The sequence below is a fragment of the Streptomyces sp. P1-3 genome (assembly GCF_050613155.1).
GTDB lineage: Bacteria > Actinomycetota > Actinomycetes > Streptomycetales > Streptomycetaceae > Streptomyces.
This window is the reverse complement of record NZ_CP192512.1, coordinates 4724399-4780894: the sequence shown is the minus strand read 5'-3', so window position 1 is coordinate 4780894 and position 56496 is coordinate 4724399. Positions and strand designations below refer to the sequence as shown.

Sequence of the window (56496 nt, the reverse complement as noted above, 5' to 3'; positions counted from 1 at the left end):
GCAGATCAGTTCCGGCTTGTGGTTGGCGTCCTTGTAGTTGCGGTGCGGCGCGTCGATGGGCACGCCGCGCGCCTCCTCGTCCGCGTAACCCGCCGTGGCCTGGGCGAGGTCGGGGTGCACCTGGAGCGACAGCGGGGAGTCGGCCGCGAGCACCTTGAACAGGAACGGCAGCCGCGGTCCGAAACGCCGCACCGCCTCCGGGCCGAGTTCCCCTTCGGGGTCGGCCGCGATGACGTCGCTGAGCGCGGCCGGGCCCGTACCGCGGTCGATACGGGAGGGCGCCCCCGGGTGCGCGCCCATCCACAGCTCTGCCTGCGGTTCGCCGGTCGGCCGCGCGCCGAGGAGTTCGGGTATGGCGGTGGTGGAGCCCCAGGCGTAGGGGCGCACGGTGTTCGCGAGGCGGTCCATGACGTGTGGGTTCCTGACTCTTACGGGTACGTGCTGTCGCACCTTGCGTAGCTCTTGCACCCTTGCGCACTTTTGTATCTTTTGCATGCCTTTGCGCGCGCGGGGCTCGGAGCTCGCGCCGGGCGTGCGGGCGGTGCGCGGGCGTGAGGTACGAGACGTCAGGCCGTGCTCAGCCGCCGTGCCGGCGCCGCGGGCACGGCCGACGGACGGACCGGCCGTGCCCTCGCCCTCATGATCTCTCTGCCGAGGCGAGCGACAGGTAAACGGCGGCGAAATCCGCGATGGCGAGGAGTTCAGCGGCGGCCTCCAGCTGACTGCCCTCGGCGGGTTCCAGTTCGCTGACGGGAGTGTCGTGGGCGAGTGCGAGCTCGCGGGCGGTCGGCGCGGCGGAGAACGCCGTCACCGGCTGGTCGCGGAAGAGCACGACCCGGGCGTGCAGGGCCTCCGGCTCCTCGACGCGGTCCCGGAAGAAGTCATCGGGGTTGGCTCCGCCCGCGAACGCCCCGGTCAGCAGCGTGCCGTGCGCGGCCAGCGCCCCGGGCAGCTCGGCGACCAGTGCCGGGCGCCCGGCCAGGGCGGCGAGCAGCCCTGCGAAGCGGCGCCCGGCGGCGCCCGCGACCAGCCCCTCCGTCCAGATCAGGGGCAGCGCGCCGGCGAGTTCGGCGGCGAGCGTCTTGGCGGGGTTGCTGTAGGTGGCGATGGCCGGGCCGCACCGTTCCGCGACCCGGTCCAGGCGGTCGGCGACCTGCTCCAGGGCCGAGGGCGGCGCGGCGATCAGGCCGATGCGGTCGACCAGGACCAGGAGCGGGGTGAGCAGCGCCCACAGGGTGCCGGGGAGCGCGGGCCCGGTCGTCTCACCGGGTGCGGTGCCCAGCGGGTCCTCCGCGTGCCCGGTGCCGTGGTGGCCGGGGTGCGGCGGGTGGGCCGCGTGGGGCGGCGCCTCGGGGCCGGATCCGGAGCCGGTGTCGGGGCTCGGGCCCGGGCCGGGGCCGGGGCCGGGGCCGCCGGGCTGCCATCCGGGCCCCCGCGGGTCGAGGGCGCCTGCGGCCGGTTCGGTGGCGGACGCGGCCGTCGCTGCCTCGTCGTCGTACGGTCCTGTCGCGTACGGGGCGGCGTACGGCGACATCGCCATCGGGACCGCCAGCCCGCGCGCCTGCTCCACGGCCTCCGTCAGCGGCGAATGGGCCGGAGCCACCGCCACGATGTTGCAGCCGCGGCGGTACGCCTGCTCGACCAGCAGCGGAAGCCCTGGTTCCGTGCCGTCCGGCGTCGCGATCAGCAACAGGTCCATCGGCCCGGCCCAGCCCGGCAGCGTCCAGCGCAGCGCCCCCGGTGCGGGTGCCACGCCGGTGGGACCAATCAGGCTGACGGGGCAGCTGCCCCCGGTGAGCGCCGCGAGCAGGTCGGCGGTGCAGCTTCCGGCGGCGCCCGGCCCGGCCACGTGGACGGCGCGCGGCCGGCCGTCCGGCTGGAGGCTCGGGATCCCGGCCTCCGCGGCGTGCCGGGCTGCGGCACGGACCCGGGCTCCTGACTCGGCCGCTCCGCGCAGGAGCCCGCGCGTGTCGGCGCGGGCGAGGGCGTCTGGGGCGTCGAGGAGGGATTCGTCAAGCATCGTGCTTCGGCCTCCGATCGCCGTGGCTCGGTTTTCCGATCGCGGGGGCTCGTGGGCTGGGGTCCGGCCGGTCCGGCCCGGCCGGTCCGGCCCGGCTGGTCCGGCCTGGCCGGGTCCGGCTCAGGTCCGGTCCGACCGGGTCTGGCTCGGTCCGGTCTGGCTCGGTCCGACCTGGTCCAGTCCGGCCCGGTCACGTCCGGTCCGGCCGGCTCCGGTCCGCTCGGTCCGGCCGGGTCCGGCTTGGTCGTGGCCGACGCCGGCGCGTTTCGACTGGTTCGTATCCGACTGTTCACATCCGGCTGGATCGCGCCCGACTGCTTCGCGTCCGCCGGTTCTCGGGCTGCTTCGTGTCGGCCGGTTGCGGAAGCCGCCGGAACGAGTCGGCGGTCAGGCCGGGCGGCGGGCCTCGTCCACGAGCAGTACCGGGATTCCGTCCCGTACCGGGTAGGCGAGACCGCAGCCCTGGCCGGTGCACACCAGCTCGGAGGTCTCCTCCGTCTCCGGCGCCTCCGGCCCCGGCTCCTCACGCAGCGGGGCGTGGCACGCCGGGCAGGCGAGGATCTGCAGAAGGCCGGCTTCGAGCGGCATCGGCGCTGTCCCTTCGGGAGTGGATTCGGCGTCGTCAGCGTACCGCTGGGGCGGGTGGGGCGCGGCCCGGCGGGTGCATACGGGCCGGGGGCGCGGGGGCGGGGCACGTCGGGTGGCGTCTCCCCAGCCCCGCCCCTTCCCGTAACCGTGGGCTCCGCCCCCCGGACCCCCGGGGACCCGGCAAACTCGGGGAGCCCTCGGGCCAGAGGCGAAGCCCTGGCCCGGGGCTGGAGCCCGGGCCCGGGGGCAGGGCGGGGGCGGGCAGGTCCGGGAACCCGGAGGGGGGCCAGGCCCCGGACGGAGCCAGGAGACCCGGGGCGAAGCCGGGGCCCGGTGACGCGGCGCCCCCCGGAGAGGGCCAGGCCCGGAGATCCAGCCCCCGGAGAGGCCAGGGGACCGGGGGAATCCGGCATCCCGTGGCGCCCTCCGAGAGGGCCAGGGCCCCGGGACCCGGCCCCCCGGGGAAGGCCGGGCCCCGGGAAGAAAGGCTGGGACCCGGGGGGGGAGGGCGCCGCCCCGCCCCCGGCCGACCAGGCCCCGGGGAAGGCCGGGCCCCAGGAGGAAAGGCTGGACCCGGGGGAGGGTGCCGTACCGCCCCGCCCTCGGCCGACCAAGCCCCGGGGAAGGCCGGGCCCCGGGAAGAAAGGCTGGGACCCGGGGGGAGGGCGCCGCCCCGCCCTCGGCCGACCAGGCCCCGGGGGGAAATCGGCTGCCCAGAGAACCCGGGGCGCGAGGGTCAGGCGCGGACGATTGCCAGGACCTCGTCCCGTACGCGGGCCACCGTCTGCGCGTCGCGTGCCTCCACGTTCAGGCGCAGCAGCGGTTCCGTGTTGGAGGCGCGGAGGTTGAACCACCAGTCGCGGGTGGTGACGGTCAGGCCGTCCAGCTCGTCCAGCTCGGCACCCTCCCGGTCGGCGTACGCGGCCTTCACCGCCGCCGCGCGTCCTGCCTGGTCCGCGACCGTGCTGTTGATCTCGCCGGAGGCGGCGTACCGGTCGTACTGCGCCACCAGCTGCGACAGCGGACCGTCCTGGCCGCCGAGCGCGGCGAGGACATGGAGGGCCGCGAGCATGCCCGTGTCGGCGTTCCAGAAGTCGCGGAAGTAGTAGTGGGCCGAGTGCTCGCCGCCGAAGATCGCGCCCGTACGGGCCATCTCCTCCTTGATGAAGGAGTGGCCCACGCGGGTGCGGACCGGCCTGCCGCCCTGCTCCCCGACCACCTCGGGGACCGACCACGAGGTGATGCAGTTGTGGATGATCGTGCCGCCGGGGTGCTTGGCCAGTTCGCGGGCGGCGACCAGTGCGGTGATCGCGGACGGTGAGACGGGCTCGCCGCGCTCGTCGACGACGAAGCAGCGGTCGGCGTCGCCGTCGAACGCCAGGCCCAGGTCGGCACCGGTCTCGCGGACGCGGGCCTGGAGGTCGACGATGTTCTTCGGGTCGAGCGGGTTCGCCTCGTGGTTGGGGAAGGTGCCGTCGAGCTCGAAGTACATCGGCTCCATTTCGAGCGGCAGGCCCTCGAAGACGGTGGGGACGGTGTGGCCGCCCATGCCGTTGCCCGCGTCCACGACGACCTTCAGCGGCCGGATGGCGGTCAGGTCGACCAGCTTGCGCAGATGGGCCGCGTAGTCGGCGAGGACGTCGCGCTGGGTGATGGCGCCGGGAGTGGCGGCGGGCGCCGGGGCTCCGGCGGCGGCCCACTCCTCCACCAGGGCGCGGATTTCGGCGAGGCCGGTGTCCTGGCCCACGGGGGCGGCACCGGCCCGGCACATCTTGATGCCGTTGTACTGGGCCGGGTTGTGGCTCGCGGTGAACATCGCGCCGGGCAGGTCGAGCTGCCCACTGGCGAAGTAGAGCTGGTCGGTGGAGCACAGACCGATCTCGGTCACCTCGGTGCCGAGCGCGGCGGCACCGCGCGCGAAGGCCCGCGAGAGTCCGGGCGAAGAGGGGCGCATGTCATGGCCGACGACGATCGCCGCCGCCCCCGTGACCCGCGCGAACGCGGCACCGAAGAGTTCGGCGAGTGGCTCGTCCCACTGGTCCGGGACCACTCCCCGCACGTCGTACGCCTTCACGATCTGCGACAAGTCGGGCACAGCCCACCCCTTCTGGAGGTTCTCGAGGTCACCTGGAGAGGTCTCCACGGTCACCCAAACCTACCCGCAGGGGCTGTGCCGGAACTGTGCGGCCGACGCGCGCCGCGCGCACGTGCCGTAGGTCCGCCATGGAACATGCCACGCACCCCGCGGTCCGCCGGGCGCGGTACTCGGCTCAGGAGTCGGGCGAGCGCAGCACCCGCAGATGGCCGCGGCGTACGCCCGCCGGGTCGGACTCCCGGCCGCCCGGACCGGCGCCTCCGGGGCCGCCTCCGGCCGCGCGCTCCTGCGGGCGGGCGGCTTCCCGTACGGCGTTGGCAAGGGCTTCCAGGTCGTCGCCGCTGGGCCGGGCCGGGCCGTTGTCCATGGCCAGCCGTACGACCTCCCAGCCGCGCGGCGCGGTCAGCCGCTCGGAGTGCTCCGAGCACAGGTCATAGCAGTGGGGCTCGGCATAGGTGGCGAGCGGTCCGAGGACGGCGGTCGAATCCGCGTAGACGTACGTCAGCGTCGCGACGGCGGGGCGGCCGCACGCGGTGCGCGAACAGCGACGTACAGGGCTCACGACGTTGGACGGTACCGCACTCTTGAGCGGGCCGCGACGACTCCCCACCAGCTCACTCCGCCGTGTCGTCCCGGTTCGCCCGTCCCGTCCCGTACGCGAACATCGCGTCTGACCTGCGCCGAGTCCTCCGCGCGGCCGATGAGGGCCCGGACGGCGGCTCAGGCGAGGTCGCCGGGCGGGGGTTCCGGGGCGCCGGGCCGCCGTCCCCGGAGACGGCTGTTTTTGCACCTCGTGATGGCTGGAATGCTCATGACGGGAGCTGGCGCACCGCAGGGCACGGGGTGGCTGGTAAGCGCATCCCGGCGGGGCCCCGAGGGCTACTCTCGTCAGTGATGACCAGGCCCGTACCACCCCATTCGTCCGAACCGCGCCCGCGCCGCCGCGACCGGCACGGGCGCGGTATGCGCGGCCCCGTCGCGCCGCCGCAGGTGCCCCTGTCGGTGAGCCGGGCGGAGTCCTTCGTCGATCTCGTGCACGACTCGGTGGAGCGGCTGGAGCGGCGGTGGCCGCAGCTCGCCGCGGTGGAGTTCCGGGTCGTCGACGTGCCGACGATGGGCGGGGACGGGCTGGGCCCGGACGGCGGCGGACTGCTGTGGGACGGGGGCTCGGTTCCGCTGGGCCGCTTCGTCGCGGCTCACGGTGACACACCGGACCGGATCGTGGTCTACCGGCGGCCGGTCGAGATCCGCGCCAAGAACCGGGACGAGCGCGCGCTGCTCATCCACGAGGTGGTCGTGGAGCAGGTCGCCGAACTGCTGGGGCTCGCCCCGGAATCGGTGGACCCGCGGTACGGGCAGGAGTAGCCGGCGGTACGGAGCACGGCTGTCGCGCTACCGCGGCACCGCGACAGCGCTCATGGCTCACTTGTTGAGGAGCGACAGGTCCTGCTCCGCCTCCGGGACCTCCACCGTCCCGCCGTCGTCCGGCAGCGTCTGGACCGTGAACATCGGAACGCCGTCCTGCGGCAGCGCCAGCGTCCGCGCCGCGTGCACCGGCCCGCCCGAGATCCGTTCGACGGTCACCGCGTACGCGCCCTTGCCGCCGTTCGGGAGCGGCGGGCTGACGGCCTTCGTCGTTCCGCCCTTGACGGTGTACTCCTCGCTCGCGGCGCTGCCGCCGCCGGTCCCGGGCGAGGACGTGACCCGTACCTTCGCCGTCTCGCCGGGTGCGACCAGGGAGAGCGTGGTGCCCTTGGCGCGGTTGTCCGCGACGGTGCCGCGCTCCTCGATCGGGCCGGTGGCCGGGATGAACGCCGTCTCCTGCTTGCTCCCCTTGCCGCGCGTGACGCGCAGCGCGGCCACCACCGAGGCCCTCGGGCCGCCGCCCTCGGCGGTGAGGACCAGCGAGCCCGCCTCCCCCTTGGTGACGTCGCCCAGGTCCATCGCGGCCGTCATCTTGCTCTTGACGTGCAGCGTCGCGTTCCCGGCGGGGGTGATCGTGCCGGAGCCCCCGGCCAGCCGCACCTTGAGGTCGGCGTCGTCGTCCCCGGTGGCGAAGGCGACCAGGCGCACGGCCGTGGCGTCCTTCGGGATGCCGGGGAGGACGACGGTCGACGCCGCGTCGGCGGACGCGGGCAGCCAGTCGCCGCCGAGGTTGGTGTCGGACGCCTGCACCATCGCGCCGACCCGGCCGGAACGGACCGCGACATGCAGCGTCAGGTTGATCTCCGGGCGGCTGGAGAGGGTGGAGAGCAGCACCGGGACGGTGGAGTGCGGCGGCACCGGGATCGCCTCGCCGGCCTGCGCCTCGTCCACCCGGCCCTCCGGGCCGTACAGCTCCAGGTCCACCTCGGCGGCGGTGTCGTCCGGGTTCGTCAGGTGGACGTAGTCCTGCCGGTCGGCGGCGGTGCTGGTGGCCGGGAACCAGAACTCCGTGTCCGGGGCCGTGCAGGACGCGCCCAGCAGGCCTCGCCCCATCCCCGCGTCCACGACGGTGGTCTGCTGCACGGTCCAGCCGGGGGCCAGGCGGCCGTCGGCGGTGCCGGTGAGGGCGGGGGCGTCACCGCCGTCCGCCGTGGCGGTGACCGGGACGCCGGGCTCCTTCAGCGGGACGACCGGGTCACCGCCCGGTCCGCGCCGCCGCTCGCCGCCCTTCTCACTCCTCTCGCCCCTTTCGCCCTTTCCGCCGGCCAGGTCGTCCTGGGTCCCGTCGGCGGCGGGCAGCAGCTGGGCGGTGCTCTTGTCCGCCTTCTGCGCCGCGCCCTTCGGCTCGTCCGCGTCCTTCCGCTTCGGGGTGAACGCGGTGTACGTCGTCTCGCCGACGTCCGAGGACGTGGGCGCCGGGCACACCAGGCTGGAGCGCTCCACGGGCAGCCGCGCGGCCGTGGTCGCGGACGTGTCCGCCCGCTCCGACGGCTCGGTGAGGGTCGCGACGCCGGTGACCGCGGCGAGCGCCGCGACGGCGGCGATCAGGGACAGGGTGGTGCGGTTCATCGCTGCTGCTCGCTCCCGTCGCGGTGGTTCCCGGGCTCGTCCCCGCCGTCGAAGGGCGGGTCGCTGTCCGGGGCGTAGCCGCCGTAGCCGGTGGCCGGGTCGGTGTACGGGGCGTCCTGGTACGGCTGCCCCGCCGGGTAGCCGCCCTCGCCGTACCCGCCCCCCTCGGCGTATCCGCCGGTGGCGTACTGCCCGTACTGGCCTTCGGCGTACGGGGCTTGGGCGTAAGCGCCGTCGGCGTACGAGGCCGCACCGCTCTGGTCACTCGGGTACGAGGCGTAGTCGGCGGGCGGGTACGGCTGCGCCTGCCATTCCCCGTACGGCGCCGACTGCTGCGGGAAGCCCTCGTACCCCTCGTACGGCGCGGCCCCGGCCTGGTCCACCGGCACCGGCGGGTCCATGGGCACCGGTGGGTTCATGGGCGGCTTGGGTGGGAGCGGGGGCAGGGGCGGACTCGTCGCCGGGCCGCCGTCGCCCTCGGGCGCCGCACCACCGGACGCGGCGCCTGACGCATCGCCCGCCGAGGCACCCGGCCCGGCACTCGGAGCGGCGCCCGACGCGCCATCGGCCGTGCCGCCGCCCGGCATCGCCTCCCCCGCCTGGGCCGCCTCCGCGGTCTGCGCCGCCTCGGCCGCGGCGCGCAGCCGCCTGGCCCGGCGTCCTTCGCCCTCCGCCGCCTGCGCGGGGATCGCCGCGGCGAGCACGGGCGCGTCCGCTCCCGGCAGGTCGTCGTCGATTTCGCGGCGGCGGCCCGGCAGCGCCAGCACCAGCAGGACGAGCGCGAGCAGCCCCTGCGTCCAGACCCACGCGGTGTGGGTGAGCGGGGTCTCGTAGGTCAGGTCGAGGCGCCCGCCGGCCGCCGGGAGTTCGAACCCCTGGGCCCAGCCGTCGACCTTCGTCGCCTTCAGCGCCTTGCCGTCCAGCGTGGCCTGCCAGCCGGGCGCGGCCCGGTCGGCGATCCGCAGCACCCGGCCGTCGGGTCCTGACGGAATGTCGGTGTGCGCCTCGACGGGGCCGGAGCCCACCGGCACCGGGGCTGCCGCGGTGGCGGCGCCCGTACCGCCCTCGCCCGGGACGATGGAGATCCGCGAGACCTGCTGGTCGACGCGCCAGAGCGTGCCGTCCTGCTGGCTCAGCCGGGTCAGGCCGGGGGTCTGGTCCAGCACCCGGGCCACCTCGCGCGGGGCCCCGTCCCGTGCCAGGACGTAGCGGACGGCGTAGCCGCCGAGCTGGCTGGTCTGGTCGGCGCCCGAGCCCGCGATGAGGTTGGCCACGATGCCGTCCAGCCGGGGGTCGCTGCCCGCCTCGGCGGCGAGTTCGGCGTCGCCGAGGCGGGCGCCCGAGCCGCGTACGAGGACGTAGTCGGCGTGCGCCCGGTCGCCGTCCAGCACCAGGGTGCGGGCCTGGTCGCGGGTGGTGGCCTCCTCGGCGACGAACGCCGGGACCTGCACCGGGTCGCGGCGCTCCATCGGGCCGTCCGCCCCGGTCGCCATCCACCCGAGGGCGGCGAGCAGGGGGGCGACCGCCGCGGCGGCGGCGACCAGCAGTGCGGTGGGCTGCCGCCAGCCGAAGCTCCGCGCGGCGACCCGCTCGCGGGCGCCCTCGGCGCCGACCACGGCGGCGCTCAGCAGGGCCAGTCCGTAGACGAGGGTCGCGGGCCCGGCCCAGCCGGTGCGGTTGGTGAGGACCGCGAAGAGCAGTCCGGCCAGCGCCACCGCCCAGGCCGTACGGACCGCCGTCTGCCGCTCGCCGCGCAGCAGGGCGCCCAGGGCGGCGAGCACGAAGCCGAGGAGGAGCAGCGAACCGCCGCCGCCAGGGCCGCCGGGGCTCAGCGCCAGCAGGTCCAGGGCGGAGGCCGGACCGGCCGGTCCGCCGAGTCCGGCCTCGTCGAAGAAGCGGCCGGGGTGAGTGAGCAGGGACAGCGACCAGGGGGCGAGGATCAGCAGCGGGGTGCCGACGACGGCCAGGAAGCGCAGCCCGTAGGCGGTGAGGTGTGCGGTGCGGCTGCGGAAGAGGCTCAGGCCGAGGACGCCGAGGCCGAGGACCACCGCGAGCGGCCAGACCACGGGGGTGAAGGCCGTGGTGAAGGTCAGCAGCAGCGCGTAGGCCCAGGCCGCGCGCCAACTCGGAGTGCCCTTGGTGAGCGTCAGCCCGCTGGCCGCGACGGCGGCGCGCGCCATCAGCGGCAGCAGGATGGCCAGGACGGCGGTGCCCAGCCGGCCGTCGGCGAGCGCCCCGGTGGCGGCGGGCAGGAACGCGTACGCGACCGCGCCCCAGGCGCGCAGCAGCCGGGACTCCACCAGCGGGCGCGAGGCGAAGTACGCGGCGATGCCGGCCAGCGGTACGGAGCAGACGAGCAGCAGGGTGAGGGTGAAGCCCATGCTGCCCAGGAAGACCGTGGCCAGCCCGGCCAGCACGGCCAGATACGGCGGCGCCGTCTGGGTGCCGCCGGCGCCGACCGGGTGCCAGCCGTCGGTGTAGCGGGCCCACAGGTCGGTCACGTCGGCGGGCGCGGGCAGCAGGGCGCCGCCGGCCAGCGCGCCGCCGCCGATCAGCGCGCGGCAGGCGACGAACGAGACGAGCAGCAGGACGGCGAAGAGCACCGGTCCCGGCCTGCGCGCGATCGCCTTGAGCCGGGCGAACTGCTCGACCTCCAGGAAGTCCGCGTCGTCGCCGCCGGGGCCGGACTCGACGGCGCCGTGCCGCCCGGCGGCGGAGAGCTCGGGTTCGGAGCGGCCGCCGACGCTGCCGGCGACCTGCTCGACGGTGGCGCGTACGGTGGCGCCGGGCGGTGGGAAGAGCGGCCGCAGCTCGGCCGCCTCCACCTGCGGCTTTCCGCGCCGCCGCCGCGCGGCGAGGATCTTCTCGGGGCGCAGCAGGGTGCCGAAGAGCCCGGCGATCTCATCCAGTGCCTGCCCCGGCACCTTGCCGACGAGGTAGGCGAGGGTGCGCACCAGGGTGCTGAGGACGATCCGCAGCATGACGTACGGGAGCAGCGGGCCGCGGGTGTTGGCGAGCAGGGTGTAGACGGCGCCGGCCTTGTCGACGCGGTGCGGGTTCGCAACAGAGCGGCCCACGCAGTCGATGGGGCGGCGCTCGCGGACGGACGCCTCGGCGTGCCGCAGCACGGCGTCGGGCGCGATGAGCACATGGTGGCCCGCGGCCTGGGCGCGCCAGCACAGGTCGACGTCGTCGCGCATCAGGGGCAGGCGCTGGTCGAAGCCGCCGAGCTGGTCCCATACGTCGCGCCGGATGAGCATGCCGGCGCTGGAGACAGCGAGCACCTGGCGCACCTGGTCGTGCTGTCCCTGGTCCTGTTCGCGGCGCTCCAGGCCGGTCCAGCGGCGTCCGCTGCGGGCGATGCTGACCCCTGCTTCGAGGAGCTGCCGGCGGTCGTACCAGCCGCGCAGCTTGGGGCCGACGATCGCGGCGCGGGGACTGGTGTCGGCGACCCGCAGCAGTTCGGCGAGCGCGTCGGGGGCGGGCGCGCAGTCGTCGTGCAGCAGCCACAGCCACTGGACGGGTTCGCCGTGCGGGAGTTCCGGCATGTCGTACGTGTCGTCGCGCCAGGTGCGGGTGGCCGGGTCCCAGCTGCTGGGGCGCTTGAGGTACGGCAGCTGGTCGGGGCCGAGGACGGGCGCGGTGCGGACGGCCTCCTCCACGGCGGTGCCGAAGCCGCTGCGGCGGGCGAGGTGCAGCACGCGGTCGGGGCCGAGGGCGTCGGCGAGCAGCCGCGCGGAGTCGTCGGCACTGCCGGTGTCGGCGGCGACGGCGCTCTGTACGGGGCGGTCCTGGCCGACCAGGCCGGCCAGCGCGTCGGGCAGCCAGCGGGCTCCGTCATGGGCGACGAGCACGGCGGTCACGACGTGGCGCGGGAACTCCGGAGGCCCGGCTGCCTGGTCCGGGGCGGACGCGGCCCCGGGAGCGGGCGCGGCGGCCGGGTAGGAGGCTGCCGGTTGGCTGTGCACGGACATCGAGGTACGGGCCCTCCGCCGGGAGTACGGGGGCCCGCGGCGGAGCCGCTGTCGGCCGGAGCCCCCGGAGACTGTGCTGGACTGCGGTGGACGCGCGCCGTGCGGGGACGCCCGCGCGTCGTTGGGGTCCCCCACACTAACGGCTGCGTACACAGCGGTCCGCCTCCCTGCGCGCCGGGCACGGGAGGCGGATCGTACGGTATAGGGCGAGTTGTGATGAGCTGTGTGGATGTGTCGGACGGCGGCGCCGGTTCGGGGCCGGGCCGCCCCGGGCCTCGGTCCACCTCAGACGGCGGCCTTCTTCAGGCGGCGGCGCTCACGCTCCGACAGGCCGCCCCAGATGCCGAAGCGTTCGTCGTTGGCGAGGGCGTACTCAAGGCATTCGGAACGGACTTCGCAGGCGAGGCAGACTTTTTTGGCCTCACGCGTAGAACCGCCCTTTTCCGGGAAGAACGACTCGGGATCGGTCTGGGCGCAAAGTGCGCGCTCCTGCCAACCGAGCTCTTCATCCGCCTCTTCGACCAGCAGTTGCTGGAACAACTCGGTCATGTGCGCCCCTCGTCTGTTTTTACGTCCCCGCGCCGCCGCCGTAGGGGCACCTCCCGGCAGCGGCCGGGGAAGAGCCCCAGGTGAACGACACGAGTGAAATTACAAGTGCGCCGATCCGGGCCAGTCAAGCCGAGATCTGCTATTGAGCCCCTTATTCACTCTGCGGAACCAAGGGTATGCGGAAAGTGTTCAAATACGCATAAAGCAGACACTCTCCAGCGTCCGCCCCGCGAGGCGCCCCTTCCGAGGAAGGACGCCACGGGCAGCGATCCCGTTGCAGTCTGCGGACGGTTGTTGCGCCACCTCTCCGGCCACGCTGCTGCACAAACCTTTCTCCGGTCCCTGTAACCGGATGAGGTGAAACATTGGCCGCAAAACGGTCGCCAGGTTGACAGCGGCTCCCTATACCCGTTCTCCTAGGCGTCATGCCAGTGACCCACGCGCCTTCGCCGACCCGTACCCACGGGTTCCGCTGCGCTGTGCAGGCTCGCTGTCGCTGTTCCAGCTGTTGATGCCCCAGAGCTCCAGCTTCTCTGTGCTCCATCTCGCGTGACCCCTCTCCGCGTGCTCCGTGCCCGCGCCGCCCCAGCACTTCCTGCTTGTCTGCCGAGGAACTCCCGCACATGAACAGCGACGTCCAGATCGCCGGTGACCCGCTCGCCATCCCGCACCTGCTGCCGCCCGTACCCGCGCACCCGTCCACCGTCTCCGCCTTCGCGGGGCTCGCCCGCGCCATCGCCGCCGACCGCGCCGGCTGGGAGCACCTCGTCCGGTACGACGCCACCAGCCGCTGGTACCACCGGCTGCGCACGGGCCCCGGCTACGAGGTCTGGCTGCTGAGCTGGGTGCCGGGGCAGAGCACGGGGGCGCACGACCACGGCGCGTCCTCCGGCGTGCTGACCGTGCTCCAGGGCGAGCTCACCGAGCGCGCCGGGACCGCCGCCGGGCCCTCCCTGCCCGCCCAGCGGATCCTGGGCGCCGGCGCGCAGCGCGTCTTCGCCCCCGGCTATGCGCACGACATCGCCAACGACTCCCTCGAACCGGCCGTCAGCCTGCACATCTACTTCCCCGGGCTGACCGACATGCCGATGCATCACACCCAGGTGGCCGAGTCCGCCCCGACGCCCCTGGACACCGTCCACGGCTGACAGACTGTCGCCATGCGCATTGTGGTTCTGGCAGGCGGTATCGGCGGCGCCCGATTCCTGCGCGGTCTGATGTCGGCGGCTCCGGACGCCGACATCACCGTGATCGGGAACACCGGCGATGACATCCACCTCTTCGGGCTGAAGGTCTGCCCCGATCTCGACACCGTGATGTACACGCTCGGCGGCGGCATCCACGAGGAACAAGGCTGGGGCCGCGCCGACGAGTCCTTCGCGGTCAAGGAGGAACTGGCGGCCTACGGCGTCGGTCCCGACTGGTTCGGGCTCGGCGACCGGGACTTCGCCACCCACATCGTCCGTACGCAGATGATCGGCGCGGGCTATCCGCTCAGCGCCGTCACCGAGGCGCTGTGCGCGCGGTGGCAGCCGGGCGTGCGGTTGCTGCCCATGTCCGACGACCGCGTCGAGACGCACGTCCTCATCGACGACCCCGAAACCCCGGGAAGCCGCAAGGCCATCCACTTCCAGGAGTACTGGGTACGGCTGCGCGCCTCGGTCCCCGCCCACGCCGTGATCCCCGTCGGCGCCGAGCAGGCCAAGCCCGCACCGGGCGTGCTGGAGGCCATCGCCGGGGCCGACGTCATCCTCTTCCCGCCCTCCAACCCCGTCGTCAGCGTCGGCACGATCCTGGCCGTGCCGGGCGTCCGGGAGGCCATCGCCGACGCGGGCGTCCCCGTCGTCGGGCTCTCCCCCATCGTCGGCGACGCGCCCGTGCGCGGCATGGCCGACAAGGTCCTGGCCGCGGTCGGCGTCGAGTCCACGGCGGCCGCCGTCGCCCGGCACTACGGCTCCGGGCTGCTGGACGGCTGGCTGGTCGACACCGTGGACGCCGGTACGGTGGCGGACGTCGAGGCCGCGGGCATCCGCTGCCGGGCCGTACCGCTGATGATGACCGACCTCGAGGCGACCGCGCGGATGGCGGCCGAGGCGCTGGCGCTGGCCGAGGAGGTCCGGGCGTGACGCGGACTACGACCCGGGATCCCGCCCCGACGCCGGATCCCGCCCCGCGCCCGCCCGCGGTCCCCTCGTACCGTGTCTGGGCCCTGCCCGGGGTGCCCGAGGTGCGGGACGGCGACGACCTCGCCAAGCTCATCGCCGGCGCCGCCACCGCCGAGGGCCTCCCCGGCCTCGCCGACGGCGACGTGGTGATCGTCACCTCGAAGATCGTCAGCAAGGCCGAGGGCCGGATCCTCGAGGCGGAGGACCGCGAGGCCGCCATCGACGCCGAGACGGTGCGGGTGGTGGCCCGGCGCGGGACGCTGCGGATCGTGGAGTCCCGGCACGGCTTCGTCATGGCCGCCGCGGGCGTCGACGCGTCCAACACCGCCGCCGGGACCGTCCTGTTGCTCCCCGAGGACCCGGACGCCTCCGCGCGGCGGATCCGCGACGGCCTGCGCGAGGCCCTCGGCGTGGACGTCGGGGTCGTGGTCACCGACACCTTCGGGCGGCCGTGGCGCAAGGGCCTGACCGATGTCGCGATCGGCGCGGCGGGGGTGCGGGTCCTGGACGACCTGCGCGGCGGCACCGACGCCTACGGGAATCCGCTGCACGCCACCGTCGTCGCCACCGCCGACGAACTGGCCGCCGCCGGCGACCTGGTGAAGGGCAAGACCGCCGGGCTGCCGGTCGCGGTCGTGCGCGGGCTGCCGCAGGTCATGGAGGACGGGGCGGGCACCTGGGACGGCCAGGGCGCGCGGGCGCTGGCGCGCGGCGCGGCCGAGGACATCTTCCGGCTGGGCACCTCCGAGGCGGTACGGGAAGCGGTCACCCAGCGGCGCACGGTCCGGGAGTTCACGGACGAGCCGGTGGACGGGGCCGCCGTGCGGCGGGCCGTCGCGGCGGCGGTGACCGCGCCCGCACCCCACCACACGACGCCGTGGCGGTTCGTCCTGCTGGAGTCGGCGCAGGCGCGGACCCGGCTGCTCGACGCGATGCGGGACGCGTGGATCGCGGATCTGCGGGGCGACGGGTTCGGCGAGGAGAGCATCGCCAAGCGGGTGCGGCGCGGGGACGTGCTGCGGAACGCGCCGTATCTCGTGGTGCCGTGCCTGGTGATGGACGGCTCGCACACGTACCCGGACGCGCGGCGCAGCGCGGCGGAGCGCGAGATGTTCGTCGTGGCGGCGGGCGCCGGGGTGCAGAACCTGCTGGTCGCGCTGGCCGGTGAGGACCTGGGGTCAGCGTGGGTGTCCTCGACGATGTTCTGCCGCGACGTGGTCCGCGAGGTGCTGGAGCTGCCCGGGGACTGGGACCCGATGGGCGCGGTGGCGGTCGGCCACGCGGCGGCCCCGCCACGGCCGCGTCCGGCGCGGGCGGCTGACGCGTTCGTCGAGGTGCGGTAGCCGGATTCGTGCGGGGCTCGGGCTCGGCCCCGGGCCCGCGTGCGGCGATGCCCCCGGTGCGAACACCGGGGGCATCGCCGACCCGCCGCGTACCCCGCGAGGCGGATCCCGATCAGGGCGAAGTCACGAGCCCACTCGTCAAGAGATGGATCACCCGCCCGCGTCACTCCGGGATTCCGTGGCGCGCAGCTCGGCCAGACGGCGTTCGTAGAGGGGGCCCGACGCGTAGGCGGCGTGGGCGGGGGCCGGGGCAGCCTGTTCGATCATGTGCTGTGCCGCTGCTTTGAGAGCCACTGCCCAGACGAGCGCGTGTTGTCGTGCGCCATGTCCGCATTCCTGCGGCTCGCCGGGGAGGCACAGCGGAAGGTCGGGGCCGATCTTGTTTGCTGCGTGCCGGACGTAGCCGGCGATGAGGGCCCACTGTTCCTCGGACCGATGGTCCGCCTCAGCCCCCTCGTCTCCCATCCATGCGCCGAAGTCCTCGCCGTGGTCCACGGTGACCTTCCTTCCTCAGCGGCTCATGTGAGTTCGCCGATCGTAGTGGGATCCGACACACTGTCCGCTTCCTCTGGATCGCAGTGCCCCACGGAGGGAACACACGGGCCGCACGGACCACACATGGGGAGAAACTGCGGAGGCGTGCACGCCTGGGCTCCCTTGCCGTGTACGGCCGTGATGTCGGCGAGTACCTGGTGCATGCGGACACTGCCCCAGATCTGAGCCATGGACGTGGTCCGCGCGTTACCGATGGTGAGGAACCGGCCGAGCACGCACGGCCAGACGTCCCCGTTCGGGCCGATGGCGCACTTCTCGTGCGCGCAGTGCCCGCACAGGTCCCTGATCGTGGGCGCCGCTCCCTTGCTCGCCCTTCCGAAGGCGCGCGTCCGGTCGCCTCCGACCTGTCCTACCCCCAGGGTCGTGAGGTCGTTGGCTGCCTCGTGGACACGCTGTCCTCGGTGCACTGCGATGACACCGCCCCGGAGCGGGATGTTCAGGCTCAGTGCCTTCTCGATGTTCGCCCGGGTGCGTCGGTGGGAGCCCCGCAGGTTCGTGACCTTGTCGTGGTCCTGCGGGTCGTCGGAGTAGTACGACGTGGCCAGCTTGACGCCGCAGCGCGTGAACGTGTCCCACAGCAGGGGCCGAATGTAGGTGAGGTTGGAGAACACCTCAATGCCCAGCCCCGCCTCGTGCGCATGGGAGATGAGTTCCGACAGGTGCGGGAAGAGGGTCGGCTCTCCCCCGATGAACTGGACATCACGCGTGCCCAGGTCCGCCAGCTGGTCGATCGTTCGCTTCCAGTCGGGCACGGTCATGGTCCCGTGCGTCCCCTTGGGAGACGAGTCGGCGTAGCAGTGATGGCAGGACTCGTTGCAGAATCCGGTCACCTCCAGCCACGCGAACCGGAGTTCCCCGGGGTTGGCACGCGTGCGTAACCTGTGATTGCTCATGGTGATCCTCTCTCTTCTCTCTGGGAGCCATGGGTGGTTGGCCGGGTGGGGAAGAGGCCACTTCCTCACCCGGCGCACGAGGCCGCCGATCAACGGCGGGGCATGAACGCTGGGCCCTGCTGGATGGAGTACCGGCAGTCCGGGGCGAAGTCGGGGATGGGCTTGCCGTCCAGCGCGTAACAGAGCGCGGCGTGCAACTGCTCGGCCTCCGTGGTGGTCATCACCAGCTCCGCGAGGCCGACCACCTCCCCGTCCTGAGTGATCGACAACGGCAGCGCCACGTGGTCGTCCTTCTCGCGGCGGAGCGGATGGCCCGGGCGTCGGCAAATACGCCAGTCGGTCATGACGCCTGCCCCTCCTCGCCGCTCGAGGCGTCCGGCATGGCCAGCCGCATCCCTCGGCTCTCAGCGACACGCAGCGCGTCGGTCAGAGCCTCGGTCAGCCGGTTCGCTAGGAATCGCAGCTCGCCGGGGCCTGCCTTCCGGTCTTCAACCATGGCCCGCGCGTGCCGGACCATCTCGGTGCCCATGCGGAGCTGTACCGCCTCCATCTCGTCGGCGAGCCGCCACAGGTGGCTGTCACGTCCGCCGTCCGTGACGAGGTACGCGGGCTGCCCGGCCGGACCGGCCCACGGCAGCAGTCGGGGGTTCGTGCTCACCGGGCCTCCGCCTTCACGCCGTGGGTACAACGGGGGCTGACGGCGACGCCGTGCACGGCGAGGACGCGTGCGATGTACGCGTCGCGGACAGGCTGGGCCGTCGAGGCAGGCACGGGCGGAAGCGCAGCCGTAGGTGTGTCCTGCCAGCGGATGGTGGGCGAGAGGCGGGCCGTCCGGTGGCGGCTGGGCGCGAGCGGTAACCGCCACAGCAGCCACTCCGCGAATCGGGCGATAGAGTTCGCCATGTTGACGCTCCTTAGCAGCGTTGACCACGCCCCGGGGCCATGCAGCGGCCGCCGGGGTCTTTCAGGTACTTCAGCGCGGGCTACCGGTCGGCGAAGGCGCGGCAGGCTTCGAAGCGTCCTTCGAGCACCTTCTGGTTACGGTCACGTGCCGGTCGTAGATGAACGCCACTACGGGCAAACCGGGTTGAGGCATGATGGTCCCCCTGGTCACGTTCAGCACCGGTTTCGATGCACTGCGCACACTGGAATAGTCCAGCAGTCGACTAGTCCAGTCAAGTCCCGAGGAAGCAAAAACCCCCGCCAAAGGGCGGGGGTCTGTGGAGAGTTGACCGTAGATCAGACGTTCATCTGGTACTCCGTGGTGCGCGCCCAGTGCCCGGCCGGGTTGATTCCCACCTCGTAGGTCAGCGGCTTCCCCTCGGCGTCGTAGGCGATGTGACGGGTCTCGGAGACAGCCTGCGGGCCATCAAGCTGGAGCAGCCGCAGCTCCTCCTCCGTCGCCAGGCGGGCCGTCCACACGTCGCGCCCGGTGTGCGGCTTCCGGCCGGCCTCCATCTCCACGTAACGCGTGGTGCCCTGACGGATGCGCTCACGCTGGAGCAGGCGGGGCGCAGCCGCGGCCACCTCTGCGGTGAAGTACGAATACGACGTGGCGATGGGCCTCTCGCCCTCGTACGTGACACGGTGGCGCCGCACGACCTCTGCGCCTGGCTCCACGCCCAGAGCGGAGGCCACATCCTCGGAAGCGGGTACCCACTCGGCAGACAGGATGTCGGCGTGCTCACCGGCGGTGTAGATGAAACCGGTCTTCACGGAGGTGTCGTACCGCTCTCCAGCGGTACGCGCGAGCGGGATACGGACCTTCACCGTTGAGCCCGTTCCCTGCTTCGTTTCGATCAGATCCTCCCGGCGGAGGACATCGAGAGCCCTGACGACCGTAGCGCGGGCCACACTCCAACGATCCTGGAGCTCTCGTTCGGACTCCACGGTGTCGCCGGGCTTCAACTCGCCCCGGACGATGCGACCTCGGATGTCGGCCGCGATCTGCTCGTACTTCGGAAGTGCCATGCTCGATAGCTCCTCGACTACTGGACTGATCCAGTAGTCATGCTGTCGGCGCCCACTCGGCGGGTCAAGCCCGTGATGCGCATAGATAGCCCCGGTTGACGTGGCTCACATGACGCTGAGCAAGGTGAACGGTGCGGAGCACCCCCAAGGCTCCGGCATCTAGGCTCGTAGGAGACATTCCCGTCAGAGAGGCCCACCGTGGACGACACCCCCCTCACCCGCGCCGCCGTGCGCGGCGGCCGGGTCGTCGTGCCCGCCGCGCGGGGAGTCGACACGGGACGCGCGCGGCGCTGGGTGCCGGGCGGGGCGCTCGATGTCGGGCTCACGCTGGGGCCGCTGCGGCGTGGGCCCGGGGATCCGGCGTTCCGGGTCGGTGAGGACGGGGCCGTGTGGCGGGCCAGTCGGACGCCTGCCGGGGCCGGCACGCTGCGCATCGCTGTCGACGGGGACGGGGTCGTCGCCGAGGCGTGGGGGCCGGGCGCGGAGTGGCTGCTGGAGCGGGTTCCGGCGCTGTTGGGGGCCGAGGATGATCCGGCCGGGTTCGTGCCGCGGCACCGGCTGGTGCACGAGGCGCACCGGCGCCACCCGGGGCTGCGGCTGTGCCGTACCGGGCTCGTACTGGAGTCGCTGATCCCGTCGGTGCTGGAGCAGAAGGTGACCAGCGACGAGGCGTACCGGGCCTGGCGGCTGCTCCTCCAGCGGTACGGGGAGCCCGCGCCGGGGCCCGAGCCCTCCGGGCGGCTGCGGGTCATGCCCGATGCCCGTACGTGGGCGCTGATTCCCTCGTGGGAGTGGCACAAGGCGGGCGTCGACGCCAAGCGCGCCGCGACCATCGTCCGGGCCGTACGGGCCGCCCGGCGGCTGGAGGAGGCCGCGGGCATGGAGCCGGAGGCCGCCGCGGCCCGGCTCCAGGTGATCCCAGGAATCGGGCCCTGGACCGCCGCCGAGACGCTCCAGCGCAGCAACGGCTGTCCGGACGCGGTCACCACCGGCGATCTGCATCTGCCGAAGATCATCGGTTACGCGCTCACCGGGCGGCGCGGCGTCGACGACGCGGGCATGCTGGAGCTGCTCGCGCCGTACGCCGGGCAGCGGCACCGGGCCACGCGGCTGATCCTGCTGTCCGGCCGCGTCCCGCCGCGCCGCGCGCCCCGGTTCTCCGTACGCGACTTCCGCGCGATGTAGTGCCGTCCGGGCGACCGGGGAGAGCCGACGCAAGCCCGCCGCGGGGCCGAATCAGCGCCCGGTAGCCAGGGCCCACGGGCTCAGAGAGCGCCCCGTAGCCGGGCCCGGGGTAGGCCCGAAGAGCGGCTACTGGTCCGACGAGAAGCGCACCGCGCCCGCCGGGATGGCCGCGTCGCACCACACCCGCACACCGTCGCGCAGTTCGTTGTCCGGGCCCACCAGCGCGCCGTCGCCGACCACCGCGCCTTCCAGCACGGTACGGGCGCCGATCCGGGCGCCCGCGCCGACCAGGGAGTCGCGCACCTGCGCGCCCTCCTCCACGACCGCGCCCGCCAGCACCGTGCTGCCCTCGATCCGCGCGCCGGAGCCGACCTTGGCGTGCGGGCCGATGACGGTGCCGCCGGTCAGCTTCGCGTCGCGCGCGACGCTGGCACTGGACAGGACCAGCCGGTCGCCGCAGCGGCCGGGCACCGCCGGGGACGGGGCGCGGCCCAGGACCAGGTCGGCGGAGCCGCGGACGAACGCCTGCGGGGTGCCCAGGTCCAGCCAGTACGTGGAGTCGACCAGGCCCTGGAGGTGGGCGCCCTCGGCGAGCAGGCCGGGGAAGGTCTCGCGTTCGACGGAGACCGGGCGGCCGGCCGGGATCGTGTCGATGACGGACCGGGTGAAGACGTAGGCGCCCGCGTTGATCTGGTCGGTGACGATCTCCTCGGGCGTCTGCGGCTTCTCCAGGAAGGCGGTCACCCGGCCCGTCGAGTCGGTGGGGACCAGCCCGTACGCGCGCGGGTCGGTGACCCGGGTCAGGTGCAGGGAGACGTCGGCCCCGCTGGTGCGGTGGGTGTCGACCAGGGCGGGGATGTCGAGGCCGGTGAGGATGTCGCCGTTGAAGATCAGGACCGGGTCGTCGGGGCCGGAGCGCAGCCGGGAGGCGACGTTGCGGATCGCGCCGCCGGTGCCCAGCGGCTCGGTCTCGGTGACGTACTCCAGGTGCAGCCCGAGGGAGGAGCCGTCACCGAAGTGCGGTTCGAAGACCTCGGCCAGGTAGGAGGTGGCGAGGACGACGTGCTCCACCCCGGCGGCGCGGGCGCGCGCCAGCTGGTGGGTGAGGAACGGGACGCCCGCCGCCGGGACCATGGGTTTGGGGGTGTGCACCGTCATCGGGCGCAGCCGGGTGCCTTTGCCGCCGACCAGGAGGATCGCTTCTGGCGCGTTCGACGCACTTGCCACGTCTTGGTCTCTGCTTCCTGCTGGGGCTCGCCGGTTCGGCGGCCAGTGTATGCAGCCGTCCGCCGGGGCCCGGTCAGCGCCCCTGGAGGTCGGAGGCGGTGCTGCGGGCGCTGCCGAGCCTGGCGTACAGCGCGGCGCCGGGGCATTCGGTGACGAAGCCGTCCCGGTGCCCGGAGATCACCTTGAGCTGGACCCGGGCGCCCTTGCGGTACTTGTTGCTGCCACCGGAGACCAGGGTGGTGGTGCCCTGCGGGTTCGCGCCGAACAGGCCGAGCTTCCAGGCCGTCAGCTTGGCGATGGCCGCGACGGCGGCCTTGGAGGGGGCGGTGGAGGTGTAGGTGCCCAGCACGGCGATGCCCATGGTGTTGCTGTTGAAGCCCATGGTGTGCGCGCCCATGACGGCCTTCGTCACTCCCCCGGCCCGGCCCTCGTAGATGTTCCCGCACTTGTCGACGGCGAAGTTGTAGCCGAAGTCGCGCCAGCCGCTGCTCTTGACGTGGTACCGGTAGATGCCGCGCAGCATGGCGGGGGCCTGGGAGCAGGCGTAGCCGTTGCCGGTGGCGCTGTGGTGGATGAACGCGGCCCTGACCCGCTTGGTGTACACGTAGCCGCGTTCCCGCAGGCTCTCGTCGGCGCGCCAGCCGGCGCGGGTGATGATGCGCGGCCGCGGGGCCGCGAAGGGGCGGGCGGAGGTCCGCTCCGCGGGTTCCTCCGGAAGGATGTGGGACGGGTCGATCTCCGGTTCGGCCGCGCCTTCGGTGCCCTGGTCCTTGTCGGGAGCAGGGTCCTGGCCGGAGCCGGCGCTGTCGTCCGGCGGGAGGGCCGGTACGTCGCCGAAGATGGCGTCCGGCTCCGGGTCGAGGACGCGGGTGTCGTCGGCCTGCGCCTCGGCCGCCCGCGGGTCGGTGGCGCCCGCCGGGCCGGTGGCCGGCGCGGATCCGGCGATGGCCGGCGCGGATCCGGCCGTGGCCGCGCGTCCGGTGCCGCCCGCCGGGTCGGCGGCGGGCTCCCCGCCCGGGTCGACGAGTTCCAGCCGCAGCCCGGCGGGGAGCGGTCCGGCGGCGCGCTGGGGGCTCACCCGCACCTGCACCCCGTCCGAGGCGCCGACCCACAGGGGCGCGGTGCCGCCGCGCATGCGGCCCCCGCGCCACTCGGGCGAGCCCATGTCGGGGGCGTCGTCGGAGTGCGCCTGGAGCTGCTGCCAAGCGGACCACCGGCCGGTGGCGGAGGAGCGGGTGCGGACCTGCACCTGACCGTGCAGCTCCTTGCCCGGGTCGCGCCAGACGACTCCGACGAGGGAGAACGGCCGTACGTCCCGGGCCGCGAGCCCCTGGCTCGCGGCGCCCGCGGCGCCCGCGGCGCCCGCGGCGGACTCGGGCGCCGCGCGGTCGGAGGTGCTGCCGAGCGGGGTCAGCGGCAGCGACTGGGTGCTGCCGGGCAGTTCGGCCCCCGCGGGGGCCGCCGCCGGAGCGCTCGCGGGGGCGGCCCCGGCGAGCGCCGTGAGCGGGATGACGAGGGCGGTCGCACAGACGACGCCGATCGAGGATGCCAGGAATGCACGCATGTAGTGCATCGTGGACATCACGTCATAACTCTGTCTATTTATAACGATTGTCGCCGGTCCCGCCGATCAGGTGGCCCGGTCGTCCCCATGCCGCACGGCGAGGACCGCCGCCACGTACCCTGACGGCGATGAACGCCACCGACCGCACCCCCGCCGACCTGCTGCGATCCGCCCTCGCCGCGGATCCCGGCCGTCCGCTTGTCACCTTCTACGACGACGCCACCGGCGAACGCGTGGAACTGTCCGTGGCCACCTTCGCCAATTGGGTGGCGAAGACCGCCAACCTGCTCCAGGGCGACCTGGCCGCCGAGCCCGGCGACCGGCTGGCGCTGTTGCTGCCCGCGCACTGGCAGACCGCGGTCTGGCTGCTGGCCTGCTCCGCCACCGGCGTCGTCGCGGAACCGGGCGGCGACCCGGCGGCGGCCGATCTCGTGGTGAGCGGGCCGGAGGCGCTGGACGCGGCGCGCGCCTGCTCCGGGGAGCGGGTGGCCCTGGCGCTGCGCCCGCTGGGCGGGCGGTTCCCGCAGCCGCCGGAGGGCTTCGTCGACTACGCGGTGGAGGTACCGGGGCAGGGCGACCAGTTCGCCCCGTACGCCCCGGTGGACCCGGACGCGCCCGCACTCGCGCTGGGCGGCGTGGAGCTGACCGGGGCACAGGTGGTGGAGCGGGCACGGACGGACGCGGACGCTCGGGGGCTCGGCGCCGGTTCGCGGCTGCTGTCCGGCCTGCCGTACGACGGCTGGGACGGGCTGTCCGCCGGGCTGTTCGCTCCCCTGGCCGCCGGGGGCTCCGTCGTGCTGTGCCGGCACCTCGACCAGCTCGGCGTGGATGGGCTGGCCAAGCGGCGGGAGGACGAGCGGGTCACCGCCGTCGCCATGTGACGTCCGGATGTGACGTCCGGGCCCCGATGGCCGCCGGGCGCTGATCTTCGCCGGGCGCCGCCCGTCGCCCCCTTCAAGGCCGTCGCCCCCTTCAAGGCCGTCGCCCCCTTCAAGGCCGTCGCCCCGTACACGGCCGTCGCCCCGTACGAAACCGCCCGGTACAACGCCGCCACGTACAACCTTGTACCGCGCTCGTCCGTCTGCTCCTTAAATCGGCGAGCCCTGCATGGCTCCGCCGCCCTCGGCACTCGGCCGAGGGCGGCGGAGCGCGACGGGCGGGAGGACGCGGACGTGACGACTGACTGCCCTGACCCGGTGGCACCGCCGGCACCGCGGCGCCGCCGCCGCTGGCCGCGCTGGGTGGCGCTCGGCACCGCGGCGCTGGTGCTGTCCACCGCCGGAGTGGGCTGGTGGCTGTACGAGCGGCTCGACCGCAACATCACCACCGACACCCGCACAGCGCGCGAGCTGGAGCGGCACGCGGCCGAGCGCCCGGTATCGGTGGTGCGCGACGCGCAGAACATCCTGCTGATCGGCTCCGACACCCGCGGCGGGGAGGGCAACGGCAAGTACGGCCGGGACTCGGGCACCCAGCGCTCGGACACCACCATCCTGCTGCACCTGGCCGCCGACCGCCGCAGCGCGACCGCCGTCAGCGTCCCGCGCGATCTGATGGTGGACATCCCCGCCTGCGAGTCGGCGGACGGGAGGCCGGGCATCGCGCGGTTCGCCCAGTTCAACTCGGCCTTCGAGACCGGCGGCGCGGCCTGCACGATCCGTACGGTCGAGAAGCTGACCGGGATCCGCGTCGACCACCACATGATCGTCGACTTCCGCGGCTTCACGAGGATGGTGAACGCGGTGGGCGGCGTCGAGCTGTGCCTGGAGAAGCCCGTCGACGACGCCGAGGCGCGGCTGCGGCTGCCCGCGGGCCGGCAGACCCTGGACGGCGAGGAGGCCCTCGGCTACGTACGGGCCCGCTACAGCATCGGCGACGGCAGCGACACCGCGCGCATCGGCCGCCAGCAGGAGTTCCTGGGCGCGCTGGTGAAGAAGGTGAGCGGCAACGGCGTGCTGCTCAATCCGCGGCGGCTCTACCCGGTGCTCGACGCGGCGACGTCCTCGCTGACCACCGACCCGGGGCTCGGATCGCTGCGCAAGCTGTACGGACTGGTGAGCGAGGTGCGGGAGATCCCTGAGGACCGGTTCCGCTTCCTGACCGTGCCGCGCCAGCCGTACGCGTACAACGCCAACCGCGACGAACTGGTGCAGCCGGACGCGGACCGGCTCTTCCGGCGGCTGCGACTGGATGAACCGGTACCGGCGCCCGAAACGGTGTCCGCGGGGGGCGATGACACCGGGAACGACCGGCCTCTCAGCCATGTCGGCACCCGCACGGTGGACACCAAGTGCGGGTAAAGCAGGGCAAAAGCCAGCATCGGTCGACCGTGCGGATCTCGAAAAGATCTCGAAAGGATTGGGCAGATTGCCCAGTTGTAGGGGAGTGGAATTTGTCACCGACGTCGCTTGACGCTGAACTGGGCGGATAGTGTGAGCGCTCCGGTGCGCAAGACCTGGCCAATCGCGCACCAATGAACGACTGACCCGGCGCCCTGAGGGGGAGGCGCCGCGTGGCACCGACGGAGGACACAGGCGACCGTGGACGCGCAAGGCCATGGGCGAGCGGGTGACATCGATCCCGCCGATCAGTGGGTGTTCGACCCGAACACCGGCAGCTATGAGCTGCGGCTGGACCCCGCTGGGGACCCGGCGCCCGCCTCCGGGAATCAGGACGCAGGGAGACCGGCCGGCACCGGCCGTCGGCGTGCCCGGGCACCCGAGCACACCCGGGTGCCCGAGCCGCGCGGCGGCCGCCGCCGGGCGGCCGGAAAAGGCCCCTCCGAGGACTTCGGTGGGCCGGACGGGCCGGGTGGGCCCGGCGGGCCGCCCGGTCGGGCCGGGCGCCGCAAGCCCAAGCCGAAGAAGTCCAGGAAGCGGAAGATCCTTTACTGGACCGGCGGCGTCCTGGCCTTCCTGCTGGTCGGCACGTCCGTCGCGGCGTACCTGATCTACCAGCACCTCAACGGCAACATAAAGAAGGTCGACGTCGGCGAGAAGAACCCCGCCGTCATCGACGGCCCGGTCAACATCCTGGTCATCGGCACCGACAAGCGTGACGGCAAGGGCAACAAGGGCTACGGCGACGAGGGCAGCGTCGGGCACGCGGACACCACGATCCTCTTCCACGTCTCCGAGGACCGCTCCAACGCCACCGCGCTGAGCATCCCCCGCGACATGATCACGGACATCCCGGAGTGCTCGACCGAGCAGCCGGACGGCTCCAGGAAGACGATCCCCGGCAGCAAGGGCGTCCGCTTCAACACCAGCCTGGGCCAGTCCGGCCGCGACCCCGGCTGCACCTGGCAGACGGTGGAGAAGCTGACCGGGCTGAACATCAGCCACTTCATGATGGCCGACTTCAACGCGGTCAAGACGATCTCCTCGGCGGTCGGCGGCGTCGACGTATGCGTGAAGCGCGACATCGACGACCCCAAGTCGCATCTGAAGCTGTCCAAGGGACGCCACACGATCGAGGGCGAGGAGGCGCTGGCGTTCGTCCGGACCCGGCACGCCGTCGGCTACGGCAGCGACCTGGACCGGATCCAGATGCAGCAGCAGTTCCTCAGCGCGATGATGCGCAAGGTGAAGTCCGGCGGCACGCTCACCAACCCGAAGAAGACGTGGAAGCTGGCCAACGCCGCGACCAAGGCGCTCACCGTCGACACCGGCATAGGCAGTGTCGGCAAGCTCAAGGACCTGGCGCAGGACCTGAGCCAGGTCGACCTCAAGCACGTCACGTTCACCACCGTGCCGGTGGTGGACAACACCGACGGCGCCACCGTGCTGCTCGACAAGGCCAAGGCCGATCCGCTGTTCGCCATGGTCAGGGATGACGTGTCGCTGACCGAGGTGAAGAAGCAGCAGAAGGCGCAGAAGGCCAAGGAAGCCGCCCGCCTCAAGGGAACCAAGGCCGATCCGGCCGACGTCCGTGTGAGGGTACTGAACGGTAGCGGCGAGTTCGGCGCCGCACAGGACACGGTCGAATGGATGCAGAACGACGAAGGCATGATCCGCTCCAGCAACGGCGGTAACGCTCCGAAGGAGTTGAAGAAGACGACGCTGGAGTACGCGCCGAACCAGGCCGACCAGGCACGTCGGTTGGCCGACAGCATGGGCCTGCCGGGCTCCGCGCTGAAGGAAGGCGCCGAGGACGCCGACCCCATGGCCGAGATGACGCTGACGCTCGGCGGGGACTTCAAGGGCGCGGGCACGCCCATCACCGCGCCGCGGAAGGCGCCGGAGAACATCCAGCGGGTCAACGGCGACGACAAGCTCTGCGCCGGCTGACAAGGCGACGACGAAGCGACGACGACCGTCCGGAGCGGGACCGCCCATCGCTCCGGACGGGGCGCGCCGCACTCAATCAACGGGGGAGGCCCGATGGGGCAGGAGAGCAGGCTGCACGGGCAGGGCCGCCGTCGGCGCACGCCCGCGGCCCAGGGGTCGGGCGGGGGCGCCGAGGTGGACTCGGGCGGGTACGAGGAGCCGGCCGTCAGCGGCTCCGGGGAGCCGGTCCGGCGCCCGGTCGACGGCGGCGCAGGCCCGGACCGCACCGCCGTGCCCGGCCCGCGGGGCGGCGCCCCCGGCCCGCGCCCCGGTCCCGGTGGCCGCCGTCGGCGTCGCGCCCCGCGCAAGCAGCGCAGCAAGGGCGTGCGAATACTCAAGTGGACCGCGCTGAGCCTGGCGGTCCTGATCCTGGCCGCGGCCGGTGCGGGCTATCTCTACTACCTGCACCTGAACGGCAACATCAGGAAAGAGGACCGCAACCTCGGCGACAGCGACCTGGAGAGGGGCCCGGCGAACGCGGACGGCCAGCGGCCGCTGAACATCCTGCTGCTGGGTTCCGACAGCCGTAACTCCAAGGAGAACGTCAAGCTCGGCGGCGCCCGCGACATGCAGGGAGACGCACCGCGCGCCGACGTCCAGATGCTGCTGCACGTCTCGGCCGACCGCAGCAGCATGTCGGTGATCAGCATTCCGCGCGACACCCGCGTGAAGATCCCCAAGTGCACGGCGAAGGACGGCACGGTCTACCCGGAGACCACGAACCAGACCATCAACAACAGCATGCAGCACGGCGGTCCGGGCTGCACGGTCGCCGCCTGGCAGGAGCTGACCGGCATCTACATCGACCACTTCATGAAGATCGAGTTCTCCGGCGTGGTGGACATGGCCGACGCGGTCGGCGGCGTCCCGGTCTGTGTCAGGGACAACGTCTACGACAAGGACTCCGGTCTGCGCATGGAGGAGGGCGAGCACGAGGTGAAGGGCGAGCAGGCCCTGCAGTGGCTGCGCACCCGGCACGGCTTCGAGGACGGCAGCGACATCGGCCGGGCCAAGGCCCAGCACATGTACATGAGCGCGATGGTCCGCCAGTTGAAGTCGGGCACCAAGCTGACCGACCCGGGCAAGCTGATGGACCTGGCGGAGGCGGCGACCAAGGCGCTCACCGTCGACCCCGGCCTGGGCACCGTCAAGAAGCTCTACGACCTGGGCAACGAACTCAAGCGGGTGCCCACCAAGCGGATCACCATGACCACCATGCCGTGGGTCCCGGACCCGCAGGACGACGACCATGTGATCCCGAAGCCGGGCGACGCCGACAAGATCTTCTCGCTGCTGCGCGACGACATCGCGCTGGACGGCAAGGACAAGAAGAAGCCGAAGAGCAGCAAGTCCGCCGCGCCCGCGCCGTCGGTGCCCAAGGCCGAGATCCCGGTGACGGTGCAGAACGGCACCGGCACCGCCTCACTGGGTCCGGTGCCGCAGCGCGCGAAGGTCATCGCCGACACTCTGGTGCAGAAGGGCTTCGCGAAGGCCGTCGCCGACGCCACGCCCAAGTCGCAGGCGGACACGACGATCACGTATCCCAAACCGGAATTCCAGGGTGACGCGCTGGCCTTGGCCAAGGCGCTCGGGCTGCCGGAGAGCGCCGTGCGCGTTTCCACCTCGGTCACGCAGGTGACCCTGGTCGTGGGCGCGGACTGGCGCGAGGGCACGGCCTATCCGAAGGCCGCGGGCAGCGGCGGCGACGCGTCCAAGGACGACGGCGAGGCGCCGAGCATGTCGGATGCGCTCAACGGCGACGACAAGGGGGCCTGCATGAAGGTCAATCCGCTCAACCGCTTCTGACGGTCAGGCCGTACGACGGCGAACGCCGGACCGGCCCTCTGGGGCTGGTCCGGCGTTCTGCACGGGGCTCGGCGGTTCGCCGGTCAGCGCGTGACGACCGCCTCCCGGCGGCTCGCGATGACCTTCTTCGCCAGCGCGCGCGGGCTGGTCAGGAAGCCCCAGCCCCACGACATGTGCATCGTCGCCAGCGCCACCGGTATCTGCAGCCGGGCCTTCAACGGCAGCCCCTTGCCCGCCGGGACCGAGCCCGCGGCGATCGCCGCCAGATAGCCCGCCGGGACGGCGAAGCCCCAGGGGGTGAGCGCGGCGCCGACCACCACTCCGGCGGCGATGGCGCAGACCGCGGTCGGCGGCGCCAGGTAGCGCAGGTTGATCGAGCCCTGGTGGTAGCGGGCGACGACATGCCGCCAGCGGCCGTAGTCCTTGTACTGCTTGGCCAGCGCCTTCACGCTGGGCCGCGGCCGGTAGGAGACCTTCAGCTCCGGCGAGAACCAGATCAGGCCGCCCGCCTCGCGGATCCGGAAGTTCAGCTCCCAGTCCTGGGCGCGGATGAACTCCTCGTTGTAGCCGCCCTGCTGCTCCAGCGCCTCGCGCCGGAAGACACCCAGGTACACGGTCTCCGCCGGGGCCGCGGCACCGCCGGTGTGGAAGGCCGCGTTGCCGACGCCGATCTTGGAGGTCATGGCGGCGGCGACCGCGTGCTCCCAGTCGTTCTCGCCCTCGGCGTGCATGATCCCGCCGACGTTCTGGGCGCCGGTCTCCTCCAGCAGCCGCACGGCGGTGGCGATGTAGTTCGGCGAGAGCATGCCGTGGCCGTCGACGCGGACCACGATCGGGTGCCGGGACGCCTTGATCGCGGCATTCAGCGCGGCGGGGGTGCGGCCGGTGGGGTTGGGCACCGTGTGCACCCGCGGGTCTTCCCGCACGAGCTCGGCGGCGATCTCGTCGGTCCGGTCCGTGGACGGGCCGAGCGCGATCACCACCTCCATCTCGCCGGCGTACTCCTGCGCCAGGATGTGCCGCACGGAATTGCGGAGGTGGCGTTCCTCATTGAGCACCGGCATGATCACGGAGACGGCCGGAGGCTGCTGCTCAGACATCGTTCCTCGGGGGTACGGCCCCGTGGCGGCCGCCGCGTCGCGGCAGCGCCCCCGGGTGGCTGCGAGTATCGAGGCCACGTTACCGCTAATGGGGGACACCGCATCGCCCCGGCCGAGTGGCAGCGGCGGTACGGGCGGCGTGGAGCGCCTCGGGTGCTCATCGTATGGGCCTACGGTCACTGGGCGCCGCTGTCCCACTCGTACCCCTCCCCTCGCCCGTACCCCTCCCCACGCCCTGCTTTCCTCTCCTCGTCGCGGAGGTCTTGTCACGTGACCGGTCCCGACCGTCCCCCGCGCCCCGCCCCGGCCCGCCGCCCCCGCTGGGGTCTGCGGCTGGGCACCGGGGCCGCCGTCCTGGTCCTGGCCGCCGGCGGCATCGGGCACGCCCTGGTCACCGGGCTGGAGTCGAACATCCAGCGGGTCGACGCCTTCGAAGGGCTCAACGACCGGCCCAGGGGCAGCGACGGGATGAACGTCCTGCTCGTGGGCACCGACGGCCGCGACAAGATCAGCCTGGCGGACAGGAGGCGCTACCAGCTGGGCGGCGCCCCCTGCCACTGCACCGACACGATGATGCTGGTGCACCTGTCCGGGGACCGGGAGCGGGCCAGTGTGGTGAGCCTGCCGCGCGACTCGTACGCCCGGATCCCGGCGTACACCGACCGCAGGACCGGCGAACGGCACCCCGCGCATCCGCAGAAGATCAACGCCGCGTACGCCGAGGGCGGCCCCAGCCTGACCGTGCGCACCGTCGAGCACATGACCGGGGTGCACATCGACCACTACGTGGAGCTGGACTTCACCAGCTTCATCAGGACCGTCGACGTGGTGGGCGGGGTGGAGGTCTGCACCCGGCGGCCGCTGCGGGACTCGCACACCGGTCTCGACCTGGCGGCGGGCAAGCACACCCTGGACGGCGGCCAGGCGCTCCAGTACGTCCGGTCCCGGCATCTCGACGGCGCCGCCGACCTGAGCCGGATGGGGCGCCAGCAGCGGTTCCTGGCCGCACTGCTGCGCAAGGCCACCGACAGCGGGGTGCTGCTGAACCCGGTGAAGTTCAACAAGGTCGCCACCACCATGCTGGGCTCCGTCCGCGCCGACCGCGGCTTCGGGACCCTTGAGCTGGTGGCCCTCGGCCGCGCCATGCGGGGCTTCACCCCCTCGTCCTCGGAGTTCGCCTCGGTGCCGCTCCGCGACGCGAGCCACCACGTGCCGGGGGTCGGCTCCACCGTTCGCTGGGACAAGGCCGGGGCGGCCCGGCTCTTCAAGGCCATCCGCCAGGACCGGCCGCTGGCCGTGCGGCGCCCGGCGCGCAAGGACAGCTCACCCGCCGTGGTGGAGGTGGCCCCGTCCCGGATCCGCGTCGAGGTGGTCAACGGGACCCCGGCCGAGGGGCTGGGCGCCGAGGTCGCCCGGCAGCTGCGCGCGAACGGCTTCGCCACCACCGGCTCGGCCGTGGCCGCGCCCGCGCCCGTGCGGCGCACGGTGATCTCGTACGACCCGGGCTGGGACCGCTCGGCGCGCTCCCTGCTGGCCGCGCTGCCGGGGGCGGAGCTGCGGGCGGCGCCCGGGCAGGGGCCGGTGCTGCGGGTGACGCTCGGCACGGACCACCGGGGCGTGCACCGGGTACGGGCCCAGCGCCCGGACCGGAGCGGCAGCGGGTACGGGGCGGTCACCGGCGATCAGGTCGACTGCGGCTGAACCAGTCCGTCGACTGCGGCTGGACGAGCCGCTGCGAGCCGGTCCGGATGCGGCCGGGCAAGGCGCTGCCGGAGCCGGACCCGATGCGACCGCGGGTACACCGCGCCGCCGCCGGGCAGGCCGCTGCCGCCGCTCGGCGCGTACTGCCGTGTGCGCCCTTCGCACGCTTCCGCACACCCGTTCCCCTACCCCGCCGCGCCCCCCTCTCCGTACCCCCTGCGCACCCCTGCCGTACCCCCTGTCCGCACCCCCCTCCGGCGGCGGTCCGCCCTCCCGGGGAAGCTCCTCCGTAACGCTTTGACCAGGCACTTCGCCGTCCCCTTGACGGTTCGGACGGGCCTTCCCCAGGCCGATGGGATTGCTGGACGGCGGCGGGCGGGCTCGCTAGCTTGGCCGGGTCACCAAGCACCGAGGGCGCGGCTCCCTCGCACCTCCTCGTCTGCGCTGGAAGGTCCGATGCTGCATCAGGCGTGTCCCCCGCCCCGCCGAGAGTTCACCTCGCGCGGGGCGCAACTGGCCCACCCTCGACTGCCCTGGCTCCAGAGATCCTTCAACACGGCCTTCCGTCCCTTCGCCACCCGTCTGTGGCCGCTCGACGCGGAGCGGCTCAAGAGCGGGGCCCGGGCCGGGACGGGGCTCGTGGACTTCGGGGACGAGGCCCCGCTGGACGAGCCGCTCGCCGTCCTGTGCGAGTCGCTGAACCGCGAGATACGCCTGAGCCCGAACGGCCGCTTCGTCCTCCAGAGCCAGCTGGCCGGGAGCCTGGCCAACCGGCTGCGGCTGATGGACCTCATGGCCCGCCGCCCGGAGGTCTTCCAGGCCCCGGTCGTCCGTCCGCTGTTCGTCGCCGGCATCCCGCGCACCGGCACCACCTTCGTCCAGAAGCTGCTGGGCCAGGACCCGCACTGGCGGACGCTGCCGCTGTGGGAGACCCGGCATCCGCTCCCGGACGGGGACCCGGCGGTCCCGCCGCCCGACCCGGACCCGCGGATCGCCCGCAGCCGCAAGGAGCTGCGCATGGTCCACCGGCTGCTGCCCGAGCAGGCCGCGATGCACGAGCTGGTGCACGACGAGCCGGAGGAGGAGTATCCGCTCCTGGCCGCCGGGCACTGCTCGTCGATGTACGAGAACGCCGTGCTCGTCCCGGCGTACACCCGGTGGTTCACCGGCGCCGACCACCGCGGCGGCTACCGGCTCTTCCGCCGCTACCTGCAGTTCATGCAGTGGAGCCGCCCGCGGGGCGAGCGGTGGGCGCTGAAGACCCCTGGCCACCTGGAGATGCTGATCCCGCTGCTGGACACCTTCGAGGACGCCACCGTGGTGCACACCCACCGCGACCCGGTGACCTCGGTGGTCTCCCTCAGCAACATGCTCAGCTACGACGCGCGCACCTACTTCGACCACCCGGACCCGCATGTGATCGGCCGGTGCGCCGCGGACTTCACCGAGCGCCTGCTGCGTGCCGCGCTCCGGGACCGCGAGGCGGCCGGTGACCGCCTGGTGGACGTCTTCTTCCGCGAGCTGATCTCCGACCCGGTCCGCGAGCTGCGCCGGGTGTACGAGACGGCGGACCGCGAGCTGGACGCCGGTACCGAACGGGCGATGCGCGGCTTCGCCGAGTCCGAGGGCCGCCGCGCCGGCCGCCACCGCTACGCGGCCGAGGACTTCGCGCTGAGCGTCCCGGAGCTGCGCGAGCGCTTCGCGTTCTACTACGACTTCTTCGACCTGGCGCCCGAGAAGCCCTGACTTCCCGGCCGGACCGGGTGGACCCTCGTCAGTCCTCGATGCCCTCGGCGGCGCGCTTGGCGCGCAGCTCCATGATCGCGCGGCGGCGGGCGAGCCGGTGCGTGCGCCGGATCTGGGCCTCCTGGTAGCGCCGCTTGTCGCGCTCGGTCTCCGGGATCACCGGCGGCACCGGCCGGGGCTTGCCCTCGGCGTCGACGGCGGCGAAGACCAGGTAGGCGCTGCCGACCTGGGTGGCGGGCGTGGACTCGTTCCAGCGCTCGGCGAGCACCCGGACGCCGACCTCCATGGAGGACCGTCCGACCCAGTTGACCTGCGCCTTCACATGAACGAGGTCGCCGACGTGGACGGGTTCCAGGAAGGCCATCTCGTCCATGGAGGCGGTGACGGCCGGCCCGCCGGAGTGCCGTCCGGCGACCGCGCCCGCCGCGTCGTCCACCAGCTTCATGATCACGCCGCCGTGGACCGTACCGAGGAGGTTGGTGTCACTCGCGGTCATGATGTGGCTGAGCGTGGTGCGGGACGCCGAGGTGGGCTTCCCCGGCAGAGGCTCAGGGGCGGGCTGCTCGATCATGCGTCCACTGTATGCGCGGCCGGGTACGCGGTGGGAACCGCGCCCGGCACCGCGGCGGGAGCCCGGCGAGAGTTCACGGGCGGCGACACACCGCAGCACAAACAGCCACACAACCGACGGCCATTGCATCAGCTCTGCAACAGCCGCGGCCCGATCCGGCACCCGGCCTGTGAGGCCACCGGACGGACCGGGCACACTCCTCCCATGAACGATTGGCCCGAGGGGCGGACCAGCGACGGCAGGGAGCGGTACGGGCGCGGCAGCCACGGCGCGCAGCCGGAGGGCGCCCGCGCCATGCCGCAGGTGCGGCGCGGCGGCATGCCGGGCCCGCAGCGGCAGCCTGCCGAGCCGCCGCTGCCGCCCGAGCTGTCGCCCCGCGGTCCGGTACCGCAGCAGCGCTACCAGTCGCCCGATGGCCCGGCCGGCGCAGGCGGCTACGACGAGTACGACGACGGCTACAACACCGGCCAGGTCTACGGCCACGGCAGCCCGAACGGTCCGGCAGGCGCCGGGCCGGACCAGGGCCGCGGCAGCGGCCCCGGCGGCCCGCGCCCGCCCCGGCAGGCGCCCGGCAGGCCGAAGAACTGGAAGAAGCGCATCGGCATAGGCGCCGCGGTCATCTTGGCCGTGCTGCTGGTGGACGGCATCGTCACGTACTTCTGGGCCGACTCCAAGCTGCGCCGCGAGGTCGACCTGAGCAAGGTCGAGGACCGCCCCGCCGGCGGAGAGGGCACCAACTACCTGATCGTGGGTTCGGACAGCCGCGAGGGCATGTCCGACGAGGCCAAGAAGAAGCTGCACACCGGCTCCGCCACCGGCCGCCGCACTGACTCGATGATCCTGCTGCACGTCGGTGACAACGGGAACACCATGGTCAGCCTGCCCCGCGACTCGTGGGTGACCATCCCGGCGTTCACCGGTTCGGAGAGCGGCAAGCGCTACCAGCCCAGCCAGAACAAGCTGAACGCGTCCTTCTCCTCCGACGGCCCCGGGCTGCTGGTCCGCACGGTCGAGTACAACACCGGCCTGCGGATCGACCACTACGCGGAGATCGGCTTCGACGGCTTCGCCAAGATCGTGGACGCGGTCGGCGGTGTGGAGATCGACATCCCGCAGGACATGAAGGAGAAGCACGCCGGCACGAACTTCAAGAAGGGCAAGCAGACGCTGGACGGCCGCGAGGCACTCGCCTTCGTCCGGCAGCGCTACGGCCTTGCGGGCGGCGACCTGGACCGCGCGAAGAACCAGCAGAAGTTCCTGTCCGCGCTGGCCAACAAGGCCGCCACACCGAGCACGATCATCAACCCGTTCAAGCTCTACCCGACCATGGGCGCCGGTCTGGACAACCTCATCGTCGACAAGGACATGAGCCTGTGGGACCTGAAGGAGATGTTCTTCGCGATGAAGGGCGTCTCCGGCGGTGACGGCAAGCAGATGAACATGCCGGTCGCCAACCCGGGCTACGCCACGCCCAAGGGCAGCGCGGTGCTGTGGGACAAGGCCAAGGTCAAGCAGCTGGTCGAGCAGCTGAAGAACGACGAGAAGGTCACCGTCTCCGGCAACTGAACCGCGACGCGAAAGCGCCGGACGGGCTCGCTGGCCCGTCCGGCGCTTTTCCGTACCGGAGTCCTTACGGCAGGTTGCGGGCCATGACGATGCGCTGGACCTGGTTGGTGCCCTCGTAGATCTGCGTGATCTTCGCGTCCCGCATCATCCGCTCCACCGGATAGTCCCGCGTGTAGCCGTAACCACCCAGCAGCTGGACCGCGTCCGTGGTGACCTCCATCGCCACATCCGACGCGAAGCACTTCGCCGCCGCGCCCTGGAACGTCAGATCCGCATCCCCACGCTCCGACTTCGCCGCCGCCGCATACGTCAACTGGCGCGCGGCCTCGATCTTCATCGCCATGTCGGCCAGCATGAACTGGATCCCCTGGAAGTCCGCGATCGGCTTCCCGAACTGCTTACGCTCCCGCACATAGCCCTTGGCGTAGTCCAGCGCCCCCTGCGCGATCCCCAGCGCCTGGGCGGCGATCGTGATCCGCGTGTGGTCGAGGGTCTTCATCGCCGTGGCGAAGCCCGTACCCTCCGCGCCGATCATCCGGTCCGCCGGGATCCGCACGTTGTCCAGATACACCTCACGGGTCGGAGAACCCTTGATCCCCAGCTTCTTCTCCGGCGCGCCGAAGGAGACGCCCTCATCACCCTTCTCCACCACGAACGCGCTGATGCCCTTGCTGCGCTTCTCCGGGTCGGTGACCGCCATCACCGTGTAGTACTCCGAGACGCCCGCGTTGGTGATCCACCGCTTCACACCGTTGAGGATGTAGTGGTCGCCGTCGCGTACCGCGCGGGTCTTCATCCCCGCCGCGTCCGAACCCGCGTCCGGCTCGGACAGGCAGTACGAGAACATCGCATCGCCCTTGGCCAGCGGACCCAGGTACTTGCGCTTCAGCTCCTCCGAACCCGACAGGATCACCGGAAGCGACCCCAGCTTGTTCACCGCCGGAATCAACGACGAGGACGCGCACACCCGCGCGACCTCCTCGATCACGATCACCGTCGCCAGCGCGTCCGCCCCCGCACCCCCGTACGACTCCGGCACATGCACCGCGTGCAGATCATTGGCCACCAGCGCGTCCAGCGCCTCCTGCGGGAACCGCGCCTCCTCATCGACCGCCGCCGCGAACGGCGCGATCTTCGCCTCAGCGAGCCCCCGCACCGACTCACGAAGCATCTCGTGCTCCTCCAGCGGCCGGTACAGGTCGAAGTCCGCGGATCCCGCCAAGGTTCTCACTCCTCTGAGTGCTAACTACCGTTAAGTAACAGAATTCTATGGGCGTGATTCGGCCGGGTACAGGTGAGCTTGCCGACAGCGCCGACCCTGCCCCCTGACGGCCCCGACTATGCTCAGGCTGCGCGTTTGCTCGCACGTCCGTCCATACCTGCTGTTGGAGCCCCGCATGGCCCTCAAGATCACCGTGATCGGCACCGGATACCTCGGCGCCACGCACGCCGCGGCGATGGCCGAGCTCGGCTTCGAGGTGCTGGGGCTCGACGTCGTCCCGGAGAAGATCGCGATGCTCGCGGCGGGCCGGGTGCCGATGTACGAGCCGGGGCTGGAGGAGCTGCTGCACCGGCATGTGGCGGGCATCGAGGGTTCGACCGGCCGGCTGCGCTTCACCACCTCCTACGAGGAGGTGGGCGAGTTCGGCGACGTCCACTTCGTCTGCGTGAACACTCCGCAGAAGCACGGCGAGTACGCGTGCGACATGAGCTTCGTGGACAGCGCCTTCGAGTCGCTCGCCCCGCATCTGCGCCGGCCGGCGCTGGTGGTCGGCAAGTCGACCGTGCCGGTGGGCAGCGCGGCCCGGCTCGCCGCCCGGCTGGCGGAGCTGGCCCCGGCGGGCGCGGACGCCGAGCTGGCCTGGAACCCGGAGTTCCTGCGCGAGGGCTTCGCCGTCGAGGACACCCTGCACCCGGACCGGATCGTCGTGGGCGTCACCAGCGACCAGGCCGAGAAGGTGCTGCGCGAGGTGTACGCCACACCGGTCGGGGAGGGCTCCCCGTTCGTCGTCACCGACTTCCCGACCGCCGAGCTGGTCAAGACCGCCGCCAACTCCTTCCTGGCCACCAAGATCTCGTTCATCAACGCGATGGCGGAGATCTGCGAGGCGTCCGACGGCGACGTGGTGAAGCTCGCCGAGGCCATCGGCCACGACGACCGGATCGGGCGGAAGTTCCTGCGCGCCGGGATCGGCTTCGGCGGCGGCTGCCTGCCCAAGGACCTGAGGGCCTTCATGGCGCGCGCCGGCGAGCTGGGCGCGAGCCAGGCGCTGACCTTCCTCCGCGAGATCGACTCCATCAACATGCGGCGCCGCGGCCACATGGTGGAGCTGGCCCGCGATGCGGTGGGCGGCAGCTTCCTCGGCAAGCGGGTCGCGGTGCTCGGCGCGACGTTCAAGCCGGACTCCGACGATGTACGGGACTCCCCCGCGCTCAACGTCGCCGGGCAGATCCACCTCCAGGGCGGCCAGGTGACGGTCTTCGACCCCAAGGGCATGGACAACGCGCGCGCCGTCTTCCCGACCCTCGCCTACGCGCCGAACGCGCCGGAAGCGGTGCGCGGCGCCCACGCGGTGCTGCACCTGACCGAGTGGGCCGAGTTCCGCGAGCTGGACCCGGCCCAGCTGGGCGAGGTCGTCGCGGAACGGCGCATCCTGGACGGGCGCAACACCCTGGACCCGGCGCGGTGGCGCGACGCGGGCTGGAACTTCCGGGCGATGGGCCGCCCGCACGCCTGACCCCCGGGACAGCCCGCCGGGAGATAGCCTGCACTCCTCCGCACCCCGTCCGCACCGAGGGAGGAATCATGGCCGTCGCCGCCATGGGCGTCACCGTCCTGGACTGCCCCGACCCCCGCGCGCTCGCCGACTTCTACGCCGCCGTGCTGGGCGGAACGGTGCAGGCCGACCGGGAGGACTGGGTCGAGGTCCTCGGCACCCACGGCAACCGCCTCCTCGCGTTCCAGCGGGTCGTCGGCTACGTACCGCCGCGCTGGCCGAGCACGGAGCACTCCCAGCAGCTGCACCTGGACTTCGACGTGCCGCGGGAGCAGCTGGACGACGCCGAGCGCGAGGTCCTCGCACTCGGCGCGACGCTGCTCCAGGGCGACGACGGCGGCGAGCGGGACTGGCGGGTCTACCGCGACCCGGCGGGGCACCCCTTCTGCCTGTGCGCCTGCTGACCGGCGCCCGCGGTACCCGGGCCGCGGGAGTCAGCCGTCGAGCTGGTCGATCGTGGCGATCGACGGACTCCTGGTGGCGCGCAGGTCGCGGGCCGTGTCCTCGGCGGCGCGCAGCGTGCGGACCGCGTTCCGCCAGGTGAGTTTCGCCAGGTCCGCGGTGGACCACTTGCGGGCCAGGAGTTCGGCGACGAGGTTCGGGTAGCCCGCCACGTCGGCCAGGTCGGCCGGGGTGAAGGCGGTGCCGTCGAAGTCGCCGCCGATCCCGATGTGGTCGACGCCCGCGACCTCGCGCATGTGGTCGAGGTGGTCGGCGACGGTGGCGGCGGTCGCGAGGGGGCGCGGGGTGGTCTCCTCGAAGGCCCGGTGCACGGCCATGGCCTCGGCGGTGGTGTCGAGATGGTGGAACCCGTGGGCGCGCATGTTCTCGTCGGCGGCCTTCGTCCAGGCGATGGCCTCGGGCAGGATGAACTTCGGTACGAAAGTCGCCATCGCGATACCGCCGTTGGCGGGCAGCGCCGCCAGGACGTCGTCCGGGACGTTGCGCGGGTGGTCGCAGACGGCGCGGGCCGAGGAATGCGAGAAGACCACGGGCGCGGCGGACACCCGCAGGGCGTCCCGCATGGTGTCGGCCGAGACGTGGGAGAGGTCGACCAACATGCCGAGCCGGTTCATCTCCCGCACGACCTCCTCGCCGAAGCGGGTCAGGCCGTTCGCCCGGGGCTCGTCGGTGGCGGAGTCGGCCCAGGGGACGTTGTCGTTGTGGGTGAGCGTCATATAGCGGACGCCCAGGTCGTACAGGGCGCGCAGGGTCGCCAGCGAGCAGTTGATGCTGTGGCCGCCCTCGGCGCCCATGAGGGACGCGATCCGGCCCTCCGCTCGCGCCGCCTCCATGTCGTCGGCGGTGAACGCGAGCCGCAGATCTTCGGGGTAGCGGTCGGCCAACCGCCGTACCACGTCGATCTGTTCGAGGGTGGCGCTGACGGCGTTGTCACCGCTGAAGTCCGAGCGGACGAAGACCGACCAGAACTGCGCGCCGACGCCGCCCGCCCGCAGCCTGGGGATGTCGGTGTGCAGATGGGCGCGCTGGTCGGTGGCGATGTCGCGGCGGCCGAGGTCGTACCGCACCTGCGCGCGCAGCGCCCAGGGGAGGTCGTTGTGGCCGTCGACGACCGGGTGGACGGCCAGCAGTTCGCGCGCCTGTGCGAGGAGGTCGGTCATGATCCCATCCTCGTACGGCCCGCGGCCGAAGTCACGCCCCGGTCACGCCGTCGGCGGGGTCCGTGGTGAGGCCGGGTCACCTGGCGAGGCTCAGGTCACTTGTTGAAGCCGAAGCGTGCCGCGCCTTCCACCTTCGCGCGCAGCCGCTTGCCCTTCTCGGTGGCCTGCTCGTTCAGCTCGACCTGGAAGTGCCGCATACGCTCCAGCAGTTCGGGGTCGTGCGCGGCGAGCATCCGGGCGGCCAGCAGCCCGGCGTTGCGGGCGCCGCCGACGGAGACCGTGGCGACGGGCACGCCCGCGGGCATCTGCACGATCGACAGCAGCGAGTCCATGCCGTCGAGGTACTTGAGCGGCACCGGGACGCCGATCACCGGCAGCGGGGTGACGGAGGCGAGCATGCCCGGCAGGTGGGCGGCGCCACCCGCGCCCGCGATGATCGCCTTCAGGCCCCGGGAGGCGGCGCTCTCGCCGTAGGCGACCATCTCGTGCGGCATCCGGTGCGCCGAGACCACATCGACCTCGTACGGGATCTCGAACTCGTCCAGGGCCTTGGACGCCGCCTCCATGACGGGCCAGTCGGAGTCGGAGCCCATGACGATGCCGACGACGGGGCCGGTGGGGGTCGTACTCATTCGGTGATGGTCCCTCGGAGGTAGTCGGCGGCATGCCGGGCGCGCGCGATGACGTCGGCCAGATCGTCGCCGTAGGTATTGACGTGGCCGACCTTACGGCCCGGCTTCACGTCCTTGCCATACATGTGGATCTTCAATCCCGGGTCGCGGGCCATGCAGTGCAGATACGCCGGGTACATGTCCGGATAGTCGCCGCCCAGCACGTTCACCATGACGGTCCACTTCGCGCGCGGGCGGGGGTCGCCCAGCGGCAGGTCGAGGACGGCACGCACATGGTTGGCGAACTGCGAGGTGATCGCGCCGTCCTGGGTCCAGTGGCCGGAGTTGTGTGGGCGCATCGCCAGCTCGTTGACCAGGATGCGGCCGTCGCGGGTCTCGAACAGCTCGACGGCGAGATGGCCGACGACGTCCAGTTCCTCGGCGACGCGCAGCGCCAGCCGCTGGGCCTGGGCGGACAGCTCGGCGGAGAGCTCGGGGGCGGGGGCGATCACGGTGTCGCAGACGCCGTCGGTCTGGACGGACTCCACGACGGGGTAGGCGACGGCCTGGCCGTGCGGGGACCGTACGACGTTGGCCGCCAGCTCGCGCGCGAAGTCGACCTTCTCCTCGGCGAGGACGGGCACCCCGGCGCGGAACGGCTCGGCGGCCGCCGTCTCGTCCCCGACCACCCACACGCCCTTGCCGTCGTAGCCGCCGCGCACGGTCTTGAGGACGACCGGGAAGCCCGCGCCCTCCTCGGCGAAGCGGGTCACGTCGGCCGCGTCGGTCACGATCCGGTGACGCGGGCACGGGACGCCGATCTCGTCGAGCCTGGCCCGCATGACGCCCTTGTCCTGGGCGTGCCGCAGGGCCTCGATGCCGGGGCGGATGACGACGCCTTCCGCTTCGAGAATCCGCAGATGCTCGGCCGGGACATGCTCGTGATCGAAGGTGACCACGTCACAGCCTTGTGCGAAAGCACGAAGGGTTTCCAGGTCGCGGTAGTCGCCGATGACGACGTCGTTCACCACCTGGGCCGCAGAGTCCTGCGGGGTGTCGCTGAGCAGTTTGAACCTGATGCCGAGCGGGATGCCTGCCTCGTGGGTCATACGGGCGAGCTGGCCACCGCCGACCATGCCGACTACCGGGAATGTCACGCACCCAGGGTAAACGCCCGCGGGGCCGACCCGGTCAACTTGGAGGATCACCCGAACGGGGGAAAGTGCACGCCGGGCCCGGCCCGGCACCCAATTGCCGACACCTGTGAGCGGGGGCCTGAGCGGGCTGGTTAGCATGAATCGTTGTCAACGCCGATCGGACGGGGCTGAACGATCACCATGAGTGAACGGCGCACACTGCGCGGGCAGGTGGAGCAACTCGCCCGCGAGATCGCGAAGTTCGGCGCGGTCGGCGGCCTCGGCGTCTTCGTCGACCTCGGCGTCTTCAACCTGGTACGGCACCACACCGAGCTGCCCGTCGTCAGGGCCAGCATCATCGCGACGGTGGTCGCGATCGTCTTCAACTACGTGGGCTTCCGCTACTTCACGTACCGGGACCGTGACAAGAGCCGCCGCACCAGGGAGCTCACGCTCTTCCTGCTGTTCAGCGCGGTCGGCCTGGTGATCGCGAACGGCGTGCTCTTCACCGCGACGTACGGGTTCGGCTGTGACACGCCGTTGCAGAGCAACGTGTTCAAGTTCGTCGGCATCGGCGTCGCCACGCTCTTCCGCTTCTGGTCGTACCGGACGTGGGTGTTCCGCGCGCTGCCCGCGCGGGAGGCCGTGGAGGCCGCGGAGTCCATCCTCGCCGAGAACCAGGCGCGGAGCGTCAGGAAGTAGGCTCCTGCGCCGCCTCGCGGCTCAAGCACCTTCTGCCGTTTGATCAGCTTCGCGGCTCAAGCACCTTCCGTCGCTTGATCAGCTTCGCGGCTCAAGCACCTTCCGTCGCTTGATCGGCTTCGCGGCTCAAGAAGAGCGCGAAGACCGGCGGGCACTGCTGGAGCAGCTCCAGTCGACCGCCGTCCGCCTCCGCCAGGTCGCGGGCGACCGCGAGTCCCAGGCCCGTGGAGTTCTGGCCGCTGACCGTCCGCTCGAAGACCCGGGCGCCCAGCTCCGGCGGCACACCCGGCCCCTCGTCGGTGACCTCGACCACCGCCTGGTTCCCGGTGACCCGGGTACGGATCGCGACCGTACCGTCACCGTGCATCAGCGAGTTCTCGATGAGCGTGGCGAGCACCTGGGCGACGGCTCCCGGCGTGCCGACCGCCCGCAGGCCCGGCTTGCCGGAGCGCACGATGGCCCGGCCCTCGCTGCGCACCGCCGGCCGCCACTCCTCGATCTGCTGCTTGACGACCTCGTCCAGGTCGAAGGCGATGGCGGAGCCGGTGCGCGGGTCGCGGGAGTTGGTCAGCAGCCGCTGCACCACGTCCGTGAGCCGCTCGACCTGACCCAGGGCGATCGTCGCCTCTTCCCTGACCGTCTCCAGGTCGTCGGTGACCGTGATCTCCTCCAACCGCATGGACAGCGCGGTCAGGGGCGTACGCAGCTGATGGGACGCGTCGGCCGCCAGGCGCCGTTCGGCGGTCAGCATCCGCGCGATCCGCTCCGCGCTGCTGTCCAGCACATCGGCGACCCGGTCCAGCTCGGGCACCCCGTACCGGCGATGGCGCGGCCGCGGGTCGCCGGAGCCCAGCCGCTCGGCGGTCTCGGCCAGGTCGGTGAGCGGGGCGGAGAGCCGGTGCGCCTGCCGTACCGCCAGCAGTACGGCGGCGATCACGGCCAGCAGCGCCACCCCGAGGATGATCGTCAGGGTGCGGCCGACCTCCTTGCTGACCGTCGAGCGGTCCGCCTCGACCAGCACGGTCTCGCGGTGTTCGCCCACCTTCTCGGCGGAGATGACGCTGCCACCGGGGCGCGTGCCGACCTCGACCGGCTCCCGGCCGGGGATCTTGATCCGGGCGTAGCGTCCGCTCCCGACCTGCTCGCGCAGCACCTCCGGGGTGATGCGCTCGCCGCCGATGAGCCGGCTGTCGACGATGCTCACCAGCCGGACCGCGTCGGAGTCCACGCTCTCCTGGGCGCTGTTCTCGATGGTGCGGGTCTCCACGATCACCAGCGAGACGCCGAAGACGGCGATGACGACGAGCACCACGGCGAGCGTGGAGTTGATCAGGCGACGGCGCATGTCCCTACCGTGTCAGCCCGGGTCAGCTTTTCTCGAACCGGAAGCCGACACCGCGCACCGTGGCGATGTAGCGGGGGTTGGCGGCGTCGTCGCCGAGCTTCTTGCGCAGCCACGAGATGTGCATGTCGAGGGTCTTGGTGGAGGACCACCAGGTGGTGTCCCAGACCTCGCGCATCAGCTGGTCGCGGGTGACGACCCGGCCCGCGTCCCGCACCAGCACCCGCAGCAGGTCGAACTCCTTGGCGGTGAGCTGGAGCTCCTCGTCCCCCATCCAGGCGCGGTGGGACTCGACGTCGATCCGCACCCCGTGGGTGGCGGGGGCCTGCGCCTGCTGCTCGCCGGCGCCGCGCCGCAGCAGGGCCCGTACCCGGGCGAGGAGTTCGGCGAGGCGGAACGGCTTGGTGACGTAGTCGTCGGCGCCGGCGTCCAGTCCGACGACGGTGTCGACCTCGTCGGCCCGGGCGGTGAGCACCAGGACCGGGAAGCCGTGCCCCTCGGTGCGCAGCCGACGGCACACTTCCAGCCCGTCCATGCCCGGCAGACCCAGATCGAGGACGAGTAGATCGACGCCCCCTTGCAACCCGGCGTCCAGCGCGCTGGGTCCGTCCTCCCGCACCTCTACCTCGTATCCTTCGCGGCGCAGCGCGCGTGCGAGCGGCTCCGAGATGGACGCGTCATCCTCGGCGAGCAGTACTCGGGTCATGGGAGTGATGGTAGTCCGACGGGGTATGCGATCGGGGCGGGATGGCGGCACCGCCCGCCGTGACCAGCCCTGACACGGTCGAACCACCGGTCGGCGAACGGCCGGCGAACGCATGATCTTAGGCTGGTGAGAAGTTGCGCCTCATACTCGTGACTTTTCTCTCATCCAGCCCAATGTCCGCCAGGACGTGGCTTATCGTGACGGGACGTCTGTAGCACGACCTTGAGGACCTTTGGCCGCACGGCGCGCCGGAGGTCTTCTTTGTGCCCGGCTGGAACCCCCAGTCGCCGACACAGCGAACCCCCCTCACCGAAGGAATCACCATGGCGTCCAGCCTGACGAAGGACGCCGCGGACCCGGGAAACCCCACGGTCAGCGGCAAGACCTTCTTCGGCCACCCCCGCGGACTGGCCACGCTCTTCATGACCGAGATGTGGGAGCGCTTCAGCTACTACGGCATGCGCGCCCTGCTCGTCCTGTACCTGCTCTCTGGTGGGCCCGACGCCGGCAAGGGCAGTCAGGGCGGCGGCCTGGGGATGGACGAGGCGGGCGCCACGGCCATCTACTCCGTCTATGTGGCCCTGGTGTACCTGCTCGCCATGCCCGGCGGCTGGATCGGCGACCGGGTCTGGGGGCCGCGCAAGACGGTCACCGTCGCGGCGAGCATCATCATGGCCGGCCACCTGTGCCTGGCCGTGCCCGGCGAGGCGATGTTCTTCGTCGGCCTGGCGCTGGTGGCGCTCGGCTCCGGTCTGCTGAAGGCCAACATCTCCACGATGGTCGGCCAGCTCTACGACGGCCCGGACGACCCGCGTCGCGACGGCGGCTTCACCGTCTTCTACATGGGCATCAACATCGGTGCCTTCGCCGCCCCGCTGGTCATCGGCACGGTCGGTGAGGAATACAACTGGCACCTGGGCTTCGCGCTCGCCGCGGTGGGCATGGCGATCGGTCTGATCTCGTTCCTGATCGGCACCCGCCACCTGTCGCCGCGCTCCAGCGTCGTGCCGACCCCGCTGACGGTCGAGGAGCGCAACTCCTGGCTGCGCAAGGGCCTGACCTGGCTCGCCGTCGCCGCGGTCTTCTACACGATCGTCGTGGCGTCCGGCCACTGGACGCTGAACTGGGCGCTGATCCCGATCACCATCGCGGGCCTGATCATCCCGGCCGGCGTGCTCCTCCGCATCAAGCGGGACAAGGAGCTCTCGGCGGTCGAGCAGCGCAAGATGAACGGCTACATCTGGTTCTTCGTCGCCGCGGCCGTCTTCTGGATGATCTTCGACCAGGGCGGCTCGACGATGTCCGCCTTCGCCGAGAAGAAGACCACGGACGACGTCTTCGGCATCCACTTCTCCACCTCCTGGTTCCAGTCGGTGAACCCGCTGTGGGTGATGGCACTGGCCCCGGTCTTCTCCTGGATGTGGCTGTCCCTGGCGCGGCGCGGCCGCGAGCCCAACACCACGGTGAAGTTCGCCACGGCGCTGCTCTTCATCGGCGCCTCGTTCTTCATCTTCGTGATCCCGATGGGCATGACCGAGAACGGCTCCAAGGTCACCCCGGCCTGGCTGATCTCGATCTACATGATCCAGACCATCGGTGAGCTGTGCCTCTCCCCGGTCGGCCTCTCGGTGACGACCAAGATGGCCCCGGCGAAGTACGCCAGCCAGATGATGGGCGTGTGGTTCCTGGCCGTCACCGCCGGTGACTGCACCACGGGTCTGCTGTCCATCGCGGAGGTCGACCTCAGCGGTCGGGGCATCATCGCGCTGCAGGCCGGGCTGGCGGTGCTGGCCGGCATCGCGGTGTGGATGTACCGCAAGCGGATCGCCGAGCTGGCGGACGCCAGCTGACAGACGGCGGCGGCCGGGTGACCGGCTGACGTACGGGAAGGGCCCGGCGCGGGATACGCGCCGGGCCCTTCGTGTGTGCCGGGCCTTCGCGTGCGCCGGAGCCTTCCCGTATGCCGGAGCCTTCGCGTGCGCCGGGCCCTGTCGCGTTCGTGGACCGCCGCTGCCGCACCTTCACCCGTACGGCCCCGTACGGGATGCGGGGCGGGCGGCCGGCCCGCACGATGTGGCCGTGGCGCCCATACGTCGTCGCGTACGGCCCCGCCGTGGAGCGGCCCGCCTCACCGTGTGCGGGGCACTGCTGCTGGGCTGCTGTGCGACCCTGCCGCCCGCGGCGACGGCCGTACGCTCCGCCGCGGCGGCCGTACGCACCCCGGTGGCGGCCGTACGCACTCCCGTGGCGGTCACGCGCACTCCGATGGCTGTCGTACGCGCTCCGGCCGGCCGGGACGGGGCGGTGGAGACCCACGCCTACGGGGCCCACTCCCGGCAGGTACTCACCGCCTACCGGCCGCCGGGCGGCGCGCCGGGGCCGGGTCTGGTGATCGTGCATGGCGGCTACTGGGCAATCGACACGGACTGGAGTGGCTGGGCCCGTACGTTCGCCGCCCAGGGCTTCACCGTCTTCGACGTCGACTACCGCCTGAACTCCGACGCCCGCTGGCCCGCCCAGCGGGACGACGTCCTGGCGGCGCTGGGCTGGATCCGCCGCAACGCGGCACGGTTCGCGCTCACCGGGGACCGGCTCGTGCTGCTCGGTTCCTCGGCGGGCGGGCAGATCGTGACGAACGCGGGCGCGTACAGGGCGGGTGGGAGGCAGGTCGCCGGGGTGATCGCCCTGTCCCCGGTGGCGTCCCCGTACCGGGCTTGGCTGGACGGCGGCACGGCGGACGCGGCCCCCGAGCAGCGGAGACTGCGCCGCGAGGCCGCGCGGCTGGCGGGCTGCGAACCGGTACGGACCGAGGGGGCCTGCGGGCGGGTGTGGCGGGACATGGCGGCCCGCCACCACGCCTCGGGAGCCGACGACGCGCCGATGTACCTGCTGCACTCGGCGGCCGACTTCGTGCCCGCCGGGCACGCGTGGGACCTCGCGGCGGCGGAGCGGTCGGCGGGGATGGCGGCGGCCGACATCACGGTCGAGGTGGTCCCGGGCGACGCGCATGGGGCGGGCCTCTTGGAGGACCCGGAGGTCGTGGCCAAGGTGGCAGCGGCGGCGGCCGCGTGGACCCGGGGCCGGACGGACTGACACGGGATGCGGGGCCGGACGGCGGGCTGGGGCACGCGGGCCGGACGAGCTGGGCGCACGCAGGGCCGGACGGGCTGGGGCCTGCGAGGTCGGACGGGATGAGGCACGCAGGGGCGGACGGGCTGGGGCGCGCAGGGCCGGGACGGGCTGAGGCACGCAGGGGCGGACAGGCTGGGGCGCGCAGGGCCGGACGGGATGAGGCACGCGGGCCGGACAGGCTGAGGCACGCAGGGGCGGACGGGCTGGGGCACGCAGGGCCGGACGGGCTGACGGCGCCGATACGGGCGCGTACGCACGCACCGTGCCGCGCGGCGGGCCCGTCCGGCCCTTGGGGACCCGGCTCAGCGGCGGTTCCGCACGGTGCGCCGCCACGGAGTGGCCGTGAGCAGTCCCGCGCCGAGCAGCACGACCGTGCCGCCGATCAGGCCGAACGCCATGAGCCCGCCGTGATCGCCCGCGCCGGTCTCGGCGAGGCCGCCGCCGGTGCCGGACGCGGAGCCCGAGCCGGAGCCGGACGTACCGCCGCTCCCGCCGCTCGTCCCGCCCGTGGCCCCGCCGCTGGACCCGCCTCCGGTGCCGCCACCGGTGCTGGATCCGCCCGTGACGCCGCCCGGCTGTCCCGTGGTGTCCAGCTCCAGCGAGGCGCCAGGGGCCTTCACCGGGGTGCAGGTCGTGGTCGTACCGAGCGCCTTGACGGTCAGTACGCCGGGGCTGAGCGTCGACTTGCCGCTCGCGCCGGGCTTGTACGTACCGGTGAGGTCCGGGATCGCGATCGGGTCGCCGGACTTGATCGGGTCCTTGTTCACCGGGCCCTCGACCGCGACGGTGCCCTTGTCCGCACCGCCGACCGTGACGGCCATCGACGGCTTGACCGAGCCCGCCGGGATGTCCGCCGGGCTGTCCATGACGGACTTGCCGAACTTCACGGTCAGGTCGAACGCCCCGCTCTTCTCCTTGGCGTCGATCCGCACCGGGGAGACCGCGCGCTTGTCGCCGATGGGCGTCTTGCACAGGTAGTCGACGTCGATCTCCTTTCCGGTGTGGGTACCACCGCCGGGATCGCCACCGCCGGTGGTGCCACCGCCGGTCGTACCGCCAGTCGTACCGCCGGTGCTGCCTCCCGTCGCACCGCCGCTCGTACCGCCCGTGGTGCCACCCGTCGTACCGCCCGTGGTCCCGCCGCTCGTCCCGCCGGTGGTCCCGCCCGTCGTACCGCCGTCGGCCGTCACCTTGATGGTGGCGGCGGGCTTCACCGTCTCCTTCGGCGAGCACTTGGTGTCCGTGGAGACCGGCTTGCTGACGTTGATGTTGTAGAAGCCGGGGGTCAGCGTGACCTCCCCCGCCGCCGTCAGCTTCACCTTGGCCTTCATGTCGGACAGCGGCATCGGGCTGTTCTTGGGGACCGGCGGGTTCTGCCGCGGGCCTTCGAGCCGCAACTCGCCGGTCTGGGCGCCGCCCAGGGTGATCGTGCCGGTCGGTTTGACGGTGTCCTTCTCCAGATCGAGGATGTCCGGGTTCTTGGAGGCCGCCGCGACCGTCTTCCACACCACCTCGACCTCCTGCCCCACCTTGGCCGTGGCCGGGGCCTGGATGTCCACCTTGGTGGTGCCCTGGATCGGCGGCAGGCCGGAGATGGGGGGCGGCAGGCACTCGGTCTGGTACGCGACCTCGGCGGCCCCCGCGGCACCCGCGCCCATCAGCACACCCGCGCCGCCGAGCAGCAGCGCGACGGCCGCCGCACCCACTCTCCGTTCCGTACTCACGTGACTCACGTCGTCCCCTTCCGGGTCGTTCGGTCATCGGACGGTGCGGATTGCGCAGTCTCTGGTGGTGCCGGTGGCGCATCTTGTGCCGGTGGCGCATCGGGCGCCGTACGCGGCCGTACGTGGTCCACCACCGCCATCCCGATCCGGAAGACCGCCGCCGGGACCACCACGCACAGCAGCACCCAGAAGAGCGTCACGCCCCAGGGCCGCCCGACCGACCAGGGCTGCTCGACCAGCGTCTTCTTGCCGTAGCGCAGCGAGATCCGATAGTCGCCATGTGCCCCGGCCGACAGCTCGACGTCCAGCTTGACCTGTGCCTTTCTGCCCGCCGGGATGGTCCCCCGCCACCTTCGGTCCGCCCATTCGGGGGCGAGGACGCCGTGCGAGGTGCCGATCTGGAAGACCGGGTTCCGTGCGGGGGACGAGCCGAGGTTGCCGACCGTGACGACGAGCTTCCGGCGCGGCGGCGCCCCGAACCAGGTGAGCGGCCCGCTGGACCCGTCGAGCCGTGCGGACAGCACGCTCAGCCGCTCCCCGCCGCTGTCCTCCGGCAGCGGCGCCACCGGATGCCCGGCGACCTTGAACGGGGCGTCGGCGCTGGTCGGCTCGCCGGTGGCGGTGGCCACGTGGACGACGCACGGGCAGGGCTTGGGAGGGTCGGCGACCGGCAGTCTCCGGGAGAAGGAGCCGTCGGCGTCGGTGGTCACGGCGCGGCCGTGGGCGTTGGCGCAGGAGTTGGTGCCGCCGATCATGTTCTGTCCGCAGATCAGCAGGGTGAGCAGGGCGCCGGGCCGCCATCCGCTCCCCCGTACGGTGACCGTCCCGCCCGCGCCCGCCTCGGGTACGGAGACCTCGGCGGTGGGCCCTGCGTCGGCGCGCGCGGGGGACGCGGCGGGCAGCCCCGCCAGCGCGGACAGCGCCAGGGCCAGGGCCAGCACGACCACCGCCACAGCCAGCCGCGGCCCGGCCCGTCGGCCGGGTCGTGGCCCGGCCCGCCGGCCCGGCCCGCGCCCGCCACCGCGCCCCCCGCCCCGCGTCGGCGTCGCGCGCCCCTGGCCGTACCCGCCGCGCGGACCGTGCCCGCCGCGCGTGCCATGCCTGCTGCCCCGGCTGCTCACGTCCGCGCTCCTGACCTTCCTCGTCGTCGTACGTACGCGGCGCCCGCGCCCACCGCCGCCACGGCGAGCGCGCCCGCGGCGGACACGACGGCCCAGCCGGGAGCGGCCCGGTAGGAGGTGGTCGCCGTGTCGCGGGCGCCGCCGGCCGCCGTCACCGTGAGCCGCACCTCCACCGCGTCGAGGCCGGGCGCGCCGGCCCAGTCCTCGGTGAGGCCGGTGCGCCGCCCCGGCGGCAGGGCGACGGGGAGCGGCCGGGCACGGCGGCGCAGCACCTCCCCGAACAGGCCGTCCGCGCGGACCGCGAGCCGGGGCCGCAGGACGGTGTTGCCGCGGTTGACCAGCGTGTAGTGGATGGACGCGCCGCCACCCGCGCGTGCCACCACCTTCAGGTCCTCCACGGACAGCGCCGCCAGGGGCGTGCCGGTCACCCGCAGCCGCACCCGGACCGCCGCCGTCCGGCCGCCGCCGTCCGCGACGATCGCACCGGACCGGTCGCCGGGCGGGGTCTCCAGAGGGACGGTCACGGTGAACGGGACGTCCGCGCGGGTGCGCGGCGGCACCGTCAGCGCGCGCTCGGCGAACGCCAGCCACGGCGCCGGTGCGCCGGTGCCGCGCAGCAGGACCGTACGGGCCCGGCCGCCGGGATTGCTGACCGACAGCGTGTCCTTGAGCACGGCCCCGGGGCGCCCCTCCAGATGGACGTATCCCCGGCCGTCGCCCGAGGGCGCCATGGACCAGTCCCGGGGCGCGGCCGCGGCCGGTGGCGGGGCGGCGGGCGGCACCGGGGACAGGCCCGGGGACACGAGCAGCACCGTCGCCACGGTGCCGGCCGCGCGCATGACGTGTGCCACGCGGGTACGTCCCGTCAGCGCGCGGGCCGGTGGCGGCGGCTGAGCCACAGCGTCCCGGCCGCTCCGGCGAGCAGCACCGTGCCGCCGAGGGTGCCCAGCGCGACCGCCGAGTCGGCCGGTCCCGTCTGCGGCAGCCCGCCGCCGCCCGTGGCACCCGGGCCACCCGAGCCGCCGGAGGCGCCCGGGCCCGGGCCTCCCGACCCCTTCACCTCCAGCGTCAGCGACGGACCGGGGGTGTTCTTCGGCTCGCAGGTCGTCGTCGTGCCCAGCGCCTTGATCGTCAGGGTCGAGGCGGTGAACGTCACCTTGCCGCTCTTCTTGGGCGTGTACGTACCCGTCAACTCACTGATTCTGATGGGCGTGTTGGCGGGGATGGCCTCGGTGTTGGCGGAGCCCGACACCGCGACCGTGCCCGTCTCCGCGCCGCCCAGCCTGATCAGCGCGCTCGGCTTCATCGCGCCCTTGCCGAGCTCGACCGGGCTGGACGAGACGCCCTTCTCGAAGGACATGGTGAGCTTGTAGGACCCGCCGCTCGGCACGCTCTTGATGGCGATGGGCGAGACGGCGCCCTTCTCGCCGATGGGGGTCTTGCACTGGTAGTCCACGTCCACCGTGTCGGCGTGCGCGGCCGGTGCGGCGGCGAGGAGCACCGCCGCACCGGTCCCGGCGACGGCGAGTGCGCGGCGTGCAGAGTGGGACACGCGGATCCCCTCCCGTTACTGACGACACATCAGATTTGCGGTGACGGTACGCCGGGGACCTTGACAGGGGAAGACACACAACACGCCGGATCCGGCGCGGGCACGGGACAAAGGGCGCACGGGGGCCGAGGGGAGGAACGGGCCGAGGGCGAGGAACGGGGAGAGGCGCGGGGAGCGGGCACCGGGGAGCGCGGGACGGAAACGCGAGGAGAGACGGGGCGGGGCGGGTGCGGGGCGAGGCAGGTGCGGGGCGGGGCGGGGCGGGGCGGGGCAGGGCGAAAACGCGCCGCCCGGCGTCAGGACGGTCCGGCCAGCTCCGCCCAGACGGTCTTGCCCCTGCCGTCGGCGCTCCGTACGACCCCCCAGTCGAGACAGAGCCGCTGCACTATGAACATGCCGTGCCCGCCCGGCCGGCCGGCGCGGTGCGGGTTGCGGGGCGCGGGCGTACCGGCGCCGTGGTCGGCGACCTCCAGGCGCAGCACCTTGCCGTGGCTGCTGACCCGGAGCTCCTCCGGGCCGTCCGCGTGCAGGCACGCGTTGGTGACGAGCTCGGAGACGACCAGCAGGACGTCCTCGGCGGCGGCGCGCTGATCGGCCGTGGCGGCGGGCAGCCAGCCCCAGTCCCGCAGCGCCTGGCGGGTGAAGTCGCGGGCTCGCGGCACGGCGCCACTGGCGTCGGTCAGCTGGAGCCTGCGGATCTGGCCGGCCTGCGGCGCGACCGGCCTGGCGGCAGCGCCATCCGACTCCGGGCCACGCTCGCCCGGTGGGTACGGCCGGGTGGTGCTCATCAGCGCTTCACCTCACCGATTCACCGATTCAGGGACAAGGAACATCTGACGCGTATCAACAGATTCAGCTGTCTCCTGCCCGGCCAAAGCGTGAGAACACCCACTTCTTCGGGATGGGTCATGTGACGGAGGCAACGCGTGCACTGACTCACATCTCAGTCGACGGCGAGCGCCGCGTCCAGGGTGTCATGCACGGTGAAAACGGCTTCCGCTCCCGTGATCTCGAACACCCGGGCCACCACGGGCCGCATTCCGGCCAGATGCACGCCGCCGCCCTCGGCCTCCGCCTTCAGGCGCGCGCCGAGCAGGACGTTGAGACCGGTGGAGTCGCAGAAATCGAGCCGCGAGCAGTCGACGACCAGGCGCACCAGGCCCTCCTCGACGCTCTTCTCCAGCGGTTCACGCAGCAACTCGGCGGTATGGTGATCGAGCTCACCCACCGGGGTCACAACCGCGCTCGCTCCGTGGTGCCGAACCTCGACCTGGAGTCGGCCTTTGCTTGTGCTGCCGACCATCCCGCGGTCCATGTGCGCACCTCTTCTGGCGTCTCGTAGCTTTCGATTGCGCGCTTCGAACATTACGCCTTCCGTACGCAGCGCGGTAGCCGAACAATTCACATCCATCACCAAATACGGACATCTGGCACTTGCCACGTCGCAGGCGATACCGGTAGGCGTAGTAGAGACACATCCGACCACGGCCGGCTTTGGAGGCGCCGCTCACCGCAGGAAGACGTCATGGCTTCGGCAGCCATATGCCGAGAATGATGGAGGAGACACCCATGTCACCCCAGCTCGACGAAGCCCGCTCCTACCCCCAGGACACCGGATCGTCGACCCCCTCGCACGAGGAACCCACCCTGTCCGGGCGATCCGAGCTGTTCGAGGATCTGCCCGAGATCCCGCCTTTCGAAGAGGTGGGCCCGGTGGACGCGAGGGCTCTGTCCAAAACACTCTTCGAGCGGCTGGAGTCGCTGGAGGAGGGGACGCACGAGTACGCGTACGTCCGCAACACCCTGGTCGAACTCAATCTGGCGCTGGTGAAGTTCGCCGCGTCCCGGTTCCGCTCCCGCAGCGAGCCGATGGAGGACATCGTCCAGGTCGGCACCATCGGCCTGATCAAGGCCATCGACCGCTTCGAACTGAGCCGGGGCGTCGAGTTCCCCACCTTCGCGATGCCGACCATCGTCGGCGAGATCAAGCGGTTCTTCCGCGACACCAGTTGGTCGGTGCGGGTGCCCAGGCGGCTGCAGGAGCTGCGCCTGGACCTGGCCAAGGCCGGTGACGAGCTGGCGCAGCGGCTGGACCGCGCGCCGACCGTCGGCGAACTGTCCGAGCGCCTCGGCATCACTCGCGACGAGGTCGTGGAGGGCATGGCCGCGAGCAACGCGTACACCGCGAGCTCGCTGGACGCCCAGCCCGAGGAGGACGAGACCGAGGGCGCGCTGGCGGACCGTATCGGTTACGAGGACCACGGCCTGGAGGGCATCGAGTACGTCGAGTCCCTCAAGCCGCTGATCGCCGAACTGCCGTCACGCGACCGCAGAATCCTCTCGCTGCGGTTCGTGGCGAACATGACCCAGTCGGAGATCGGTGAGGAGCTGGGCATCTCGCAGATGCACGTGTCCCGGCTGCTCTCCCGCACGCTCGGACGGCTCCGCAAGGGGCTGATGGTCGACGAGTAGTCGCGCTGTCCGCTGTCGTGGCAGACGTGTAGTCGTGGCAGACGTGTAAGGGCCCGCCCCGGGTGTTCTGGGACGGGCCCTTATCCGTATGTGTATCCGTGTCACTCGGCCAGCGCGCCGTCCTTCCAGACCGCCGAGGCCAGCGGGACACCGGGGCGGTAGGCGAGGTGGACGTGGGAGGGGGCGTCGAGGAGGGTGAGGTCGGCGCGGGCACCGGGGGTGATCCGGCCGACGTCGGTACGGCGCAGGGCCGCGGCACCGCCCGCCGTGGCCGCCCACACCGCCTCGTCCGGGGTCATCCCCATGTCGCGGACGGCCAGGGCGATGCAGAACGGCATCGAACTGGTGAAGGACGAGCCGGGGTTGCAGTCGGGCGAGAGCGCGACGGTGGCGCCCGCGTCCAGCAGGCGGCGGGCGTCGGGGTACGGGGAGCGGGTGGAGAACTCGGCGCCGGGCAGCAGGGTGGCGACCGTGTCGCCGCTCGCCAAGGCGTCGACGTCGGCGTCGGAGAGATGGGTGCAGTGGTCGGCCGAGGCCGCGCCGAGTTCGACGGCGAGCTGGACGCCGGGGCCCTGGGAGAGCTGGTTGGCGTGCACCCGCGGGGTCAGACCGCGGGCCGCGCCCGCGGTGAGGATCGTCCGGGCCTGGTCGCCGTCGAAGGCGCCCTGCTCGCAGAACACGTCGATCCAACGGGCGTACGGGGCACAGGCGTCGAGCATCGGGCCGGTGACCAGGTCGACGTAGGCGTCCGGGCGGTCGGCGAACTCGGGGGCGACGATGTGCGCGCCGAGGAAGGTGACCTCGTCGGTGTGGGCGGCGGCGATCTCCAGAGCGCGGGCCTCGTCCTCGACGGTGAGGCCGTAACCGGACTTGATCTCGATGGTGGTGGTGCCCTGGCGGCGCGCCTCGGCGACGTACCGGCCGACGCCCGCGTGCAGGGTGTTGCGGGAGGCGGCGCGGGTGGCGGCGACGGTGGTGCGGATGCCGCCCGCGCTGTACGGGCGGCCCGACATGCGGGCGTTGAACTCCTCGGTGCGGTCGCCCGCGAAGACCAGGTGGGAGTGGGAGTCGACGAAGCCGGGGAGCACGGCCCGGCCCGCCGCGTCGACCCGGTTGTCAGTGCCGGGTGCTTTGCTTGACGGACCGACCCAGGCGATGCGGTCCCCGTCGATGACGACCGCGGCGTCCTGGATCAGGCCGAGGGGGCCTTCGCCGAGGGAGGGGTCGTTGGTGACGAGTCCGGCGATGTGGGTGATGGCGGTCGTCTGCGTGGGCGCGGGGCCGGTGGGCGCGGCGGGCGCGGCCAGGGGGGTGTGCGTGTGCGGATGGGGCTGGGGGGTCATCGCGGGGGTGCTCTCCTTGTTCGGCCGGGCCTGCCGCGCGCCGGTCAGCCGCGCAGCGCGTCGATGGTCTCGGACAGGGCTTTCGGGACATCCGGCACGAGCTGATGACGGCCGTCACGCACGATGTGGCGGCCGCCGACCACCGTGTGCCGCACATCGGCGCCGGTCGCCGCGAATACGGCTGTCTCGGCGGCCAGCCGGGGCGGCGGACCCGCGGTGCGTACCGAGCTCAGCGTGATGGTGGTGAAGTCGGCGAGAGCGCCGGTCTCCAGCCGCCCGGCGGCGTCCCAGCCGAGCGCGGCGTGCCCGTCGGCG

At 72.6% G+C, this 56496-nt stretch carries 50 protein-coding genes (2 of these 50 only partly in view); 18 read left to right on the top strand and 32 right to left on the bottom strand.

Annotated features, from left to right (window positions below):
• The 5 genes from manA to ACQUSR_RS20750 form a co-directional block, all read right to left on the bottom strand.
• Positions 1-408 carry the 5' portion of a mannose-6-phosphate isomerase, class I gene (gene manA / locus ACQUSR_RS20770; protein ID WP_431044087.1) on the bottom strand. 819 nt of this gene lie to the left of the window's left edge, so the window shows 408 of its 1227 coding nt (coding positions 1-408); the start codon lies at positions 406-408; its stop codon lies off the left edge, out of view.
• Between the two features lie 229 nt (positions 409-637).
• Complete coding sequence (locus ACQUSR_RS20765; protein ID WP_431044086.1) at positions 638-2020, bottom strand: SIS domain-containing protein; 1383 nt, start codon at positions 2018-2020, stop codon at positions 638-640.
• Positions 2021-2407: 387 nt separating this feature from the next.
• On the bottom strand, positions 2408-2608 hold the full coding sequence (locus ACQUSR_RS20760) for a Trm112 family protein (RefSeq protein ID WP_431044085.1): 201 nt from the start codon (positions 2606-2608) through the stop codon (positions 2408-2410).
• Positions 2609-3344: 736 nt separating this feature from the next.
• A complete protein-coding gene (locus ACQUSR_RS20755; RefSeq protein ID WP_431044084.1) occupies positions 3345-4703 on the bottom strand; it encodes a phosphomannomutase/phosphoglucomutase in 1359 nt (452 codons plus the stop codon).
• Between the two features lie 175 nt (positions 4704-4878).
• Complete coding sequence (locus ACQUSR_RS20750; protein ID WP_431044083.1) at positions 4879-5313, bottom strand: DUF3499 domain-containing protein; 435 nt, start codon at positions 5311-5313, stop codon at positions 4879-4881.
• Between the two features lie 284 nt (positions 5314-5597).
• Between ACQUSR_RS20750 and ACQUSR_RS20745 the strand changes: the two genes are divergently transcribed.
• Positions 5598-6068, top strand: coding sequence for a metallopeptidase family protein (locus ACQUSR_RS20745; protein WP_431044082.1), 471 nt, complete (start codon positions 5598-5600; stop codon positions 6066-6068).
• A 57-nt stretch (positions 6069-6125) separates the two neighbouring features.
• Here ACQUSR_RS20745 and ACQUSR_RS20740 read toward each other — a convergent pair whose 3' ends face one another.
• The 3 genes from ACQUSR_RS20740 to ACQUSR_RS20730 form a co-directional block, all read right to left on the bottom strand.
• On the bottom strand, positions 6126-7697 hold the full coding sequence (locus ACQUSR_RS20740) for a DUF5719 family protein (RefSeq protein ID WP_431044081.1): 1572 nt from the start codon (positions 7695-7697) through the stop codon (positions 6126-6128).
• Positions 7694-11671, bottom strand: coding sequence for a glycosyltransferase (locus ACQUSR_RS20735; RefSeq protein ID WP_431044080.1), 3978 nt, complete (start codon positions 11669-11671; stop codon positions 7694-7696). The genes ACQUSR_RS20740 and ACQUSR_RS20735 overlap by 4 nt, the downstream gene beginning before the upstream one ends.
• 285 nt (positions 11672-11956) lie before the next feature.
• The gene (locus ACQUSR_RS20730; protein ID WP_004952403.1) at positions 11957-12220 is read right to left on the bottom strand and encodes a WhiB family transcriptional regulator; all 264 of its coding nucleotides are present in this window, start codon (positions 12218-12220) and stop codon (positions 11957-11959) included.
• A 623-nt stretch (positions 12221-12843) separates the two neighbouring features.
• Between ACQUSR_RS20730 and ACQUSR_RS20725 the strand changes: the two genes are divergently transcribed.
• From ACQUSR_RS20725 to ACQUSR_RS20715, 3 genes are read left to right on the top strand one after another with little or no spacing between them, the layout of a single operon-like run.
• Positions 12844-13368 (top strand): cysteine dioxygenase, encoded by a 525-nt coding sequence (locus ACQUSR_RS20725; RefSeq protein WP_431044079.1) that lies wholly within the window; start codon positions 12844-12846, stop codon positions 13366-13368.
• Positions 13369-13380: 12 nt separating this feature from the next.
• Positions 13381-14346, top strand: coding sequence for a 2-phospho-L-lactate transferase (gene cofD / locus ACQUSR_RS20720; protein ID WP_431044078.1), 966 nt, complete (start codon positions 13381-13383; stop codon positions 14344-14346).
• Positions 14343-15728 (top strand): coenzyme F420-0:L-glutamate ligase, encoded by a 1386-nt coding sequence (locus tag ACQUSR_RS20715; RefSeq protein WP_431044077.1) that lies wholly within the window; start codon positions 14343-14345, stop codon positions 15726-15728. Before cofD ends, ACQUSR_RS20715 begins: the two co-directional genes overlap by 4 nt.
• A 150-nt stretch (positions 15729-15878) precedes the next feature.
• Here ACQUSR_RS20715 and ACQUSR_RS20710 read toward each other — a convergent pair whose 3' ends face one another.
• The 6 genes from ACQUSR_RS20710 to ACQUSR_RS20685 all read right to left on the bottom strand — a co-directional run bounded on the left by ACQUSR_RS20710 (position 15879) and on the right by ACQUSR_RS20685 (position 19147).
• The gene (locus ACQUSR_RS20710) at positions 15879-16223 is read right to left on the bottom strand and encodes a hypothetical protein (protein WP_431044076.1); all 345 of its coding nucleotides are present in this window, start codon (positions 16221-16223) and stop codon (positions 15879-15881) included.
• A 23-nt stretch (positions 16224-16246) separates the two neighbouring features.
• A complete protein-coding gene (locus tag ACQUSR_RS20705; RefSeq protein WP_304462086.1) occupies positions 16247-17176 on the bottom strand; it encodes a radical SAM protein in 930 nt (309 codons plus the stop codon).
• An 89-nt stretch (positions 17177-17265) separates the two neighbouring features.
• Positions 17266-17520: a hypothetical protein gene (locus tag ACQUSR_RS20700; RefSeq protein WP_304462087.1), complete on the bottom strand. Its 255-nt coding sequence runs from the start codon at positions 17518-17520 to the stop codon at positions 17266-17268.
• The gene (locus tag ACQUSR_RS20695) at positions 17517-17834 is read right to left on the bottom strand and encodes a hypothetical protein (protein ID WP_304462088.1); all 318 of its coding nucleotides are present in this window, start codon (positions 17832-17834) and stop codon (positions 17517-17519) included. Before ACQUSR_RS20695 ends, ACQUSR_RS20700 begins: the two co-directional genes overlap by 4 nt.
• Complete coding sequence (locus ACQUSR_RS20690) at positions 17831-18079, bottom strand: hypothetical protein (protein ID WP_431044075.1); 249 nt, start codon at positions 18077-18079, stop codon at positions 17831-17833. The genes ACQUSR_RS20695 and ACQUSR_RS20690 overlap by 4 nt, the downstream gene beginning before the upstream one ends.
• Before the next feature lie 336 nt (positions 18080-18415).
• Entirely contained in the window at positions 18416-19147 is a 732-nt protein-coding gene (locus ACQUSR_RS20685) for a GntR family transcriptional regulator (RefSeq protein WP_431044074.1), read from the bottom strand.
• 249 nt (positions 19148-19396) lie between these two features.
• Between ACQUSR_RS20685 and ACQUSR_RS20680 the strand changes: the two genes are divergently transcribed.
• A complete protein-coding gene (locus ACQUSR_RS20680; RefSeq protein WP_431047742.1) occupies positions 19397-20332 on the top strand; it encodes a DNA-3-methyladenine glycosylase family protein in 936 nt (311 codons plus the stop codon).
• A 126-nt stretch (positions 20333-20458) separates the two neighbouring features.
• Here the strand turns inward: ACQUSR_RS20680 and ACQUSR_RS20675 are convergent, their stop codons facing one another.
• On the bottom strand, positions 20459-21559 hold the full coding sequence (locus tag ACQUSR_RS20675) for a sugar phosphate nucleotidyltransferase (RefSeq protein WP_431044073.1): 1101 nt from the start codon (positions 21557-21559) through the stop codon (positions 20459-20461).
• A gap of 73 nt (positions 21560-21632) precedes the next feature.
• Complete coding sequence (locus ACQUSR_RS20670) at positions 21633-23123, bottom strand: N-acetylmuramoyl-L-alanine amidase (RefSeq protein ID WP_431044072.1); 1491 nt, start codon at positions 23121-23123, stop codon at positions 21633-21635.
• Between the two features lie 128 nt (positions 23124-23251).
• On the opposite strand from ACQUSR_RS20670, the gene ACQUSR_RS20665 reads away from it, so the two are divergent.
• From ACQUSR_RS20665 to ACQUSR_RS20650, 4 genes are all read left to right on the top strand, one after another.
• Positions 23252-24004 carry a TIGR03089 family protein gene (locus tag ACQUSR_RS20665; RefSeq protein ID WP_431044071.1) on the top strand — a complete coding sequence of 251 codons (753 nt, stop codon included), beginning with the start codon at positions 23252-23254 and terminating at the stop codon, positions 24002-24004.
• Positions 24005-24013: 9 nt separating this feature from the next.
• On the top strand, positions 24014-25423 hold the full coding sequence (locus tag ACQUSR_RS20660) for an LCP family protein (protein WP_431044070.1): 1410 nt from the start codon (positions 24014-24016) through the stop codon (positions 25421-25423).
• 240 nt (positions 25424-25663) lie between these two features.
• Positions 25664-27412: an LCP family protein gene (locus ACQUSR_RS20655; protein WP_431044069.1), complete on the top strand. Its 1749-nt coding sequence runs from the start codon at positions 25664-25666 to the stop codon at positions 27410-27412.
• Between the two features lie 93 nt (positions 27413-27505).
• Positions 27506-29257 carry an LCP family protein gene (locus ACQUSR_RS20650; protein WP_431044068.1) on the top strand — a complete coding sequence of 584 codons (1752 nt, stop codon included), beginning with the start codon at positions 27506-27508 and terminating at the stop codon, positions 29255-29257.
• Between the two features lie 83 nt (positions 29258-29340).
• Here ACQUSR_RS20650 and ACQUSR_RS20645 read toward each other — a convergent pair whose 3' ends face one another.
• A complete protein-coding gene (locus tag ACQUSR_RS20645; protein ID WP_431044067.1) occupies positions 29341-30357 on the bottom strand; it encodes a glycosyltransferase family 2 protein in 1017 nt (338 codons plus the stop codon).
• A 270-nt stretch (positions 30358-30627) separates the two neighbouring features.
• On the opposite strand from ACQUSR_RS20645, the gene ACQUSR_RS20640 reads away from it, so the two are divergent.
• Positions 30628-32058, top strand: a complete 1431-nt coding sequence (locus tag ACQUSR_RS20640) for an LCP family protein (RefSeq protein WP_431044066.1) — start codon at positions 30628-30630, stop codon at positions 32056-32058.
• Positions 32059-32514: 456 nt separating this feature from the next.
• Positions 32515-33804, top strand: coding sequence for a sulfotransferase family protein (locus ACQUSR_RS20635; protein ID WP_431044065.1), 1290 nt, complete (start codon positions 32515-32517; stop codon positions 33802-33804).
• Positions 33805-33832: 28 nt separating this feature from the next.
• Here the strand turns inward: ACQUSR_RS20635 and ACQUSR_RS20630 are convergent, their stop codons facing one another.
• A complete protein-coding gene (locus ACQUSR_RS20630; protein WP_431044064.1) occupies positions 33833-34375 on the bottom strand; it encodes an acyl-CoA thioesterase in 543 nt (180 codons plus the stop codon).
• A 204-nt stretch (positions 34376-34579) separates the two neighbouring features.
• Between ACQUSR_RS20630 and ACQUSR_RS20625 the strand changes: the two genes are divergently transcribed.
• Complete coding sequence (locus tag ACQUSR_RS20625; RefSeq protein WP_431044063.1) at positions 34580-35941, top strand: LCP family protein; 1362 nt, start codon at positions 34580-34582, stop codon at positions 35939-35941.
• A gap of 64 nt (positions 35942-36005) precedes the next feature.
• Here the strand turns inward: ACQUSR_RS20625 and ACQUSR_RS20620 are convergent, their stop codons facing one another.
• On the bottom strand, positions 36006-37163 hold the full coding sequence (locus ACQUSR_RS20620; protein WP_431044062.1) for an acyl-CoA dehydrogenase: 1158 nt from the start codon (positions 37161-37163) through the stop codon (positions 36006-36008).
• 175 nt (positions 37164-37338) lie between these two features.
• On the opposite strand from ACQUSR_RS20620, the gene ACQUSR_RS20615 reads away from it, so the two are divergent.
• Positions 37339-38679, top strand: coding sequence for a UDP-glucose dehydrogenase family protein (locus ACQUSR_RS20615; protein ID WP_431044061.1), 1341 nt, complete (start codon positions 37339-37341; stop codon positions 38677-38679).
• Between the two features lie 68 nt (positions 38680-38747).
• The gene (locus ACQUSR_RS20610; protein WP_431044060.1) at positions 38748-39122 is read left to right on the top strand and encodes a VOC family protein; all 375 of its coding nucleotides are present in this window, start codon (positions 38748-38750) and stop codon (positions 39120-39122) included.
• A 30-nt stretch (positions 39123-39152) separates the two neighbouring features.
• Here the strand turns inward: ACQUSR_RS20610 and ACQUSR_RS20605 are convergent, their stop codons facing one another.
• The 3 genes from ACQUSR_RS20605 to ACQUSR_RS20595 all read right to left on the bottom strand — a co-directional run bounded on the left by ACQUSR_RS20605 (position 39153) and on the right by ACQUSR_RS20595 (position 42108).
• Positions 39153-40340 carry a dipeptidase gene (locus tag ACQUSR_RS20605; protein ID WP_431044059.1) on the bottom strand — a complete coding sequence of 396 codons (1188 nt, stop codon included), beginning with the start codon at positions 40338-40340 and terminating at the stop codon, positions 39153-39155.
• Positions 40341-40435: 95 nt separating this feature from the next.
• On the bottom strand, positions 40436-40972 hold the full coding sequence (gene purE, locus ACQUSR_RS20600; protein WP_431044058.1) for a 5-(carboxyamino)imidazole ribonucleotide mutase: 537 nt from the start codon (positions 40970-40972) through the stop codon (positions 40436-40438).
• Positions 40969-42108 carry a 5-(carboxyamino)imidazole ribonucleotide synthase gene (locus ACQUSR_RS20595; protein ID WP_431044057.1) on the bottom strand — a complete coding sequence of 380 codons (1140 nt, stop codon included), beginning with the start codon at positions 42106-42108 and terminating at the stop codon, positions 40969-40971. The genes purE and ACQUSR_RS20595 overlap by 4 nt, the downstream gene beginning before the upstream one ends.
• Before the next feature lie 180 nt (positions 42109-42288).
• Between ACQUSR_RS20595 and ACQUSR_RS20590 the strand changes: the two genes are divergently transcribed.
• A complete protein-coding gene (locus tag ACQUSR_RS20590) occupies positions 42289-42789 on the top strand; it encodes a GtrA family protein (RefSeq protein WP_431044055.1) in 501 nt (166 codons plus the stop codon).
• 91 nt (positions 42790-42880) lie between these two features.
• On the opposite strand, the gene ACQUSR_RS20585 is transcribed toward ACQUSR_RS20590, so the two are convergent.
• Both ACQUSR_RS20585 and ACQUSR_RS20580 read right to left on the bottom strand, forming a co-directional pair.
• Complete coding sequence (locus ACQUSR_RS20585; protein WP_431044054.1) at positions 42881-44134, bottom strand: ATP-binding protein; 1254 nt, start codon at positions 44132-44134, stop codon at positions 42881-42883.
• Positions 44135-44156: 22 nt separating this feature from the next.
• Positions 44157-44837 carry a response regulator transcription factor gene (locus ACQUSR_RS20580; RefSeq protein WP_431044053.1) on the bottom strand — a complete coding sequence of 227 codons (681 nt, stop codon included), beginning with the start codon at positions 44835-44837 and terminating at the stop codon, positions 44157-44159.
• 323 nt (positions 44838-45160) lie between these two features.
• On the opposite strand from ACQUSR_RS20580, the gene ACQUSR_RS20575 reads away from it, so the two are divergent.
• A complete protein-coding gene (locus ACQUSR_RS20575; protein ID WP_431044052.1) occupies positions 45161-46687 on the top strand; it encodes a peptide MFS transporter in 1527 nt (508 codons plus the stop codon).
• A gap of 229 nt (positions 46688-46916) precedes the next feature.
• On the top strand, positions 46917-47930 hold the full coding sequence (locus tag ACQUSR_RS20570; RefSeq protein ID WP_431044051.1) for an alpha/beta hydrolase: 1014 nt from the start codon (positions 46917-46919) through the stop codon (positions 47928-47930).
• A gap of 341 nt (positions 47931-48271) precedes the next feature.
• Here ACQUSR_RS20570 and ACQUSR_RS20565 read toward each other — a convergent pair whose 3' ends face one another.
• The 6 genes from ACQUSR_RS20565 to ACQUSR_RS20540 form a co-directional block, all read right to left on the bottom strand.
• Complete coding sequence (locus tag ACQUSR_RS20565; RefSeq protein ID WP_431047740.1) at positions 48272-49627, bottom strand: hypothetical protein; 1356 nt, start codon at positions 49625-49627, stop codon at positions 48272-48274.
• A 71-nt stretch (positions 49628-49698) separates the two neighbouring features.
• Complete coding sequence (locus ACQUSR_RS20560; RefSeq protein ID WP_431047738.1) at positions 49699-50646, bottom strand: neocarzinostatin apoprotein domain-containing protein; 948 nt, start codon at positions 50644-50646, stop codon at positions 49699-49701.
• A gap of 164 nt (positions 50647-50810) precedes the next feature.
• Complete coding sequence (locus ACQUSR_RS20555; RefSeq protein ID WP_431044050.1) at positions 50811-51665, bottom strand: hypothetical protein; 855 nt, start codon at positions 51663-51665, stop codon at positions 50811-50813.
• 14 nt (positions 51666-51679) lie between these two features.
• A complete protein-coding gene (locus tag ACQUSR_RS20550) occupies positions 51680-52366 on the bottom strand; it encodes an LPXTG cell wall anchor domain-containing protein (protein WP_431044049.1) in 687 nt (228 codons plus the stop codon).
• Positions 52367-52662: 296 nt separating this feature from the next.
• A complete protein-coding gene (locus ACQUSR_RS20545) occupies positions 52663-53154 on the bottom strand; it encodes an ATP-binding protein (RefSeq protein ID WP_431044048.1) in 492 nt (163 codons plus the stop codon).
• A 155-nt stretch (positions 53155-53309) separates the two neighbouring features.
• A complete protein-coding gene (locus tag ACQUSR_RS20540) occupies positions 53310-53681 on the bottom strand; it encodes an STAS domain-containing protein (RefSeq protein ID WP_431044047.1) in 372 nt (123 codons plus the stop codon).
• A gap of 254 nt (positions 53682-53935) precedes the next feature.
• On the opposite strand from ACQUSR_RS20540, the gene ACQUSR_RS20535 reads away from it, so the two are divergent.
• Positions 53936-54838, top strand: coding sequence for an RNA polymerase sigma factor SigF (locus ACQUSR_RS20535; protein ID WP_431044046.1), 903 nt, complete (start codon positions 53936-53938; stop codon positions 54836-54838).
• Positions 54839-54939: 101 nt separating this feature from the next.
• Here the strand turns inward: ACQUSR_RS20535 and hutI are convergent, their stop codons facing one another.
• Together hutI and ACQUSR_RS20525 are read right to left on the bottom strand one after the other, a co-directional pair.
• Positions 54940-56181, bottom strand: coding sequence for an imidazolonepropionase (gene hutI, locus ACQUSR_RS20530; protein ID WP_431044045.1), 1242 nt, complete (start codon positions 56179-56181; stop codon positions 54940-54942).
• 44 nt (positions 56182-56225) lie between these two features.
• Positions 56226-56496, bottom strand: partial view of a formimidoylglutamate deiminase gene (locus ACQUSR_RS20525; protein ID WP_431044044.1) — the final stretch only. 1280 nt of this gene lie beyond the right edge of the window; only the last 271 of its 1551 coding nucleotides appear in the window; the start codon falls outside the window, past its right edge; it ends in the stop codon at positions 56226-56228.

Bases quoted from the DNA above. Each gene is read 5' to 3' on its own strand.
- ACQUSR_RS20765 (WP_431044086.1), bottom strand. From the start codon at position 2,020: ATGCTTGACGAATCCCTCCTCGACGCCCCAGACGCCCTCGCCCGCGCC.
- ACQUSR_RS20760 (WP_431044085.1), bottom strand. From the start codon at position 2,608: ATGCCGCTCGAAGCCGGCCTTCTGCAGATCCTCGCCTGCCCGGCGTGC.
- ACQUSR_RS20745 (WP_431044082.1), top strand. From the start codon at position 5,598: ATGACCAGGCCCGTACCACCCCATTCGTCCGAACCGCGCCCGCGCCGC.
- ACQUSR_RS20740 (WP_431044081.1), bottom strand. From the start codon at position 7,697: ATGAACCGCACCACCCTGTCCCTGATCGCCGCCGTCGCGGCGCTCGCC.
- ACQUSR_RS20735 (WP_431044080.1), bottom strand. From the start codon at position 11,671: ATGTCCGTGCACAGCCAACCGGCAGCCTCCTACCCGGCCGCCGCGCCC.
- ACQUSR_RS20730 (WP_004952403.1), bottom strand. From the start codon at position 12,220: ATGACCGAGTTGTTCCAGCAACTGCTGGTCGAAGAGGCGGATGAAGAG.
- ACQUSR_RS20725 (WP_431044079.1), top strand. From the start codon at position 12,844: ATGAACAGCGACGTCCAGATCGCCGGTGACCCGCTCGCCATCCCGCAC.
- cofD (WP_431044078.1), top strand. From the start codon at position 13,381: ATGCGCATTGTGGTTCTGGCAGGCGGTATCGGCGGCGCCCGATTCCTG.
- ACQUSR_RS20705 (WP_304462086.1), bottom strand. From the start codon at position 17,176: ATGAGCAATCACAGGTTACGCACGCGTGCCAACCCCGGGGAACTCCGG.
- ACQUSR_RS20700 (WP_304462087.1), bottom strand. From the start codon at position 17,520: ATGACCGACTGGCGTATTTGCCGACGCCCGGGCCATCCGCTCCGCCGC.
- ACQUSR_RS20690 (WP_431044075.1), bottom strand. From the start codon at position 18,079: ATGGCGAACTCTATCGCCCGATTCGCGGAGTGGCTGCTGTGGCGGTTA.
- ACQUSR_RS20685 (WP_431044074.1), bottom strand. From the start codon at position 19,147: ATGGCACTTCCGAAGTACGAGCAGATCGCGGCCGACATCCGAGGTCGC.
- ACQUSR_RS20670 (WP_431044072.1), bottom strand. From the start codon at position 23,123: ATGCGTGCATTCCTGGCATCCTCGATCGGCGTCGTCTGTGCGACCGCC.
- ACQUSR_RS20665 (WP_431044071.1), top strand. From the start codon at position 23,252: ATGAACGCCACCGACCGCACCCCCGCCGACCTGCTGCGATCCGCCCTC.
- ACQUSR_RS20650 (WP_431044068.1), top strand. From the start codon at position 27,506: ATGGGGCAGGAGAGCAGGCTGCACGGGCAGGGCCGCCGTCGGCGCACG.
- ACQUSR_RS20645 (WP_431044067.1), bottom strand. From the start codon at position 30,357: ATGTCTGAGCAGCAGCCTCCGGCCGTCTCCGTGATCATGCCGGTGCTC.
- ACQUSR_RS20635 (WP_431044065.1), top strand. From the start codon at position 32,515: ATGCTGCATCAGGCGTGTCCCCCGCCCCGCCGAGAGTTCACCTCGCGC.
- ACQUSR_RS20630 (WP_431044064.1), bottom strand. From the start codon at position 34,375: ATGATCGAGCAGCCCGCCCCTGAGCCTCTGCCGGGGAAGCCCACCTCG.
- ACQUSR_RS20625 (WP_431044063.1), top strand. From the start codon at position 34,580: ATGAACGATTGGCCCGAGGGGCGGACCAGCGACGGCAGGGAGCGGTAC.
- ACQUSR_RS20615 (WP_431044061.1), top strand. From the start codon at position 37,339: ATGGCCCTCAAGATCACCGTGATCGGCACCGGATACCTCGGCGCCACG.
- ACQUSR_RS20610 (WP_431044060.1), top strand. From the start codon at position 38,748: ATGGCCGTCGCCGCCATGGGCGTCACCGTCCTGGACTGCCCCGACCCC.
- ACQUSR_RS20605 (WP_431044059.1), bottom strand. From the start codon at position 40,340: ATGACCGACCTCCTCGCACAGGCGCGCGAACTGCTGGCCGTCCACCCG.
- purE (WP_431044058.1), bottom strand. From the start codon at position 40,972: ATGAGTACGACCCCCACCGGCCCCGTCGTCGGCATCGTCATGGGCTCC.
- ACQUSR_RS20590 (WP_431044055.1), top strand. From the start codon at position 42,289: ATGAGTGAACGGCGCACACTGCGCGGGCAGGTGGAGCAACTCGCCCGC.
- ACQUSR_RS20585 (WP_431044054.1), bottom strand. From the start codon at position 44,134: ATGCGCCGTCGCCTGATCAACTCCACGCTCGCCGTGGTGCTCGTCGTC.
- ACQUSR_RS20580 (WP_431044053.1), bottom strand. From the start codon at position 44,837: ATGACCCGAGTACTGCTCGCCGAGGATGACGCGTCCATCTCGGAGCCG.
- ACQUSR_RS20575 (WP_431044052.1), top strand. From the start codon at position 45,161: ATGGCGTCCAGCCTGACGAAGGACGCCGCGGACCCGGGAAACCCCACG.
- ACQUSR_RS20565 (WP_431047740.1), bottom strand. From the start codon at position 49,627: ATGGGCGCGGGTGCCGCGGGGGCCGCCGAGGTCGCGTACCAGACCGAG.
- ACQUSR_RS20545 (WP_431044048.1), bottom strand. From the start codon at position 53,154: ATGAGCACCACCCGGCCGTACCCACCGGGCGAGCGTGGCCCGGAGTCG.
- ACQUSR_RS20540 (WP_431044047.1), bottom strand. From the start codon at position 53,681: ATGGACCGCGGGATGGTCGGCAGCACAAGCAAAGGCCGACTCCAGGTC.
- ACQUSR_RS20535 (WP_431044046.1), top strand. From the start codon at position 53,936: ATGTCACCCCAGCTCGACGAAGCCCGCTCCTACCCCCAGGACACCGGA.
- hutI (WP_431044045.1), bottom strand. From the start codon at position 56,181: ATGACCCCCCAGCCCCATCCGCACACGCACACCCCCCTGGCCGCGCCC.